Raw genomic sequence first — 47,129 nt, 5'->3', positions numbered from 1 at the left:
CGCCGGCCCCCCCCCCCCCCCCCCCCCCCCCCCCCCCCCCCCCCCCCCCCCCCCCCCCCCCCCCCCCCCCCCCCCCCCCCCCCCCCCCCCCCCCCCCCCCCGCTTATCTTGTGGGGTGCGGGGGGTGTGAAACCCCCCGCTTATCTTGTGGGGTGCGGGGGGTGTGAAGCCCCCGCTTTTCTCACCCGGTGCGGGGCCCGCCTTCCCGCTTTTCGGGTCAGCCGCGCCGTGCAGGGGGCCTCACAAGGCGCGGGCGGCTTCCAGCACCTCCTCGGCATGGCCGGCGACCTTGACCTTGGGCCAGACCCGGGCGATGCGCCCGTCGCCGTCGATCAGGAAGGTTGTGCGCTCCACCCCCCAGAACTTCTTGCCATACATCGATTTTTCGGCCCAGACGCCATAGTCCTCGCAAGTGGTGCTGCCTTCGTCCGAGGCCAGCACGATGCCCAGCCCGTGTTTGCGGCAGAACTTGTCATGGGCGGCGACGCTGTCCTTGGACACGCCGATCACGGTGACGCCTGCGGCGGCAAAGGCCTCGCGCCGGGCGGTGAAATCCAGCGCTTCGGTGGTGCAACCCGGGGTGTCGTCCTTGGGGTAGAAATAGACCACCACCTTCCCCGGCCGCAGCGCCGACAGGGTGATGCTGCCGCCGCCGTCGCGGGGCAGGGTGAAATCGGGGGCGGTGTCGCCGGGGTTCAGCATGGATCCCTCGCTTGGGGTTGACGATGTTTTGTGTTTTAGACCGCAGGATGCAAAGATAAAGCCATAGCCGGCCGCATTCGAAGGAACCGCCTGCATGACCGATGCGCAGGTCCCGCCCGTGGGGCCAGAGCCTTCGCCCCGGCGCCGCCGGCCGCGGCGCCCGGCCTTGCCGTGGCATCGGCGCCTTGGGCGTGCGGTGCTGCGGGCGGGGCTGGTGTTCGTGCTGTTCGTCGGGCTGCTGGCGGGGGCGGGCTGGCTGCTTGGCGGGCGGCCGCTGGCCTTGCCGGTCTGGCTGGTGGCCGAGGCCGAGATGCGGCTGAACAAGGCGCTGGATGGCAAGGCGGTCGCCTCGCTGGGTGGGGCCGAGGTGCTGTTCGCGCTGGACCGCCTGCCCGAGTTGCGCTTGCAGGATCTGCGGCTGGCGCGCCCCGGCGGCGGCGGCATCGTGCTGCCCGAGGCCCGGGCGCGGTTCGACGGCGCGGCCTTGCGGCGCGGCCGGGTCGAGCCCGTCGCCGTGCGCATCAGCGGCGCGCAGATCGCGCTGCGGCGCGGCCCGGACGGCCGGATCGACTTCGATTTCGGCGCCGAGGGGGCCGAGGCGCCGGCCACGCTGGCGCAATTGCTGGACCGGGTGGATGCGTTCTTCGCGGTGCCCGCGCTGGCGGCGCTGCACCGGGTGGAGGCCGACGCGCTGACCCTGACGCTGGACGACCGCCGCGCCGGCCGCGTCTGGACCGTGGGCGACGGGCGCGTGGCGTTGATCCGGGCCGAGGCGGAAACCGTGATCGACCTTGCCTTCGGGCTGGTCGGCGGCGCGGCGGGGCCGGCGACGGCGCAGGTGACCTTTGCGGTCGGGCATGGCGGGCAGGGGGCGCGACTGGCCGCGCGGGTCGATGGGGTGGCGGCCGCCGACCTTGCGGCACAGGCGCCGGTCCTGGGCTGGCTGGGGGTGCTGGAGGCGCCGATCTCGGGCGACCTGCGCGCCACCCTGGCCGCGGATGGCCGGCTCGATGCGCTGGACGGATCCCTGAGTGTCGGCGCCGGTGCCTTGCGCCCGGTAGAGGGGGCGCGGCCGGTGCCCCTGAACACCGCCGAAATCGTCTTCGGCTGGGATCCGGCGCGGTCGCGCATCACCGCGACGCGGGTGGTGGTGGACAGCCCGGCCTTGCGCCTGTCGGCGGCGGCCCATGCCGACCTGACCGGCATGGACGATGGCGTGCCCGACAGCTTTCAGGCGCAGATCCGGTTCGACGATGTGCTGGTGAACCCCGAAGGCGTGTTCGCCGAGCCGGTGCGGTTCACCCAGGGCGCGATGGACCTGCGGCTGCGGCTGGACCCGTTTTCGGTCGATCTGGGGCAACTGGCGCTGGTGGACGAAGGGCGCAACCTGCTGGCCCGCGGCGGCGTTTCGGCCGGCCGCGAGGGCTGGACCGTGGCGCTGGACCTGGAGCTCGACGCGATCCGGCACGACCGTCTGCTGGCGCTCTGGCCCGTGGGGCTGGTGCCCAACACCCGGGCCTGGCTGGTGGCGAACGTGCAGCAGGGCCTGTTGTTCGGGGTCAAGGCGGGGCTGCGGCTGCGACCCGGGCAGGAACCGCGCCTGTCGCTGGGCTACGAATTCGCCGGGGCCGATGTGCGGTTCATGCCGACCTTGCCGCCGATCCAGGGCGGGCGCGGCTATGCCAGCATCGAAGGGCAGGTTTATACTGCGGTGGTCGAGGATGGCCGCGTCACCCCGCCCGAAGGCGGCGACATCCGCGTGGCGCGGTCGGTGTTCCGGGTGCCCGATATCCGCAAGGTTCCGGCCGATGCCGAAATCACCCTGTCCACCGACAGCAGCCTGACGGCGGCCTTGTCGTTGCTGGACCAGCCGCCCTTCGGCTTTCTGGCCAAGGCGGGGTTGAAGCCCGACCTCGGCCAGGGCCGCGCGCGGCTGACCACCGAATTGCGCCTGCCGCTGGCGCGCCAGATCCGGCTGCCCGATGTGCGCTTCACCGTGCAGGGCACGCTGGAACAGGTGTGGTCCGACAAACTGGTCCCCGGCCGCGAGCTGGTGGCCGACCGGCTGGACCTGCGCGCCGACACCACCGAGATCGCCTTGACCGGGTCGGGCCGGCTGGGCAAGGCTACCTTCGATGCGCGCTGGGTGCTGCCGCTGGCCGCCGGGGCAGGCGGCGCGAGCCGCGTGACGGGGACGGTGGCGCTCGACCCCGGGTTTGCGGCCGAATTCCTGCCGGGGCTGGGAAACGGGGCGCTGAGCGGCGCCGGGCGCGCCGCCTTCGAGGTGGCCTTGCCGCGCGATGCCCCGCCGGTGCTGAGCCTGAAGTCCGACCTGGGCGGTGCGGCGGTGCGCATTGCCGACCTCGGCTGGTCCAAACCGGCGGCGACGCGGGGGCGGCTGGAGGTGACGGGGCGCCTTGCCGCGCCCGTGGTGCTGGACCGCGTGCTGCTGGAGGGGCCGGGCCTGTTGGCCGAGGGGCGGCTGGAACTGGCATCCGACGGCGGGTTGGCGCGGCTGGGCCTCGCGCGCCTGCGCCTCGGCCAATGGCTGGATGCCAAGGCGGAAATCGCCGGGCAAGGCAAGGGGCGCCCGCTGGCCGTGCGCCTGACCGGCGGCACCGCCGACCTGCGCCGCCTGCCTGCCGCCGGTGCGCCGGCGCCATCGCGGGGCACGCTGGCCGGCGGGGCGCCGCTGGAGGTGGCGCTGGACCGGGTGCAGGTCTCGGGCGGGATCGCGCTGACCGGGGTGCAGGCGCGGCTGCGCCCCGGGGCGCAAGGGCTGGACGGCACCTTTGCGGGGCGGCTGAACGGCCAGGTGCCGGTGACGGGCCGGATGCAGCCCGGTCCGCGCGGCACCGCGTTTCGCGTGCGCGCCGAAGATGGCGGCGCGGCCCTGGCGGCGGCGGGGCTGTTTGCCAAGGCGTCGGGCGGCGTGATGGATCTGGCGATCGCCCCTACCGGGCGCCCGGGGCATTACGAAGGCAGCATCGACATGACCGGGTTTCGCGTGCGCCGGATGCCCGCGCTGGCCGAGCTGCTGAACGCGGCCAGCATCGTGGGGCTGATCGACCAGCTTGCCACTTCGGGCCTCGTCTTTGCCGAGGCCAAGGGCCGCTTTCGCCTGACGCCCGCGGCGATGGAACTGACCGAGGGCCGCGCGGTGGGTGCCTCGTTCGGCGTGTCGCTGGAAGGGGTCTATTACAGCGACGAAGACCGGCTGGATCTGCGCGGCGTGATCTCGCCTTTCTACCTGATTAACGGTATCGGTGCGGTGCTGACGCGGCCCGGCGAAGGGCTGGTCGGCTTTACCTATCGCGTTCGCGGCAAGGCGGCCAACCCGCAGGTCACCGTCAACCCCTTGTCGGTGCTGGCGCCCGGGTTCTTGCGCGACTGGCTGCGCCGCCCCGCCGCAAGACTGGACAACCGATGAAACTGGACGACTTCGATTTTCACCTGCCCGAAGACCTGATCGCCACCCGACCGGCGCGGCCGCGGTCCTCGGCCCGGCTGCTGCTGGCCGAAGCCGACCGGATCGACGACCGCCACGTCTTCGACCTGCCGGGCATCCTGCGCGCCGGCGACCGGCTGGTGCTGAACAACACCCGCGTCATCCCCGCGCGGCTGACCGGGCAGCGCCGGCGCGACAGCGCGCAAGGCAGCGTTTCGGCGCGGGTGGAGATCACCCTGATGGAGCCGCAACCCGCCGGGACCTGGCGCGCGATGGCCAAGCCCTTGCGCAAGCTGGCGGCGGGGGAAACCGTGGTGTTTTCGCCCGATCTGTCGGCCAAGGTGGTGGAGCGCGGCGCCGAAGACGTGGTTCTGGCCTTCAACCTGACCGGCGACGATTTCGACGCGGCGCTGGCGCAGGCGGGGGCCATGCCCTTGCCGCCCTACATCGCCGCCCGCCGCGCCCCCGATGCGCAGGACATGGACGATTACCAGACCGTCTTTGCCCGCCATGCCGGCGCGGTGGCCGCGCCGACCGCCAGCCTGCATTTCGACGAGGCGCTGTTGCAGGCCTTGCGTGCCGCCGGCATCCAGTTCACCGAAGTGACGCTGCATGTGGGCGCCGGCACCTTTCTGCCGGTGAAGGTCGAGGATGTGACCACGCATCGCATGCATGCCGAATGGGGCGAGGTCACGCCCGAGGCCGCGGCCCAGATCAACGCCACCCGTGCCGCGGGCGGGCGGGTGATCGCCGTGGGCACCACGGCGCTGCGGCTCTTGGAAAGTGCTGCGACCGATGCCGGCGTTGCCCCCTGGGTCGGCGAGACCGACATCTTCATCTATCCCGGTTTCCGCTTCCGGGTGGTGGACGGGCTGATGACCAACTTCCACCTGCCGAAATCGACGTTGCTGATGCTGGTGTCGGCGCTGATGGGCAAGGACCGGATCGACCGCATCTATGCCCATGCGGTCGGCAACCGCTATCGCTTCTTCAGCTATGGCGATGCGTCGCTGCTGCTGCCCGACTGAGCATGTGGGCGTTCCAGCCGTCGGCCGCGCGCGTGCCTGTGGGGGCAAAGCCTGCGCGGGCCAGCAACCGGGCCGAAGGCGCGTTGTCGGGGTGGGTGTAGGCGACGATTCGGCGCAGGTCGGGCCGCAGGCCCCAGGCCAGCGCCAGCGCCTGCTGCACCGCCGCCAGCGCCAGCCCCCGGCCGCGATGCGCCCGGCCCAGCCAGTAGCTGAGTTCGGCCTCGTCGGGGGCAAGGCCCGCGCCTTGCCACAGCAGCCGCACCTGGCCGGCCGGGCCTTGTGCCGTGTCGATGCAGCGCACGAGGTGGTGCGCGGCGCCGGCAATCGCGATCAGGTCGGCCACGGTGTCGGGCGTCAGCGGTTGCGGCATGGCTTCGGGCAGGAATTGCCACAGGCCGGGGTCGTCCATCAGCGCATGGCAGGCGGCGATATCGTCGCCCGACCAGGGGCGCAGGCGCACCGGCACCTGCCGGGCCCAGACCGGCAGCACAGGGTCGTCGCCGGCATCGCGGGCGCTGGCCAGCACCAGCCCGCCTTGCGCCGGACACCAGGCAAGGGCCAGGCCATTGGCGCGGGCGGCCGCAATCTCGGCCGCGGACAGCGGCCCCGACCAGCGCGGGCGGTCCAGCACCAGATCGGCATTCAGGGGCAGGCGGAAACCGGATTGTCCTTGCATCGTCTCCTCCGGGTCAAGGGGGTGGCGGTGGCGGGCGGCGGTGGTTTCGGGATGCCGGGTTTCGGGCCGAACCTGTCGCGGTTGTGACGGACGGCCCCTTGCCCCCGGCGTTAGGGTTGGAAATAGCCGGAATCGTCGCCCGATCCTCGGGCCGAGTCCACTGACAAACCCGTTATCGGCGCGCCTGGCGCGCCGCAGGAGACACCATGCTGAAGGTTCTGGGCACATCGTGGCCGCTGCTGCTGGGGGTGATGCTGCTGATGGTGGGCAACGGTGTGCAAGGCTCGTTGCTGGGGATCCGCGGGTCGATCGAAGGGTTCTCGACCTGGGAAATGTCGTTCGTGATGTCGGCCTATTTCCTGGGCTTTCTGGGCGGGTCGCGGCTGGCGCCCGGCATGATCCGGCGGGTGGGGCATGTGCGGGTGTTCGCGGCGCTGGGGTCGCTGATTTCGGCGGTGCTGGTGCTTTACCCGGTCATCCCCGATGTCGCCGCATGGACGATCATGCGGGTGGTGATCGGGTTCTGCTTTTCGGGCGTCTATGTCACCGCGGAAAGCTGGCTCAACAACGCCTCGGCCAACGAGACGCGGGGGCAGGCGCTGTCGCTTTACATGATCGTGCAGATGATCGGCATCATTGCCAGCCAGGCGCTGCTCAACGCGGGCGATCCTTCGGGGTTCTTGCTGTTCATCATTCCGTCGGTGCTGGTCAGCCTTGCCTTCACGCCGATCCTGCTGGCGGCCACGCCGGCGCCGGTGTTCGACACCACGCAGAGGCTGGGGTTCCGGCGGCTGTTCCAGGTGTCGCCGCTGGGCTGCGCGGGCATGCTGATGACCGGCGGGGTCTATTCGGCGATGTTCGGCATGGCCTCGGTCTGGGGGATGATGGAAGGGCTGTCGGTGCCGCAGATCTCCATCTTCATCGGGGCGATGTATGTGGGTGGGCTGGTGCTGCAATACCCCATCGGCTGGGTGTCCGACCGGATGGACCGTCGCACGGTGATCCTGCTGTTGTCCTTTGCCGGGGCGGGGTCGATGTTCCTCGCGGCGGCGGTGGATGCGGGTTTCGTGCTGCTGGTGGCGCTGAGCCTTGCGCTGGGCGGCATCGTCAACCCGCTGTATTCGCTGCTGATCGCGCATACCAATGACTTTCTGGGCAAGGAGGAGATGGCCGGTGCTTCGGCGGGGCTGCTGTTCCTCAACGGGCTCGGGGCCATTGCCGGGCCGCTGGTCACCGGCTGGATGATGGAAACCATCGGCCCGCGCGGGTTCTTCCTGTTCATCGGGGTGCTGCTGGGGGCGCTGGGGCTTTACGGGCTGTGGCGCATGACGCGGCGGGCGACGCCGCGCGGGGCGCCGGGCTTTGCGCCGATTACGCCCAATGCCTCGGCGCTGGCGGTGGAAGCGGTGCTGGACCGCCCCAGCGAAGCCTCTGCGCGCTGAGATTGCGCGGCGGCGCGGAACCTGCCACTCTGGCCCGGAACGCGGAGGGGTGGGATGAGCGATCCGGTCACGGTGCTGGACTATTGGCTGGGCGAGCTGGGCCCCGAAGGCTGGTATGCCGGCGGCGCCGATCTGGATGCCGAGATCCGCGACCGTTTTGCCGACCTGTGGCAGGCGGCGGCCGACGGGGGCCTTGACCACTGGGTCGAAGGGCCGGCGGGGGCGCTGGCCTTCATCGTGGTGACGGACCAGTTTCCGCGCAACATGTGGCGCGGCACGGCGCGCGCCTTTGCCACCGATGCCGCCGCCCTGGCCGCCGCCCGCACCGCCCTGACCGCCGGGTGGGACATGGCCGCCCCCGAACCCGAACGGCAGTTCTTCTATCTGCCGCTGATGCATTCCGAAGCCATGCAGGACCAGCTCGACTGTATTCGTTTGATGGCTGAACGAATGCCGGAAACCGGCGAGTCCAACCACCTGCACGCCAGGGCCCACGCCGAGGTGATCCGCCGTTTCGGCCGCTTCCCCTATCGCAACGCGGCGCTGGGGCGCGACACGACGGCCGAGGAGGCGGCATTTCTGGCTGCCGGCGGCTATGCCTTGGTGGTCGAGGCGCTGAAAGCGGCCGGGAATTGAGGCGATGCGCCAGCCATGCACGCTTTGCATGGCGGTGTGGCATTGCTGCAATTGCTCGGTCCAGGAAAATAGTTTAACGGTAAACCACTTTTCCAAGGGAGGGAAGAATGGCCGCCAGAAACTTCGACATGATCGTGATCGGGGCCGGCCCCGGGGGCTATGTCGCCGCCATCCGGGGGGCGCAGCTGGGCCTGTCGGTCGCCATCGTGGAACGCGAGCATCTGGGCGGCATCTGCCTGAACTGGGGCTGCATCCCGACCAAGGCGCTGCTGCGGTCGTCCGAAGTGTTCCACCTGATGCATCGGGCCAGGGAATTCGGGCTGAAGGCCGACAACATCGGCTATGACCTCGATGCCGTGGTGGCCCGGTCGCGCGGCGTGGCCAAGCAGCTGGCGGGCGGCATCGGCCATCTGATGAAGAAGAACAAGGTGACCGTGGTCATGGGCACGGCCACGCTGCCGGCGCCGGGCATGGTCAGCGTCAAGACCGACAAGGGGGTGGAGGATCTGACCGCCCCCGCCATCGTGCTGGCCTCCGGCGCGCGGGCGCGCGAGTTGCCGGGGCTGGAGGCGGATGGCGACCGGGTCTGGACCTACAAGCACGCGCTGGTGCCGAAGCGGATGCCCAAGGATCTGCTGGTGATCGGCTCGGGCGCCATCGGGATCGAATTTGCCAGCTTCTACAACACGCTGGGCGCGAAAACGACCGTGGTCGAGGTGATGGACCGCATACTGCCGGTGGAGGATGCCGAGATCGCGGCCTTTGCGAAAAAGCAGTTCGTCAAGCAGGGCATGACGATTCTGGAAAAGGCGACCGTGAAGAAGCTGGACCGCGACGCCACCGGCGTCACCGCGCATATCGACCAGGGCGGCAAGGTGGAAACCCGCCGGTTCGACACGGTGATTTCGGCCGTGGGCATCGTCGGCAATGTCGAAGGGCTGGGGCTGGAGGCGCTGGGGGTCAAGGTGGACCGCACCCATGTCGTCACCGACGCCCACTGCCGGACCGGGGTGAAGGGCCTTTATGCCATCGGCGACATCGCCGGTGCGCCCTGGCTTGCGCACAAGGCCAGCCATGAAGGCGTGATGGTGGCCGAACTGATCGCGGGCCAGCATCCGCACCCGATCAAGCCCAACAGCATCGCCGGTTGCACCTATTGCCACCCGCAGGTCGCAAGCGTCGGCCTGACCGAGGAAAAGGCCAGGGCGGCCGGGCATGAGGTGAAGGTCGGCCGCTTCCCCTTCCTCGGCAACGGCAAGGCCATTGCCCTGGGCGAACCCGAAGGGCTGGTCAAGACCGTGTTCGATGCCAAAACCGGCGAATTGCTGGGCGCGCACATGGTCGGCGCGGAAGTCACGGAACTGATCCAGGGTTATGTGGTGGGACGCACGCTGGAGACGACCGAGGCCGAGCTGATGGAAACCGTGTTCCCGCATCCGACCCTGTCGGAAATGATGCACGAGGCGGTGCTGGACGCCTACGGCCGCGCGCTGCATTTCTGAGCCGCGCGGTCGCGCTCAGGCGGGGCTGCCTCTGGCGGGCAACCGGTCGGCCATCGGCTCCCACCCTTCGCCCGAGACGATCAGGCAGGTGCGCCCGTCGGGCAGGGTGACGGTGACCGTCCAGCTGCCGGTGCGGGCCGAGGCGAACAGTTCCACCACCGACGAGGGGCCGGCCAGGCCCATGCCGCGGCGGGTTTCGTGGTATTTGTCCGACAGCACCGCCAGCACCTCGGCCCGGGGGCCGCAGGTTTGCGGCATCGTCTGGCCGTGGCTGGCATGGGTGGCCAGGATCAGCCCGGCAAAGCCGAGCGAAAGCGCAAAGAGTCGGTCCATCGGTCTGCCTTTCGTCTTGGCGGTGCCCGGCGCCGGACCGGGGCGGTCCGGCGGCTGGCGGCCGCAGGTTTCGGGGTTTCGTGCCGCGCCCGGGGGGGCGCATGGGGAAAGCCTGCCGCACAGGTGCCAAGAACGGGTTAACCCGCCGCACGCCGAAGGCGCCGCATCGCAGCGAAAACGGGCTTGCGGAATCGGTCGCAGACGTGATCCATGACGCAACAAAATTACGAGGGTAGAATCATGGACCTGCAAGCCCGCCCCTGGCGTTCGGTGCTGTATATCCCCGGCTCGAAGGAGCGCGCGCTGGAAAAGGCGGCCGGTCTGCCGACCGATGCCATCATCTTCGATCTGGAAGATGCGGTCGCGGCCGAGGAAAAGCCCCGCGCCCGGGCGCTGCTGGCCGAAACCCTGCGGACCCGCGATTTCGGCGGCCGCGCCCGCATCGTGCGCATCAACGGGCTCGGCACCGCCTGGGGCGCCGACGATGTGGCGGCGATGGTCGGCGTGCCGCTGGAAGCGGTGCTGATCCCCAAGGTCGACAGCGCCGCCGATGTGCAGGCGGTGGCCGACCGGATCCCGGACGTGGACCTGTGGGCGATGATGGAAACCCCGCTGGGCATGCTGAACGCCGCAGGGATTGCGGCGCACCCGCGGCTCACGGGCATGGTGATGGGCACCAACGACCTGGCCAAGGATCTGGGCACCCGCTTTCGCCCCGACCGCCTGCCGCTGCTGACCGGGCTGGGCCTGTGCCTGCTGGCGGCGCGGGCGCATGGCGTGACCATCGTGGACGGCGTTTACAACGCCTTCAAGGATGCCGAGGGCCTGCGCGCCGAATGCGTGCAGGGCCGCGACATGGGGTTCGACGGCAAGACGCTGATCCACCCCGACCAGCTGGCGGTGGCCAACGAGGTCTTTGCCCCGTCGGAGGCGGAAATCGACCTGGCCCGCCGCCAGATCGCGGCCTTCGAGGCCGCACAGGCCGCCGGGCAGGGGGTTGCGGTTGTGGATGGCAAGATCGTGGAAAACCTGCATATCGTCACCGCACGGGCAACGCTGGCCAAGGCGGCTGCGATTGCCGCGATGGCAGGCTGACCCCTGCCGCAGCAAGCGAAGGGCTGGCGATGTATCTGACGATCCTGATTTTCGGCGTGGCGCTCTGGTGGGGCGCGCATCTGTTCAAGCGGTTGGCGCCCGAGGCGCGGGCGGCGATGGGCGACAAGGGCAAGGGCCTGATGGCGGTGCTGCTGCTGGCGTCGATCGTGCTGATGGTGGTGGGCTATCGCGGGGCCGATGTCACGGTGCTGTGGACGGCGCCTGCGTTTTTCACCCATATCAACAACCTGCTGGTCCTGCTGGCCTTTTACCTGTTCGCGGCCGATGGCCTGAAGGCGCGGGCGGCCATTTCCATGCCCAACCCGCAGTTGACCGGGTTCAAGTCCTGGGCCCTGGCGCATCTGCTGGTGAACGGCGATGTGGCGAGCGTCATTCTGTTCGGCGGTCTGCTGGCCTGGGCGGTGGTCGAGGTGATCGTGCTCAAGCGGGCGGGCGTGCGGCCGGCGCAGCGGCCTTGGGGCGGGGTCAGGGCCGAGGGCATCGCGCTGGTGGCGACGGTGGTTCTGGTTGGCGTCGTCGGCTGGATCCACAACTGGCTGGGTTACTGGCCCTTCGGGTGATGCGATGAAGCTGTATCGACTGCTGACCGACGACGACACATCGGCCTTCTGTCACAAGGTGACGGCGGCCTTGAACAAGGGCTGGGTGCTGCATGGCAGCCCGTCCTATGCCTTCGACGCGGCGCGCGGGGTGATGCGCTGCGCGCAGGCGGTGGTGAAGGATGCGCCGGGCACCTACACGCCCGAGACGAAACTGGGCGAGCAGTAAGGCGCGCTGCCCCCCGGTCGGGCCCACCCCGGGCCCGACTGCCCCCGCGATATTCCGGAACAGATACAGGAGCAGGGCCGTGAAGACCAATCCGGGCCGTTTTTTCGAGGATTACCGGGTGGGCGAGGTGATCCGCCATGCGGTGCCGCGCACGCTGTCGGGGGGCGAGCGGGCGCTGTATCATGCGCTTTATCCCGCGCGGCACGCGCTGTATTCCTCGGATGCCTTCGCGCGGGCCTGCGGGTTGCCGGCCAGCCCGCTGGACGATCTGATCGCGTTTCACACCGTGTTCGGCAAGACCGTGCCCGACATCAGCCTGAACGCGGTAGCGAACCTTGGCTATGCCGAAGGGCGCTGGCTGGCGCCGGTATACCCGGGCGACACGATCCGGTCGGAATCGGAGGTGATCGGGGTCAAGGAAAACTCCAACGGGCAATCGGGCAACGTCTATGTCCGCACCCGGGGCCTGAACCAGCACGGCGAGGCGGTGCTGGAGTATGTGCGCTGGGTGATGGTGCGCAAGCGCCGCGTCGAGGCGCCCGCGCCGCCGGCGGTGGTGCCGGAGCTGCGCAAGGTGGTTGCGGCGCAGGATCTGGTGGTGCCGCAGGGGCTGGATTTTTCGGCCTATGATTTTGCGCTGGCAGGCGAGCGGCACCGCTGGGGCGATTACGAGATCGGCGAGACGATCGACCATGTGGACGGCGTGACCATCGAGGAGGCCGAGCACATGCTGGCCACGCGCCTGTGGCAGAACACCGCCAAGGTGCATTTCGATGCCACCTTCCGCCCCGACGGGCGGCGGCTGATCTATGGCGGGCATGTCATCAGCCTGGCCCGCGCGCTGTCGTTCAACGGCTTGGCCAATGCGCAGATGCTGGTGGCGCTGAACGCAGGCGCCCATGCCAACCCCTGCTTTGCCGGCGACACGGTGCGCGCCTGGTCCGAGGTGCTGGACAAGGCCGAGACCGCGGCCCCCGGGGTGGGGGCGCTGCGGCTGCGGCTGGTGGCAGCGAAAGCCGGGGCGGCGCCGTTTGCGCTGAAAGGGGCCGATGGCAAATACCTGCCGGAGGTGTTGCTGGACCTCGACGTCTGGGCGTTGATTCCTCGTTGACGCGACGGTTTCGGTGGGGCTCGCCAGACAGGTTGTGCCCGGTTTTCGGGCATCTGGCCCTGATGCTGCACTGCGGCGTTGCACGGCGGGAACAGGGCGTGTCCTGGCTGCATCAGCGGCAGGATTTGCCGCGCCCCCCTCTGTTCGACACGCCTTCGTCATGGTTCTGTCAAGGCTGCGAAACGCTTAAACAACGTGCACCCGATGCGCAAGTTCCTGACCTCGACCGCTCTCGCCGCCGCCGCGCTGGCTGCCCCGTCTCTGGCCGCCGCGCAGGGCCTTTCGTTCTCGGGCGGTGTCACGCTGACCAGCGAATACGTTGCCAACGGCCTCAAGCAAAGCGACGGCCCGGCGTTCCAGCCCTGGATCGAAGGCGAGATCAACGGCTTCTACTTCGGTGCCTGGATGTCGAACGTGGATCGGGTCATCACCGGCTCGTCGTCGGAAATCGACCTCTACTTCGGCTATCGCAACGAAGTCGGCAAGTTCAGCTACGACATCGGCTATGCGCGCTATTTCTACCGGAACCCGCGCGTGAACTGCTGCGGCGAGATCATCGGCAACTTTGGCTATGCTGCGACCGATGCGCTGAGCCGGGCTTGCGCGTGGCGCATGACCCGAGCGCCAAGGTCACCAACACCAGCCTGTCGATGGGCTATGCCATCAACGACAAGCTGTCGCTTGAGGCGAAATACGGCAAGATCAACAAGGGCGGCCACAAATACTGGTCGGTGGGTGGCAGCTATGCCATCAACGACAACTTCGGTATCGGTTTGGCCTATCATGACACCAACATCTCCAAAGGGCTTGCGGTTCTTTCGCTGGATTACAGCTTCTCGTTCCGCTGATCGGACGACATGATTGCCCGGCGGGCCGCGACGCGAGTCGCGGCCCGTTCGCATTTGCGGCATGGCCGCCTCTCATGCCGTGATCACACGCAATTTTTTTGTGATCGCAAAGTGGCATTTTTCCGCTGTTAGCGCCGCATCGCCCGTGATTGCAGCCGCTTGGCACGTGACAGGCGCGTGAAATGCGCTATGAAAAGGCCAAAGACAGCGGCAGGCACCCGCTGCCAGCAAAAGGGAACCCAGCGATGGCCGAGACGAAACGGGTGGAACGCCCCCTGTCGCCGCATCTGCAGATCTATCGTCCGCAAATCACCTCGATCAGTTCGATTCTGACCCGGATCTCCGGAAACGGGCTGATCGTCGCGGTGGTTCTGGCCGTGTGGTGGTTGCTGGCCGCCGCCACGGGCGATGCCTATTTCGCCACCGCCGATGCGGTGGTGCGGTCGTGGTTCGGCAAGCTGGTGTTCCTCGGGTCGATCTGGGCGGTCTGGTACCACTACCTCGCCGGCCTGCGGCACCTTTACTACGATGCCGGCAAGGGGCTGGACATTCCCACCGCCGAAAAGCTTGGCTGGGCCTGCATCATCGGGTCGGTCGTGCTGACCGTGCTTACCGTCATCATTCTCTGAGGAAACTGCCATGCGCTACCTGACCGATCGCAAGCGCGCCGAAGGCAAGGGCGCCTCGGGCACCGGGACCGAACACCACTGGTCGATGCAGGTGTCGGCCGTGGGGCTGGCGCTGCTGGTGCCGGCTTTTGTCTATGTCTTCGGCTCGGCCCTGGGCGGCACGCGCGAAGAGGTGCTGGCCACGTTCTCTCGTCCGTTCCCGGCCATCCTGACCGCGCTGGTGCTGGTGGTGGGGATGCAGCATTTCCGCAAGGGTGCGCAGATGATGATCGAGGACTATGCCCGCGGCACCGCGCGCAAGGTCGCCGTCATCGCGGTGACCGCGCTCAGCTACACCATCGTTGCGACCGGCCTTTACGCTTTGGTCAAGATCGCGCTCTGAAGGACGAAACGCATGGCAGCTTATGCTTATGAAACGCACGACTACGATGTCGTGGTGGTCGGCGCCGGCGGCGCGGGTCTGCGCGCCACGCTGGGCATGGCCGAGCAGGGGTTGCGCACCGCCTGCATCACCAAGGTGTTCCCGACCCGCAGCCACACGGTGGCCGCGCAGGGCGGCATCGCCGCCAGCCTGTCGAACATGGGCCCCGACCACTGGCAGTGGCACATGTACGACACGGTGAAGGGCAGCGACTGGCTGGGCGACACCGACGCGATGGAGTATCTTGCGCGCGAGGCGCCCAAGGCGGTGTACGAGCTGGAGCACTATGGCGTGCCGTTCAGCCGCACCGAGGACGGCAAGATCTACCAGCGCCCGTTCGGGGGCCACACCACCGAATTCGGCGAAGGCCCGCCGGTGCAGCGCACCTGTGCCGCGGCCGACCGCACCGGGCACGCGATCCTGCACACGCTCTATGGCCAGTCGCTCAAGCAGAAGGCCGAGTTCTACATCGAGTATTTCGCGCTCGACCTCATCATCACCGACGGTGTCTGCACCGGCGTGGTAGCGTGGAAGCTGGATGACGGCACCATGCATGTGTTCAACGCCAAGATGACGGTGCTGGCGACCGGCGGCTATGGGCGGGCCTATTTCAGCGCCACCAGCGCCCATACCTGCACCGGCGACGGCGGCGGCATGGTGGCGCGCGCCGGCCTGCCCTTGCAGGACATGGAGTTCGTGCAGTTCCACCCGACCGGGATTTACGGCTCGGGCTGCCTCATCACCGAAGGGGCGCGCGGCGAAGGCGGTTACCTGACCAACTCGGAAGGCGAGCGGTTCATGGAACGCTACGCCCCGACCTACAAGGATCTGGCCAGCCGCGATGTGGTCAGCCGCTGCATGACCATCGAGATCCGCGAAGGCCGCGGCGTGGGGCCGAACAAGGACCACATCCACTTGCACCTGAACCACCTGCCGCGCGAGACGCTGGAACTGCGCCTGCCGGGCATTTCCGAAAGCGCGCGCATCTTTGCCGGCGTGGACGTGACCAAGGAACCCATCCCGGTGCTGCCGACCGTGCACTACAACATGGGCGGCATCCCGACCAACTACTGGGGCGAGGTGCTGAACCCGACCCCGGGCAACCCGGACGCGGTGTTCCCCGGCCTGATGGCGGTGGGCGAGGCGGGTTGCGCCTCGGTGCATGGGGCCAACCGGCTGGGCTCCAACAGCCTGATCGACCTGGTGGTGTTCGGCCGTGCCGCCGCCATCCGTGCAGGGCAGGTGGTGGACCGCGCCGGGGCCGTGCCGCCCACCAACAAGGCCGAGGTGGACCGCGCGCTGTCGCGCTTCGATGCCTTCCGCCATGCCAAGGGCACAGTGTCCACGGCCGAGTTGCGGCTGGAAATGCAGAAGACCATGCAGGCCGATGCCGCCGTGTTCCGCACCGACAAGACGCTGGCCGAAGGCTGCGCCAAGATGGACAGCGTGGCGCGCAAGATGGACGACCTGAAGGTCACCGACCGCAGCCTCGTCTGGAACTCGGACCTGATGGAAACGCTGGAACTGGCGAACCTGATGCCGAACGCGCTGGCGACCATCGTGGCGGCCGAGGCGCGCAAGGAATCGCGCGGTGCCCATGCCCACGAGGATTATCCGAACCGCGACGATGTGAACTGGCGCGTGCACAGCCTGGCGCATGTGGACGGGCACAAGGTCACGCTGTCGACCCGGCCGGTGCACCTCGACCCGCTGACGACCGAGGCCGAAGGCGGGATCAGCCTGAAGAAGATCGCGCCCAAGGCGCGCGTCTACTGATGCGCGCGCGGCCTGCCAGCCTGACGGGTGCCTTGCTGCTGCTGGCAGCCTGCGGGCCCGAAACGGTTGCGCAGGCCGAACGCAACTGCCTGCAACAGGCGCGGCTGGCCGAACGGCCCCGCGGGACGGTCGAGCTGGGCATCGGCTCGGGCGGCCGCCGCCATGCGGCGCTGGATCTGGAAATCGCCTCGGATTTCCTGCTGGGCCGCGACCCTGCCGATGTCTGGCAGGCCTGTGTGGTGCAACGTTCCGGCCAGTTGCCCACGCGCCCCTACACCCTTTTGCGAAACTGAAAGGTCCCGACCGATGGTCCAGTTCACGCTGCCGAAAAACTCCACTGTCCGCACCGGCAAGACCTGGCCGAAGCCCGAAGGCGCCAAGCGGTTGCGCAAGTTCCAGATCTATCGCTGGAACCCCGATGACGGGAAGAACCCGCAGGTCGATACCTATTTCGTCGATCTGGATACCTGCGGCCCGATGGTTCTGGACGCGCTCATCAAGATCAAGAACGAGATCGACCCCACGCTGACCTTCCGCCGGTCGTGCCGCGAAGGCATCTGCGGGTCTTGCGCGATGAACATCGACGGCATCAACACGCTGGCCTGCATCTATGGCCTGGACGAGATCAAGGGCGACGTGAAGATCTATCCCTTGCCGCACATGCCGGTCATCAAGGATCTGATCCCGGACCTGACCCATTTCTACGCCCAGCACGCCAGCATCATGCCCTGGCTGGAAACCAAGACGAACCGCCCGGCCAAGGAATGGCGCCAGTCGATCGAGGATCGGAAAAAGCTCGACGGCCTCTATGAATGCGTGATGTGCGCGTCCTGCTCCACCTCGTGCCCGTCCTACTGGTGGAACGGCGACAAGTATCTGGGCCCGGCGGCCCTGCTGCACGCTTACCGCTGGATCATCGACAGCCGCGACGAGGCCACGGGCGAGCGGCTGGACCAGCTGGAAGACCCGTTCAAGCTTTACCGTTGCCACACGATCATGAACTGCGCCAAGACCTGCCCCAAGGGGTTGAACCCGGCCAAGGCGATTGCCGAGATCAAGAAGATGATGGTCGAACGGGTGGTGTGACCGACGCGCCCGAACCGGCGAACCCGCAGGCCGCCCCCCTGGGCGGCCTTTGTGTTTTCCGCATGACGACCTTGCAGCCATGTCCGTTGCGCATGGGGTGCGGCAGGTCCATCTGTCGCGGCAAGGGAGTGACCGGAAAGGTATCGACCATGACCCGCCAGAAACAGACCACCCGCCAGGCTGCCCACAAGGCCGCCCATGCCGCCTTCGCGCCGCTTGCCTACTGGACCGCGCCTCTTGCGGCGCCGGCCCCGGTACGGCCCGACCTGACCGCGCTGGACCAGATGTACGCCTATTTCGATTGAGCCTGCCTGCCGCCGGCAGCGTGCGGCCGCTCATCGGGCGACCGGCCGCCCTGCGACGCCCCGGCACAGCCGACAAGGCTTGCCGGGGCGGCGGCGGTTCCTTAAACGGGAGGCACGCGCAACAGACGGAACCCCGATGGCACGACCCAGCGATCCCTTGCCCGACCGCGCCGCATCGAAGCGCGTCGGGGCCTTGCGCGGCCTTTTGCCGTTCATCGCACCCTACCGCACCCAGGCGGTGCTGGCGGTGCTGGCGCTTGTGCTGACGGCGCTGGTCTCGCTGGCGCTACCGCTGGCGGTGCGCCGGGTGGTGGACGGGTTCAGCGAAGGTGCCGCGCTGCTGGACCAGTATTTTGCCGCCGCCCTTGCGCTGGCGGCCTTGCTGGCGCTTGGCACCGGGATCCGGTTCTACTTCGTCACCCGTCTGGGCGAACGCGTGGTGGCCGACATCCGCCGCGCGCTGTTCGACCGGCTTCTGGGCCTGTCGCCCGCATTTTACGAACGCATGATGACGGGCGAGGTCATCAGCCGCCTGACCACCGACACGACGCTGATCCTGTCGGTGATCGGGTCTTCGGTGTCGGTGGCGCTGCGCAACATCCTGACGCTGCTGGGCGGGCTGGTGCTCTTGGCCATCACATCGGTCAAGCTGACGCTGCTGGTGCTGCTGATCGTGCCGGCGGTGGTGGTGCCCATCGTGGTGCTGGGGCGGCGGCTGCGCGCGCTCAGCCGCGAAACGCAGGACTGGATCGCGGCCAGCTCCGGCAATGCCTCGGAAACGCTGCTGGCCGTGCAGACGGTGCAGGCCTTTACCCACGAAACCGCCAGCCGCGCCGAGTTCGCCCGCCTCACCGAGGCCGGTTTTGCCGCTACCCGCCGCCGCATCGCCACCCGCGCGCTGATGACGGTGATCGTGATCTTCCTCGTCTTCGCCGGTATCGTCGGTGTGCTGTGGATCGGCGCGCGCGACGTGCAGGCGGGCACGATGACCCCGGGCGAGCTGGTGCAATTCGTGATCTATGCCGTGCTGGTCGCGGGCTCGACCGGGTCGCTGTCGGAAATCATGGGCGAATTGCAGCGCGCGGCGGGCGCCACCGAGCGCCTGGTCGAGCTGTTGCAGACCACCGACACCGTGGCCGACCCGGCCGTGCCGCAGCCGCTGCCGGACCCGGTGCGCGGCGAAATCCGGTTCGAGGGCGTCGGCTTCCGCTACCCGACCCGGCCCGAGGCGCCGGCGCTGCAAGGCATCGACCTGACCATCCGCCCGGGCGAGACGGTGGCACTGGTCGGGCCATCGGGGGCGGGCAAATCCACCGTGCTGCAACTCCTGATGCGGTTTTACGACCCGCAGTCCGGCGCGGTGCGGCTGGATGGCATCGACCTGCGCAATCTCGACCGCGCCACCTTCCGCCGCGCCCTGGCGCTGGTGCCGCAGGACCCGGTGATCTTCGCCACCTCCGCGCGCGAGAACATCCGCTTTGGGCGGCCCGAAGCCACCGATGCCGAGGTCGAACAGGCGGCGCGGGCTGCGGCGGCGCACGACTTCATCGCGGCCTTGCCGCAAGGCTACGATACCCAGGTGGGCGAGCGCGGCATGATGCTGTCGGGCGGGCAGAAGCAGCGCATCGCCATCGCCCGCGCCATCCTGCGCGATGCGCCGGTGCTGTTGCTGGACGAGGCGACCAGCGCGCTGGATGCCGAATCCGAACGCGCGGTGCAGATGGCCTTTGCGCGGCTGGCCAGGGGGCGCACCACCCTGGTGGTGGCGCACCGGCTGGCAACGGTGAAACAGGCCGACCGCATCGTGGTCTTCGATCAGGGCCGGATCGTGGCGACCGGCACGCATGACGAACTGGTGGCGCAAGGCGGGCTTTATGCCCGGCTGGCGCGGTTGCAGTTCACCGACCTCGCCGCCTGAACGCGGCTTGCACCCGGGGCCCGGCGCAGCACGCGGCGCATCTGTCCTGCATCGGCTTGGGCGGCATCCCGGACGGAAACCTTGCCCGATCCGCATGGGCGGGCGTTTCCTTGCAGCAGCGTCATGCTTGCACAGCGGCCGCTTTCCCCCCATGTTCCCAGGCAAGGGCCGCCAAAAGGCCCGGTGCCATAACCAAGGGGGGAATGACCGCGATGGCGCGTTTTGCCACTGTTGCCGACCGTGACGCCGTGCAGGCGCAGATGCCTTGGGCCGACCGCAAGCTGCCGGTTACGCTGCACGGTTTTCTGTCCGATGTGGCCCGGCGCCACCCGCAGCGGCCGGCGATCAGCTTTCAGTTGCTGTCCGGCCCGCAGGACAAGGCCGAAACGCTGACCTGGGCCGAACTGCTGGGCCGCGTCAACCAGGCTGCCAACCTGTTCCGCAGCCTCGGCATCGGCGAAAACGACGTGATTGCCTATGTGCTGCCCAACAGCATGGAAACCGCCATCACGCTGCTGGGCGGTGCGGTGGCCGGCATCGTCAACCCGATCAACCCCTTGCTGGAAGCCGATCAGATTTCCGCGATCCTGCGCGAAACCGGCGCCAAGGTGGTGGTGACGCTGAAGGCCTTTCCCAAGACCGATGTGCCGCAGAAGGTGGCCGAGGCGGTCAAGCACGCCCCCGGCGTGCGCACCGTGCTGGAGGTCGACCTCAACCGCTATCTCACCCCGCCGAAAAGCTGGATCGTGCCTCTGGTTCGCCCGAAAAACCCGGTCGGCCACACCGCGGTGGTCAAGTCCTTTACCGCCGAGGCGCGCAAGCATTCCGCCGATAAGCTCGGCTTTGCCGACAGCAAGGGCGACCGGGTTGCAGCCTATTTCCACACCGGCGGCACCACCGGCATGCCCAAGGTGGCGCAGCACAAGTATTCCGGGATGGTCTACAACGGTTGGCTCGGGGCAGAGCTGCTGTTCGATGCCACCGATGTGCTGATCTGCCCGCTGCCGCTGTTTCACGTCTTTGCTGCCTATCCCATCCTTATGGCCGCCATCGCCTCGGGCGCGCATGTGGTGTTCCCGACGCCGCAGGGCTACCGCGGCGAAGGCGTGTTCGACAACTTCTGGAAACTGGTCGAACGCTGGAAGGTGACCTTCCTCATCACCGTGCCCACGGCGATTGCCGCGCTGATGCAGCGCCCGGTCAATGCCGATGTGTCCAGCCTCAAGACCGCGATTTCCGGCTCGGCCCCGCTACCGGTGGAGCTTTACAACCGCTTCAAGGCCGCCACCGGCGTGGAAATCGCAGAAGGCTACGGCCTGACCGAGGCGACCTGCCTTGTGTCGTGCAACCCGGTGGACGGGATGAAGAAGGTGGGGTCGGTCGGCATACCGCTGCCCTATAGCAACGTCCGCATCCTGATGCCGCAACCGGGCGGGGGCTTTCGCGATTGCGCGACCGACGAGGTCGGCGAGATCTGCGTGGCCAACCCCGGCGTCTTTGCCGGCAACACCTATACCGAGGCCGACAAGAACCGCGACCTGTTCGCCGATGGCGACTGGCTGCGCACCGGCGATCTGGGCCGCATCGACGCCGACGGTTACCTGTGGATCACCGGCCGCGCCAAGGATCTCATCATCCGCGGCGGCCATAACATCGACCCGGCGGTCATCGAGGAAGCGCTGCTCAAGCATGACGCGGTGGCCTTTGCCGGTGCCGTCGGCCAACCCGATGCCTTTGCCGGCGAACTGCCGTGCGTCTACGTCGAACTGGTGGCCGGCAAGACGGCCACGGTCGCCGAGTTGATGGAGTTTGCCGCGACCCATATCCACGAGCGCGCCGCGGTGCCCAAGCATCTGGAGATCCTGCCGGAACTGCCCAAGACGGCGGTCGGCAAGATCTTCAAGCCCGACCTGCGCCGCAGCGCCATCGCAAGGGTCTACAACGAGGCGCTGGCCAAGGCCGGCGCCGGGGCCGAAGTGGCCGCGGTGGTCGAGGACAAGAAGCGCGGCCTCGTGGCCCGGCTGCGCCGCACCGGCGCCGTGGACGAGGCCAAGGTGGCGCAAACCCTGGGCGAGTTCACCCGGCCCTGGGAATGGGCCGACTGACCGTGCCGGGTCGCCGGCGCTGGCCTGCGGCCCTTTCACCTTGTGCAAATATCCCGGGGGGCGCCGGGGGGCAGAGCCCCCCGGCCCCCTTCGGGTCCGTCGGCGCCCCTATTCGGCGGCGATGCGGATCACGGGTTCCATCCGCGCCAGAACCTCGGCCGACAGGTGGCACTTGATCTGGTGGCCTTCGGCCAGCTCCTGCACGGGTGGCATCTCGCGGTCGCATCTGCCGTCCGGCACTTCGGCCTTCCAGCGGCAGCGGGTCTGGAACGGGCAGCCGGGCGGCGGGTTCATCGCCGAGGGGATATCGCCGTCCAGCACGATCCTCTGCTTGACCACATGGGTGTCGGCAATCGGTACGGCCGAAAGCAGCGCTTCGGTATAAGGGTGATAGGGCGGGGAAAAGACCTGGTCGGTGCTGCCCAGTTCCACCACATGACCCAGATACATCACCATCACCCGGTCGCTCAGATAGCGCACGATGCTCAGGTCATGGCTGATGAAGAGCAGCGTCGTGCGGTTCTTGCGCTGGATGTCCATCAGCAGATCGGTCACGGCCGCCTGCACACTGACGTCCAGCGCCGAAACGGGTTCGTCCGCGACCACCACCTTGGCATTGCCGGCAAAGGCCCGGGCGATGCCCACGCGCTGCTTCTGGCCGCCTGACAGCTGACGCGGCATCCGGTCGGCAAAGGCGCGCGGCAGCTTGACCATATCCAGCAGTTCCAGCATCCGCGCCTCGCGCGCGGCGTCGCTGTCGCCGTAGCCGAAGATTTCCAGCGCCCTAATGATCTGGCGCCCGACGGTCATGCTGGGGTTCAGCGTGTCGAACGGGTTCTGGAACACCATCTGCACCTGAGCCACGGTGTCGGTGTTGCGCTTTTCGATCGGGGTGGATTGTACGTTCTCGTCGAACAGCATGATGGAACCGGAGGTCGCGGTTTCCAACCCCATCAGCACCTTGGCAAAGGTCGACTTGCCGCAACCCGATTCGCCGACGATGGCCAGCGTTTCGCCTTCGCGCGCCTCGAACGACAGCGTTTCGTTGGCCTTGACCACCTTTTTTGCGCCGCCTCCGAACAGGCCGGAGGATACCTCGTAATATTTGCGCAGGTCTTCCATCTTCAGCACGACCCGGCCCGCCGGAACCTTTTCGGCCGTCTTGCCGACCTCGGGCGGGGCGGACCAGTCGATTTCGGCAAAGCGCAGGCAGCGGGTATCGTGCCGGCTCTGCCCCGGCACAGGGGCCATCGGCACGTCGCCGGCGTCGCAGCGGCCGGCCACGAAATAGCTGCACCGCGGGCCGAAGTTGCATCCGGGCGGGCGTTCGTGCGGCAGGGGGAAGTTGCCCGGTATCGCAACCAGCGGGCGGGCGTTCTTGTCGGCGCCGGGCAGCGGAATCGAGCGGAACAGCGCCTGGGTATAGGGGTGTCGCATCCGGTCGAAGACGTCCTTGACCGAGCCTGTCTCGACCGCCTCGCCGGAATACATCACGGTGATACGGTCGCAGACCTCCAGCACCAGGCCGAGGTTGTGGCTGATGAACAGCATCGAGGTGCCGTATTTTTCCCCCAGATCCTTGACCAGATCGACGATGCCGGCCTCCACCGTGACGTCCAGTGCGGTGGTGGGTTCGTCGAGGATCAACAGCGCCGGTTTGGCCATCAGCGCCATCGCAATGACGATGCGCTGCTGCTGGCCACCCGAGAGCTGATGCGGATAGCTGCGCAGGATGCGGTCGGGGTCGGGCAGCTTGACATCGGCCACGATTTCGCGCGCGAGCTTCCAGGCGGCATCGCGGGCCATGCCCTGATGGATGATCGGCACTTCGGCCAGTTGCGCGCCGATCTTCATCGCCGGGTTCAGCGAGGCCATCGGTTCCTGATAGATCATGGCAATTTCGCTGCCCCGGACATGGCGCAGTTGCTCTTCGGTCATGCCGGTCAGGTCGCGGCCCTTGAAACGGATGCTGCCGCCGGTGATGCGCCCCGTCTTGCCCAGGTCGCGCATCACCGCCAGCGCAACCGTCGACTTGCCGCAGCCGGATTCGCCCACGAGCCCCATCGCCTCGCCGGCCATGACGCGGCAGGAAAAATCCATCACCGCCGGGATTTCGCGGGTGCGGGTGAAGAAGGAAATCGACAGGTTGTCGATTTCGAGCAGGGGTTGCGTCGGATCCCAGTCAGACATCGGCGGTTCCTCGGGCAGTTGGCGGACCGGGGGCGCTGCCCCCGGACCCCCGGGATATTTATTGGACAGAAAATGGGGGGCACGGGTGCGTCAGTCCTTGAGGCTTTCTTCGCGCAGGCCGTCAGCGAGGAGGTTGAGGCCGAGCACGAGGCTCATCAGGGCGAAGGCCGGCACGATGGCAGGGTGAGGGAAGATCGCAAGCAGGCGGCGGCCTTCGTTGATGGTTGAACCCCAGTCGGGGGATTCGGGCGAAACGCCCAGGCCGAAGAAGCCCAGCGTGCCGAGCAGGATGGTGGTATAGCCGATGCGCAGGCAGAAATCGACGATCAGCGGCCCGCGGGCGTTGGGCAGGATTTCCCAGATCATCAGATACCAGGGGCCTTCGCCGCGGGTCTGGCCGGCTGCGACATAGTCCCGGGCCTTGAGGTCGAGCACGAGGCCGCGCACGATGCGGAACACCCCGGGCGAGTTGACGAACACCACCGAGACGAAGACGTTGAGCAGGTTGGGGTCCATCGACCAGACGCCCAGCGGGTCGGCGTTGAAGGCCAGCCCCGCATAGGCCCAGAGCCCGATCGCCAGCGCCACCGCCAGCATCCTGTTGCGCTGGCGCGGTTTGGGGAACCAGCGGCTGTTGATGGCGACGGTCACGAACAGGAGCGGAAAGGCGAACAGGATCGCCGCCATGGTGCCCGGAATGGCGGTCTGGCGGATTTCCGGGGTGACGAGCAGATAGAACAGCAGGATGACCGGAAAGGCCAGCACGAGGTTCGCAAGAAAAGACAGCGAGGTATCGAGCTTGCCGCCGAAATAGCCGGCCGGCAGCCCGAGCGAGATGCCCATGATGAAGGCGAAGGCCGTGGCGGCCGGAGCGATCGCCAGCACGCGCCGCGCGCCCATCACCATGCGGCTGAACACATCGCGCGCCAGGTTGTCGCCCCCCAGCAGGTAATAGTCGTAGCCGCTGCCGGGCGATTTCAGCGGTGTGCCGGGCAGCACGTTCTTCATGCCCGACAGCTGGGTCAGCGGATCGTGGGTGATGATGAGGTCGGCGAAGAACCCGGTGAACACCCAGAACATCACGATGCCGAAGCCGATCATGCCGACCGGGCTGTCGAACAGCCGGCCATAGAGCCCGAGGCGGCGCTTGAAGGCGATGGAAAGCCCGAACACCATCGCCAGCGCCACCCAGACCGGCAGGAACTGCCAGACCATGCGGCCGATGATCTCGATCCAGCCAAGCGGTTCCATATGCACTCCCTAGCTGAGCCGGATGCGGGGGTTGAGAAAGACGTAGCCGATGTCCGAGATCAGCTGCGTGGCCAGCACCACCACCACGGCGACAACCGAGCAGCCCAGCAGCAGCTCGATGTCGTTGTTGCCGGCGGCCTGCACCAGCGTCCAGCCGAAACCCTTGTAGTTGAAAAGGGTTTCCACGATCACCACCCCGTTCAGAAGCCAGGGGAACTGCAGCATGATGACGGTGAAGGGCGCGATCAGCGCATTGCGCAGCGCGTGGCGCAGCACCACGTCGCGGAAGGCCACGCCCTTGAGGCGCGCGGTGCGGATGTATTGCTGGGTCATGACCTCGGTCATGCTGGCCCGCGTCATCCGGGCGATGTAGCCGATGCCGTAAAGCGCGATGGTCATCACCGGCAGGGTGAAGTTCCAGAAAGTAATGTCGTCGATGGCCGAGGTGGCCGTGCCGAGGAACAGCGTCTTGCGCCCCTCGATGCCGAACAGGTTGACCAGCCACGACAGATCGACCGTGTTCGAGGCAAAGATCGCAATCAGGATCACACCTGACACGTATTCCGGCGTCGCGGTGGTGGCGATGGCGGCCGCGGACAGCGCCCGGTCGGTGCGGCTGCCTTCGCGCATGCCGGCCAGCACCCCCATGACCAGCGATGTCGGTACCATCACCGCCATCACCGCAAACATGAGCCAGCCGGTTGCCCCCAGCGCCCGACCGAGGATCTCGGCCACGGTCATCTTGAACACGGTCGACCAACCCCACCAGCCTTGCAGCACGCCGCAATACTCTGGCGGATTGGCCGGATCGGGGGCGCGGGTCAGGCAGCGCCCCTGCATCTTGCCATCGACTTCGCCGGACCAGCCGGGCAGCACGCCCAGCCATTCGCCATAGCGCACGAGCACGGGTCGGTCATAGCCGCGTTTGGCCAGCCAGCTTTCGACCTCGGCATCGGTCATGCGCTGGCTCGCTTCGGTTTTTGCCAGCTTCTCGAGGTTGGGGGGAAGGTTGGTCAGGTAAAAGACCACGAATGTCAGGCACAGTGCCGTCAGGACCATCACGGCCAGACGGCGGGCAAGGAACATCAGCATGCCTTGTCCTTTCGCGGCTCGAAGGCCCGGGCCGGGCGCAGGTCAGGGTGGGGCGCCGACCGTTGCCCGCAAAACGGGCCACGGTCCTGCGCGGGATCGGCCGGGCAGGGCAGGTTTGCCCTGCCGGCTGCCATCAGGCGTCGATCCACCACTTGTAGTGGTGATGCTCGAAGGTCGGGTGCATTTCGGCGCCCTTCACCTTCGGATCGAAGTTGCGATAGATCGAGCGCCAGTAGGGCTGGATCAGAACCGCCTGTTCCTGCATGATTTCCTCGAGGCGCTTCATCACCTTGGAACGTTCCGCCGCATCGGCGATGGACAGCGCCTTGGCCAGTTCGGCGTCGAACTCGGCGTTCGAGAAGGCCGATTCGTTCCAGGCCTCGCCCGAACGATAGGCCAGCGCGAGGATCTGCACCCCCAAGGGGCGCATGTTCCATTCGGTGGCCGACCAGGGGTGCTTGGTCCAGTCGTTCCAGAAGGTCGCCCCCGGCATCAGCGTGCGCTTCACCTTGATCCCGGCGTCGCGGCACTGGGCGGCGATGGCGTTGCAGGTGGCGGCGCCGAAATCGTCGTCCAGCGAGATCAGCTCGAACTCATGGTCGCCCTTGCCGGCGGCAACCAGCATTTCCTTGGCCTTGGCCTTGTCCACCACCAGCGGCGGCAGCTGGTAGTATTCGGGGTGGATCGGGCAGACATGGTGGTTTTCCGCCACCGTGCCGAGGTTGTTGTAGCCCAGTTCGAGGACGACGGCGTTGTCCACGGCCAGGCACAGGGCACGGCGGACGTTCACATCCTTGAAATCCTCGGCCAGCTGGTTGAAGCGCACGGCCAGGGTCGAGGCGGTGACCGCTTCGGAGGTGACCCAGCCCATGCCTTCGAGCAGCCGGATGAAGTCGCCGGTGGTCTGATAGGTCATGTCCACCTCGCCGGCCTGCGCGGCGGCGACGGTGGTGGACGGGTCGGTCCCGTAATCGGTGTATTCGATGCGGTCCAGCCAGGCGCCGTTGCCCTTGTTCCACCAATGGGCGTCGTTCTTGACCAGCACGCCCCGGATGCCGGTTTCAAAGGATTCGGGCAGGTAGGGGCCGGTGCCGATGGGGTTGGCCATCGGGTCGTTGCCGTCGAAGCTGCGGTGCACGACGGCGGCCGGATAGTCGGCCATGCCGACGATGATGGTGATGTCGGGGCCCGACAGCTTCAGCTTGATCGTGTGGCTGTCGACGATGGTCATCGCCCCGTCGCGCAGCTGCTTGGTTTCGGGGTTGACGATGGCGGCCATGCGGGCGGCCATCGAGTTGCCGTCGACCGTGCCATCGCACCAGCGGGTGATGTTGAAGGCCACATCCTCGGCGGTGAAGTCATCGCCGTTCGACCACTTCACCCCCTTGCGGATGTTCAGCGTGTATTCGGTGGCATCGCCGTTGGCTTCCCAGCTTTCCATCAGCTTGCCGGTCAGCGAGCCGTCGGCGTTGTATTCGACCAGATATTCCAGCCAGCCGCGGGTGAAGTTGGCGATCTGCGACCAGTCCGCAAGGCGCGGATCCTTCAGCGCCTTCAACTCCATCTGCACGCGCAGCGTTCCGCCGGCCTTCGGGGTTGCGGCCTGCGCCTTCGGGGCGGCCATGCCCAGCAGCCCGTAGGCCGCCGTTGCCGTCACCCCGAGCGCGGTGGCGCGGGTCAGGAATTCGCGCCGCGACAGCAGCCCGTCACGGCATTCGCGCGCATACATCAACGCCCCTTCGTGAAGCGTCTTGGTCGGTTGGATCATGTCCGTTCTCCCTGGCAGGACCGTTTTTCTGGCGTACCCCAACGTTGGCGCGCAATGCGGTTCGGCGGCGGGGCATGTGTCCTTGCGTCACATTACGCGTGTAATGCGACCTCGCGTCAATGCCTAGTTCCGGCGCATGATCGTTCTTTTGCGACACCTTGGTCCGGGCTTTGCGACATGGTCGCCATGCCCGGCGCCACGGCAAGGGCTTGGCGCGGCCTGCATCAGGCGCCGCGGCGGAAATCGGTCGGGGTCTTGCCGGTATGGTGCTGGAAGGCGCGTGTGAAATAGGCCGGCGAGGCGAAGCCCAGCGCTTGTGCGACCTCCTGCACCGGCATCCTGGTTTCCAGCAGCATGCGCCGCGCCTCGAAGATCACGCGGTCGGCCAGGATCGCCTTGGCCGAACGGCCCGTCGTGGTGCGGCAGACGCGGCTGAGGTGCGTGGGCGTCACCCCCAGCGCCGCGGCGCAATCGGCCACGCCGATGCCGTTGCGGAAATCGCGTTCGACGACCTGGGTAAAGCGCGCTGCCAGTTTGCGGGCGGATTCGGGATGGGGCAGATCCTCGGGCGGTTGCGCGGCGATCTGACGTTCCAGCCAGACCGACAGCAGGCCCAGATAATGCTGCGTCGCGCGATCGTGCGCGGGCTTGTCGCTGGCCTGTTCGCGCCCGATGGCATCGAGCGTCAGGTTCAGTTCGACCTGGGCCGAGTTTTCGCGGATGCGCAGGTGATGCGTGCGGTTGGGCAGCGCAAGGTCGGTGTCGCGGCCAAAGAATACGGCCGTGCCGAACACGTGCTGGCCCACCTCGAACCCGTGCATGGTGCCGGCGGGAATGAAGATGGCGTTGTTGGGCCCGTAGCCGCGCGTGACGCCGGCGATGGTGATGCGCCCTTGCCCGCGGGTAAACCACAGAAGCTGCGGTTCGGACAGCGAACGCATCGCCTCCACCCGCCAGCGGCCGCCGGCCGCAAGCCGCGGAATCGCCACAAGGCGCAGGTTCGCAATGGCGGGAATGTCGGCCATGCTGCTCTACCCGTTCTTCTTGTTGTTCGGCCATAGACTAGCGTCGGGCGCCCGCCCGACCCAAGCGGAATTTCCGGTGCCGCGCGGTTTTATCCACAAGGCAATTGCAGACTGTGGACAAGTTGCAAGGCCTTTTCAGGGCAGGCTCAGGGCGGGCCAGGGCCTCAGCCGGTTGCGCATCCAGGTGCGCTGGCGCTTGGCGTAGCGGCGCGTGGCGGTGCAGGCGGCGGCAAGTGCCTGATCCAGCGTGGTTTCGCCGCGCAGATGCGCCACCAGTTCGGGCGCGCCGATGGCGCGGGCCCAGGGTTGCGCCGGCGCCCAGTGCGGAAGCATCGCGCGCACCTCCTCCAGCGCGCCGGCCGCGATCATGCCGGCGAATCGGCGGTCGATCCGCGCGCCGAGCCAGCCCGGATCGGGGCGCAGCACCAGCGCGTGGGCCTGGCCCAGCGGCAGCAGCGGCGGGCCTGTGCGGTCTTGCCAGGCGGCAAGGCCTTGTCCGGTCGCGGCCTGCACTTCCCAGGCGCGCTGGATGCGGGCGGGGTTGCGCCGGTCGATCCGCGCCAGGGTGGCGGGGTCCAGTTCGGCCAGCAGGGCCGCGGCACCTTCGGCGGCCAGCCGTGCATCGGCCCGCGCCCGCACCTCGGGCGGGGGCGGGGGAATGTCGGCCAGCCCCTCGGTCAGGGCAGAAAAATAGAGCCCCGTTCCCCCCACGATCACCGGGCGCGGGTCGGTTGCCAGCACCTGCGCCACCTCGCGCAACCAGTGACCCACGGAATAGGGCTGCCCCGCCGCGACATGCCCGTAAAGCCGGTGCGGCACCGCGGCCTCGTCTTCGGGCGAAGGGCGCGCGGTCAGCACCCGCCAGCAGGCATAGACCTGCAGGGCATCGGCGTTCACCACCGTCCGGCCCTGGGCCATCGCCAGCGCCATCGCCAGCGCCGACTTGCCGCTGGCGGTGGGCCCTGCGATCAGCACCGGCCGGTCCGGCGGAACATCGCGCAGCCAGTCGCGCAAGGGGTCGGGTTCGGCGTTGAACATCCGTCCGTTTTCCGACATTTTGCGCGCCAGTCAACCGCCCGCGCCCCTCACCGGCCCCGGCGGCACCGGAACCAGCGATGCGAGGACGAAGATGAGCGGCACCACGGGCAGCGGGGCAGGGCAGGCGCGCGGCGGCGTGACCTATCGCAGGGTCATGCTGAAGATTTCCGGCGAGGCGCTGATGGGCGACCAGGGCTATGGCCTGCACCCCCCGACCGTTCAGCGCATCGCGCAGGAAATCAAGGGCGTGCACGATCTGGGCGTGGAGATCTGCATGGTGATCGGCGGCGGCAACATCTTTCGCGGGCTCGCGGGCAGCGCACAGGGAATGGAGCGGACGACGGCGGACTACATGGGCATGCTGGCCACGGTGATGAACGCGCTGGCCATGCAATCGGCGCTGGAGGGGCTGGGGGTGTTCACCCGCGTGATCTCGGCGATTCCGATGGACCAGGTGTGCGAGCCCTACATCCGCCGCCGCGCCGTGCGCCATCTGGAAAAGAAGCGCGTCTGCATCTTTGCGGCCGGCACCGGCAACCCCTATTTCACCACCGATACCGCCGCCACGCTGCGCGCCAACGAAATGGGCTGCGAAGCGGTGTTCAAGGGCACCAAGGTGGATGGCGTCTACGACAAGGATCCCAAGAAGCACGCCGATGCCCGGCGCTACGACGTGGTCAGCTATGACGAGGCGCTGGAAAGGAACCTGGGCGTGATGGATGCCACCGCCATCGCACTGGCGCGCGACAACCGGCTGCCGATCATCGTGTTCTCGCTCGACGAACCGGGGGGCTTCCGCGGCATCCTGGCCGGGCAGGGCACCTATACCACCGTGCGGGGCCTGCCGCTTTGACTTTTGCGCCTTACCGGGTAGAACGTGGCGCCAGATCGCCGCAACCGCGGCCAACCAGAGGGTAATCCCATGTCCGACGATCTCGACATCGACCTTGACGATCTGGAGCGCCGCATGGAAGGCGCCATGGCCGCCTTTCGCACCGAACTGGCGTCGCTGCGCACCGGACGTGCCTCGGGCAGCATGCTGGAGCCGATCCAGGTCGAGGCTTACGGCCAGATGACGCCGATCAACCAGCTGGGCACCGTGAACGTGCCCGAACCGCGTCTGGTGGTCATCAACGTCTGGGACAAGGGCATGGTGGGCAAGGTGGAAAAGGCCATCCGCGAAAGCGGCCTGGGCATCAACCCGCAGCTCAACGGCACGCTCATCATGCTGCCGATCCCCGAGCTCAACGAACAGCGCCGCAAGGAACTGACCAAGGTTGCGGCGGGTTACGCCGAACATGCCCGCGTCGCGATCCGCAACGTGCGCCGCGACGGCATGGACAAGATCAAGAAGGCCAAGGCCGCCGGGATGCCCGAAGACGAACAGAAGATGTATGCCGACGAGGTCCAGGCCCTGACCGACCGCATGATTGCCGCGGTGGACAAGACGCTCGAGGGCAAGCAAGCCGAGATCATGCAGGTCTGACGACCCGCGCTGCCCGGAGCCGAAATGCCGTCCGATACCCGCACACCGCCGCAGCACGTGGCGATCATCATGGACGGCAACGGCCGCTGGGCCACCGCCCGCGGCTGGCCGCGCCTCGTCGGCCACCGCAAGGGCGCCGAACGGGTGAAGCAGATCGTGACCGCCGCCCCGGACCTCGGGATCAAGTGGTTGACGATCTATGCCTTTTCCACCGAGAACTGGAAGCGTTCCACCGAGGAGGTGCTTGGCCTGATGGCACTGTTCTCGCGCTATATCGAGCGCGAGGCCGACCGGATGGCCGCGAACAGCGTGCGGATGCGCTTCATCGGAGACCGCACGCGGCTGGATGACCGCCTGCGCGGCCTGATGGACGGGATCGAGGCGCGCACCGCCCAGCACAGCCGGTTGAACCTGACCGTGGCCATCAACTATGGCGGGCGGGACGAGATCGTGCGCGCCGCCCGCGCGCTGGCGGCCGAGGCGGCGGCCGGCCGGCTGGACCCGGCCCGGATCGACGAGGCGGCCCTGGGTGGCGCGCTGGACACCGCCGCCTTGCCCGACCCCGACCTTGTGATCCGCACCAGCGGCGAAACCCGCACCTCGAACTTCCTGCCCTGGCAGGCGGCCTATGCCGAATACGAGTTCACCCCCACCCTCTGGCCCGATTTCACGCCCGAGGAGCTGGCCGCGATCCTCGCCCGTTTCGGCACGCGCGAGCGGCGTTTTGGCGGGGTGGTGTCGGCATGAGCGCCGATGCCGGACGCTGGGCCGATCTGCGGCAGCGGGTGATTTCCGCCGCGGTGATGATCGCGGTGGCCGCGGTGGAAATCTGGCTGGGGGGGCCGGCCTTTGCGCTGATGGTGCTGCTGGTCTCGGGCGCGATGATCTGGGAGCTTGCGCGCATCACGCGGCCCAAGGCGGCATCGGTTTCGGCGCTGATCCTGGCGGCGCTGGCGGTGGCGGCGCTGGCAGGGGCGGTGTGGTTGCCGTCGGATCTGGCGCCGGCCTTGTTGCTGGTGCCCGCCCTGGGCCTGGCGCTGACGCCGCGCCGCGACCGGCGCATTGCCAGCGCCTATGCGGTGGCGGTCATGGTGGCCGGCTACGGCCTGGTCGCGCTGCGCGACACTTCGGCGGCGGCGCTCCTGTGGTTGATCTGCGTGGTCGTGGCTTCGGATGTGCTGGGCTATTTCGCCGGCCGCATCATCGGCGGGCCGAAGTTCTGGCCGGCGGTCAGCCCCAAGAAAACCTGGTCGGGCACCGCGGCCGGCTGGCTGGGCGCGGTGCTGGTGGGCGTGGGCTTCGTGCTTTGGGCCGGTGCGCCCTGGGGGCTGGTGGCGCTGTCGCCGGTGGCGGCCTTTGCCGGGCAGATGGGCGACATCGCCGAAAGCTGGATCAAGCGCCGGGCCGGGGTCAAGGACAGCTCGAACCTGATCCCCGGCCATGGCGGGTTTCTGGACCGCTTCGACGCGCTGATCCTGGCAGCAGTGGCGGTGATGGCGCTGGGGCTGGTGCTGCCCTTGCCCTTGCCGGGCGGGGGCCTGTGATGCGGTCGGTTTCCATTTTCGGCGCCACGGGCTCGATCGGCGAGAACACGGTGGACCTCATCGCCCGCGCCCCGCAGGATTTCCGCGTGGTGGCGCTGACCGGCGGGCGCAATATCGCGCGGCTGGCCGAACAGGCCCGGGTGCTGAACGCCGAAATCGCCGTGACCGCGCATGACGAGTTGCTGGGCCCATTGCGCGAGGCGCTGGCCGGTTCGGGCGTGCAGGCCGCGGCCGGCGCACAGGCGATTGCCGAGGCCGCCGACCGCCCCGCCGACTGGACGATGTCGGCCATCGTCGGCGCGGCCGGGCTGGTGCCGGGGCTGCGCACCGTCGCGCGCGGCGGCACGCTGGCGCTGGCCAACAAGGAATCGCTGGTCTGCGCCGGGCCGCTGCTGATGACCGAGGCGCGCGCCAACGCCGCAACCATCCTCCCCGTGGACAGCGAACACAGTGCCATCTTCCAGGCGCTGACCGGCGAGGACATGGGCACGGTCGAGCGCATCATCCTGACCGCCTCGGGGGGCGCCTTGCGCGACTGGCCGCTGGAACGTCTGGCGCAGGCCACCGTGGCCGAGGCGCTGGCGCATCCGAACTGGGCGATGGGCCAGCGCATCACCATCGATTCGGCCTCGATGTTCAACAAGGCGATGGAAGTCATCGAGACGCGGGAATTCTTCGGCATCGCCCCCGACCGGATCGAGGTCATCATCCACCCGGAATCGCTGGTGCATTCGCTGGTGGGCTTTCGCGACGGGGCGTTGATGGCGCATCTGGGCGCGCCCGACATGCGCCATGCCATCGGCTATGCGCTGCACTGGCCCGACCGGCGCCATCTGCCGGTGGCGCGGCTGGATCTCGCACAGGTGGCCACGCTGACCTTCCGCGCCCCCGACCTTGTGCGCTACCCCGCGCTTCGGCTGGCGCGCGAGGTGATGGCGGCCGGCGGCCTGGCCGGGGCGGCCTTCACCGCGGCCAAGGAAATCGCGCTGGACCATTTCATCGACGGGCGCATCGGCTTCATGGCGATGGCCGAGGTGGTCGAGGCGACGCTCGACGCGATCTCGCGCGATTGTGGCCTTGGAAATGCCCCCGACAGCCTTGAGGCTGTGCTGGAAATGGACAACCTTGCCCGCCAGACGGCGCAAGGCATCGCCCGTGCGCGGGCAGGATAAGGGCAGACAATGGATTTTCTGGCGCAGCTTCCGTCCTTCGGCAATGCCTTGTGGACGCTGGTCGCCTTTGTTGCGGCGCTTTCGGTGATCGTGGCAGTGCACGAATACGGGCACTACATCGTCGGGCGCTGGTGCGGGATCAAGGCCGATGTGTTCAGCCTGGGCTTCGGGCCGAAGCTCGTGGGCTGGACCGACCGGCGCGGCACGCACTGGCAGATCGCGGCCTTGCCCTTTGGCGGGTTCGTCAAGTTCAAGGGCGATGCCGACGCCGCCTCGGGCAAGGATGGCCACGCCTTCGATGCCATGAGCCCCGAGGAGCGGCGCGACACCATGCATGGCGCGCCGCTGTGGGCGCGTTCGGCGACAGTGGCGGCGGGGCCGGTGTTCAACTTTGCGCTGTCGATTGCCGTGTTCGCCGGCATGGTGCTGTGGAGCGGGGTGGCCACGCAGGAGGCCCGGGTCGGCGCGCCCAAGGCGCTGCCCACGGCGCAGGTGCTGCAACCGGGCGATCTGGTGCTGGCGCTGGATGGCCAGCCGGTTGCCGACCTTGCAGGCTTCTACCGGGTGGCCGATGGTCTGACCCCGGCGCCGCAGGTGCGTTACACGCTGGACCGCGCCGGCCGAACCGAAACGGTCGATGGCCCGTTTCCCTTTCCGCCGCTGGCCGACATGGTGCAGCCCGACTCGGCGGCGCAAGATGCGGGGTTGCGGGCCGGCGACGTGGTGCTGGCGGTGAACGGCGCGCCGATTCACGCCTTTTCGGAATTGCGGGCCAAGGTGGGGGCTTCGGACGGGGCGCCGGTCACGCTGCGCATCTGGCGTGCCGGGGTGGAACAGGACGTGACGCTGACGCCGCGCCGGGTCGATCTGCCTGTGCCCGAAGGCGGGTTCGAAACCCGCTGGCTGATCGGGCTGACGGGCGGCCTTGCCTTCGAGCCCGAAACCCGCCGCCCCGGCGTGTTCGAGGCGCTGCAACTGGGCGCCCGGCAGACCTGGATGATCGTTCAGACCTCGCTTTCGGGGTTGTGGCACATGGTCACGGGCGCGATTTCCAGCTGCAATCTGCGCGGCCCGCTGGGCATTGCCGAAAGCTCGGGCAACGCCGCCGCGCAAGGCACGCAAAGCTTCATCTGGTTCATTGCGATGCTGTCCACCGCCGTGGGCATGATGAACCTGTTTCCCGTGCCGGTGCTGGATGGCGGGCACCTGGTGTTCCACGCCTGGGAAGCGGTTACCGGCAAGCCGCCCAGCGACCGGGCCTTGCGCGGGCTGATGACGGCGGGGCTGGCGCTGTTGCTGACGCTGATGGTCTTTGCGCTGACGAACGACCTGTTCTGCCCCTGAACTGCGCCGGTCCTGCCCAAAACCGGCCATAATTCCGGAATATCCTTATATCGTGCGGGGTGATGTTCCCGCGCAAGGGAACCCGGAGTCACACCATGCAGACCCTTTCGAGCGGCTACCGCAGCCTGTCGCTTCTGCTCAACCTGAACTGGGACCGGCTTTTTTCGCTGGCGACCATCGTGCTCGGCCTGCTGGCCGGGGCCTTCCTCGGGTCGGTCATCAGCCAGCTGTGATGCTTGCCGGGGCTGTCGCCGGAAAGGCGCCGACCTTGACCGGGTCGCCGCCTTTGGCCTTTTGACAAGCCCCCCCGTTCGGGCTAGTCAGGTCGGGTGGAACGACGACCGGGGGGTTTGTCTGATGGTTGCCTATTCTCGCTTCCGGGCCGTTGCGATGTCGCGTGCCGGCCTGCGCGCCGGTGTTCTGGCGGGGTTGCTGGCCTCGGCTTCGGTGCTGGGCGGCCTGCCGGCACTGGCGCAGGGCTACAGCTTTTCCAACGTCGCCATCGAAGGCAACCAGAGGATCGAACCGCGCACCATCCTGAACTTTGCCCGCATCCAGCGCGGCGCCCCGGTTTCGGCGGCCGAACTGAACGATGCCTACCAGCGCCTCCAGGGCTCGGGCCTGTTCGAGGAGGTCACGCTGACCCCCCGCGGCGGCACGCTGGTGATTACGGTCAAGGAATACCCGACCATCAATGTGGTCAACTTCGAAGGCAATGCCCGGCTGAAGTCCGAAGACCTTGCCAAGCTCATCGAATCGCGCTCGCGCCGGGTCTATTCGCCGGCCCAGGCCGAGGCGGACGCGGCCACCATTGCCGAGGCCTATTCGGTGGCCGGCCGCATGGCCGCCCGGGTCGAGCCGCGCATCATCCGCCGGTCCGACAACCGCGTCGATCTGGTGTTCGAGATCGCCGAAGGCCGCGTGACCGAGGTGGAGCGGCTTTCCTTCGTGGGCAACCGCAACTTCACCGACCGCCGGCTGCGTCAGGTGCTGCAGACCAAGCAGGCCGGCCTGCTGCGCCAGCTGATCGGCCGCGACACCTACGTGGCCGAGCGGATCGAACTCGACAAGCAGCTTCTGCGCGACTTCTACCTGTCGCGCGGCTTCATCGACATTCAGGTGCTGGACGCCACCGCGGAACTCGCGCGGGAACGCGACGGCTTCTTCGTGACCTTCACGGTGCGCGAAGGGTTGCAATACCGTTTCGGCACCACCAGCGTTGTCAGCGAGATCGAAGGGGTGGATGCCGCGCCCTACGAACCGCTGCTGCGCATTCGCCCCGGTTCGACCTATACCCCCTCGCAGGTCGATGGTGCCATCGCCCGCATGGAGGCGCTGGCCAGCCGCAACGGCGTGAACTTCCTGCGGGTGGAACCGCGGCTCAAGCGCAACGACCGCGACCAGACGGTCGATATCGAGTTCGCGCTGACGCGCGGCGAACGGGTGTTCGTCGAACGCATCGACATCGAAGGCAACACCACCACCGCTGACCAGGTGATCCGCCGCCAGTTCCGCACGGTCGAAGGCGACCCGCTGAACCCGCGCGATATCCGCGCAGCGGCCGAACGCATCCGCGCGCTCGGCTACTTCGAGGATGCCGAAGTGACGGCGGCCGAAGGCTCGACCCCCGAAGCCGTGGTGGTCAAGGCGACCGTCACCGAAAAGCCGACCGGGTCGCTGTCGTTCGGCGCAAGCTACGGCAAGGCCGACGGGGTTGGCGTCACCATCGCGCTGTCGGAATCGAACTTCCTCGGCCGCGGGCAGTATGTGTCGGTGGACCTCAACCTCGGCGCGTCGAACGCCACGTCATCGTTCACCTTTTCCGAGCCGGCGGTTCTGGGGCGCGACCTGAAATTCTCGCTCAACGGCATCTATGCCGAAACCGAGGCCAACTTCGCCACCTGGGATACGCGTCTGGTTTCGCTGGGCGCCGCGCTGGAATTCCCGCTGTCGGAAAACCTGCGGCTGGAAACGCGCTATACCTTCAGCAAGAGCCGGGTGTCGAACGTGGGCGCGACCTCCAGCCCGATCCTGGCGCGCGAGGCGGCGCGCGGGTCGCTGACCGGGTCGGCCCTGGGCTATACGCTGAACTTCGACAACCGCCGCAGCGGGCTGGGCGGCGACGTGGCCTATGTCGCGCGCTTCGGGCAGGATTTCTACGGCCTGGGCGGCGATCTGAAGTTCCTCAAGACCGAGGTGTTCGCTGGGGCGCAGACTCGCGTGCTGAACGACGAGCTGACCTTGCGCGCCGAGTTCGAGGGCGGCGCCATCGCCACCAGCGGCGGCAATGGCACGCGGGTGACCGAGCGCTTCTTCCTCGATGGCAAGATGCGCGGCTTTGCCCCCTTCGGCGCCGGCCCGCGTGATACGCTGGCGGGCAAGACCGACCCGCTGGGCGGCAACTTCTATGCTGTTGCGCGGTTCGAAACCGAGTTTCCCATCGGCCTGCCCGAAGAATACGGCATCAGGGGTGGGGCTTTCCTCGACATCGGGTCGGTCTGGGGCCTGAACGACATCGCCGGCGTCGGGCCGGTGGACGACAAGATGCGCCTGCGGTCGTCGGTGGGCGTGTCGGTGTTGTGGGATACGCCGATCGGGCCCTTGCGGTTCAACTTTGCCAAGGCGCTGAAAAAGCAGCCCTATGACAAGGAACAGCGCTTCGACCTGACGATCTCGACGAAGTTCTGATGCGGCGCGGGCGCATTGCCCCGGTGGCTGCGGCCCTGGCGCTGATGGCCGGGGGCGCCGCCGCGCAAACGGCGCAGCCCGCGCTTTCGCAAGGCGTGCCGCAAATGCCCTTCGTCACGCTGGATGATGCGCGGCTGTTTTCGGACTCGGCCTGGGGCAAGGCGTTGAACAAGCGGCTGGAGGCCGAGCAGACCGGGCTTGCCGCCGAAAACCGCGAGATCGAAGCCCGCCTTGCCGATCAGGAACGCGACCTGACCGCGCGCCGCCCCGACCTGCCCGCGGCCGAGTTCCGCACCCTGGCCGACCGTTTCAACGCCGAGGTCGAGTCCTGGCGCAGCACGCAGAAGGCCAAGGAACAGGCGATCTATCAACGCCACGAGGCGGCGCGGCTGCGGTTCCGCGATGTGGCCAACCAGGTGCTGGCGCAACTGATGGTCGAGCGCGGCGCGCTGGCCATCATTGCCGAAGAAGCGATCGTGCTGGGCTTTCGCGAGATCGACATCACCGCCGACGCGGTCGCGCGGCTGGATGCGCTGGTGGGCGACGGATCGAACCTGCCCGAACCCGAACCGGCAGGCCCCGACGCGCCTGTGCCGCCCGCCCCCGCCGGCGCGCAACGGCCGGCCCCCGCCACGCCCTAGCCCTGCGCTGGACAGCCGCGACGTCAGTTGCTAGCAAAACCGTCATGCCGCGCCAGCGGTTCACCCGAGGACCACCGATGACAGACGCCCCCATCACCGAAGCCGATCTGGACCTCATCACCCGGATCATTCCGCACCGCTATCCCTTCCTGCTGGTGGACAAGGTGCGCGACATCGTCAAGGGCGAGTCCTGCGTGGGCATCAAGAACGTCACCTACAACGAGCCGCATTTCACCGGGCATTTTCCCGGTATGCCGATCATGCCCGGCGTGATGATCGTCGAGGCGATGGCCCAGACCGCGGGCGTGCTGGTGGGCATCACGATGGATCTGGTGGACAAGAACGCCAAGGTATTCTTCATGGGGGTCGAGGCGGCCAAGTTCCGCCGCAAGGTGGTGCCGGGCGACGTGCTGGAACTCCACGTCAAGGCGCTGCGCGGCGGCGGGCGGGTCTGGCGGTTCGAGGGGCGCGCGATGGTGGCCGGCGAACTGGCGGCCGAGGCGACCTACACCGCCATGTTCGACGTTCCGAAAGGCTGAGCCGATGACCATCGACGCCAGCGCCCGCGTGCATCCGGCGGCCATCGTCGAGGAAGGGGCGGTGATCGGGCCCGAGTGCCAGATCGGCCCCTTTGCCGTGATCGGCCCCGAGGTGACGCTGGGCCGGGGCGTGGTGGTCAAGTCGCATGCGGTGGTCACCGGCTGGACGACGATCGGCGACGAGACGGTGGTGTTTCCCTTTGCGGTCGTGGGCGAGGTGCCGCAGGATCTGAAGTATAGGGGCGAGCGCACGCGCGCCATCGTCGGTGCGCGCTGCCGCATCCGCGAAGGCGCCACGGTGAACACCGGCACCGAAGGCGGCGGCGGGGTGACCCGGGTGGGCGACGATTGCCTGCTGATGACGGGCGCGCATGTCGGGCACGATGCCAGCGTGGGCGACCGGGTGATCCTGGCCAACCAGGCGGCGGTGGCGGGCCATTGCACCTTGGGCGACGATGTGATCGTCGGCGGCCTGTCGGGCATTCACCAATGGGTGCGAATCGGGCGCGGCGCGATCATCGGGGCGGTCACGATGGTGACCAATGACGTGATCCCCTTTGGTCTGGTGCAGGCGCCGCGGGGCGAGCTGGACGGGCTGAACCTTGTGGGGCTCAAGCGCCGCGGCGTGGACCGGGCCGAGATCACCGCCTTGCGCGCGGCCTATCAGATGCTGGCGCAAGGCGAAGGCGCCTTTCAGGATCGCGCGCGGCGGCTGGCCGAAGAAACCGAAAGCGCCCATGTGCGCGAGGTGGTGGATTTCATCCTGTCCGCGTCGGATCGGTCGTTCCTGACGCCGCGCTGACCGGCGGGCCGGCGTGCCGAGGGCTGGCGGCGGATGCCTCCGGCGGGGATATTTGCGGCAAGGTGAAAGGACAGGGAGCGATGGGGCAGATCGCGGTGATTGCCGGGGCCGGTGCCTTGCCCGGGGCGGTGGCGGCGGCCCTGGGCGGCGCGCCGGTTTTTTCGCCGGAAGGCGTTGCGGTTGCGGTTCCGGCCGAGCGGTTCCGGTTCGAACGGCTGGTGCCGTTTCTGGCGATGCTGGCGGATCGCGGGATCGGCGGGGTGGTGCTGGCAGGGGCCATGACCCGGCCGCGGCTGGACCCGGCGCTGTTCGATGCTGCGACGGCGCAGCTGGTGCCGCGTCTGGTTGCGGCGATGCAGGCCGGCGACGATGCCACCTTGCGTGCCGTTGTGGCGGTGATCGAGGAGGCGGGGCTGAACGTTCTGGGGCTCGCCGAGGTGGCGCCGGGGCTGATTCCGGGGGCCGGGGTGCTGGGCGCCGTGCAGCCCGGGGCGCAGGACAAGGCCGATGTTGCACGCGCCGCCGCGGTGGTGGCGGCCCTGGGGGCGGTCGACGTCGGGCAGGGGGCGGTGGTGGCGCAGGGCCTGTGCCTGGCGGTCGAGGCCTTGCCTGGCACGGATGCCATGCTCGACTGGGTGGCGGCGGTGGCGGGCCGGCTGCGCCCGCCCGGCGCGCGCGGCGTGTTGTGGAAGGCGCCGAAGCCCGGGCAGGATCTGCGGGTGGATCTGCCGGCGCTTGGCCCCGAAACCGTGCGGCGCGCGGCCGCCGCCGGGCTTGCCGGCATTGCCTGGCCTGCGGGCGGCGCCGTGGTGCTGGACCGTGACGCGATGGTCGCCGCTGCCGATGCCGCCGGCCTTTTCCTGTGGGCGCGCGAGCCGTGAAGCTGTTCCTGGTTGCGGGCGAACCGTCGGGCGACCGGCTGGGGGCCGCGCTGATGGCCGGTTTGCGCCAGCTTGCCCCCGGTGTGGGGTTCGAGGGTGTCGGCGGCCCGGCGATGGAAGCCGAGGGCCTTGCCAGCCTGTTCCCGATGGAAGAACTGGCCGTCATGGGGCTGGTCGAGGTGCTGCCGAAGTACCGGGCGCTGAAGCGGCGGATCGCGCAGACCGCGCAGGCGGTGCTGGGCAGCGGGGCGCAGGCGCTGGTCACCATCGACAGCCCGGATTTCTGCCTGCGGGTGGCGCAGCTGGTGCGCGCGGCGCGCCCCGGGTTCCGGGTCATCCACTATGTCGCGCCGTCGGTCTGGGCGTGGCGGCCGGGCCGGGCCGCGAAGATGGCGCAGGTGGTGGACCATGTGCTGGCCCTGTTGCCGTTCGAGCCGCCCTACATGACCGCGGCCGGCATGACCTGCGATTTCGTCGGGCACCCGGTGGTGGCCGAGCCGCTGGCCGATGCCGCAGGGGTGGAGGCCTTTGCCGCAAGGCACGGGCTGGTGCGGCCGTGGTTGCTGGTGCTGCCCGGGTCGCGCAAGGGCGAGGTGCGGCGGCTGGCGCCGGTGTTCGGGCAGGTTCTGGCGGGCCTTGCGCCGATGCCGGTGGTGCTGCCGACCGTGCGCGGTGTGGTGGGGCTGGTGCGGGCGCTGGTGGCCGAATGGCCGGTGCCGCCGCTGATCGTGGCCGATGCGGCCGACAAGGCGGCCGCCTTTGCGGGGGCACGGGCGGCGCTGGCGGCGTCGGGCACGGTGTCGCTGGAACTGGCGGCGAACGGGGTGCCGATGGTGATTGCCTATGACATGAACCCGCTCAGCCGTGTTCTGATGCAGCGCCTGATGCGGGTGGATACGGTGACGCTGGTCAACCTCGTCTCCGAAACCCGGGTCGTGCCCGAGTTTCTGGGGGCCCGCTGCCGGGCAGACCTGATCCGCCCGGCGCTGGCAGAGCTGTTGACCGACGGTCCGGGCCAGGCCGCACAGGCGCAGGCGATGGCGCTGACGATGGACCGGCTGGGCCGCGGGGGCGAACCGCCGGGCCTGCGCGCGGCCCGGTCGGTTCTGGCGCATCTCTAGCCGGTCAGCGCCCGCGCCAGATCCAGCCGCCGCCCAGCACGCGGCTGCCTTCGGGGGCGTAGAACACGCAAGCCTGCCCGGCGCTGACGCCGTCTTCGGGGGCGATCAGCTCTACTTCGGCCTCGGTGGCCGACAAAGGCCGCAGGATCGCCTCGCGCGGGGGGCGGGTGGAGCGCACCTTGACCATGACCTGCCAGTCCGCCCGGCTGTCGAACGGCGCATCGCCCAGCCAGTTCACCTCGCGCAAGGGCACGATGCGGGTCGACAGCGCCTGTTTCGGCCCCACCACCACGCGGCGGCTTTCGGGGTCCAGCCGCACCACATACAGCGGCTCGGCCAACCCGCCGATGCCCAGGCCCTTGCGCTGCCCGATGGTATAGTGGATCACCCCGCCATGCCGGCCCAGCACGCGCCCGTCAAGATCGACGATCTCGCCCGGCTCGGCTGCACCGGGGCGCAACTTTTCGATCACGGCGGCATAATTGCCATTCGGGACAAAGCAGATGTCCTGGCTGTCGGGCTTGTCGGCCACCGGCAGCCCGTATTTCGCGGCCAGTGCCCGGGTTTCGGCCTTGCTGGCCAGATGCCCGAGCGGAAAGCGCAGGTAGGCCAGCTGTTCGGGCGTGGTGGAAAACAGGAAATAGCTCTGGTCGCGTGCCGGATCGGCGGCCATGTGCAGCTCGGGCCCATGCGAGCCCATCTTGCGCTGGATGTAATGCCCGGTTGCCATGCAGTCGGCATCCAGCTCGCGCGCGGTGTTCAGCAGATCCTTGAACTTCACCCGCTCGTTGCAGCGGATGCACGGCACCGGGGTGGCGCCGGCCAGATAGGCATCGGCGAATTCCTCGATCACCGCATCGCGGAAGGTGTTTTCGTAATCCAGCACATAGTGCGGAAAGCCCATGGCCTCGGCCACGCGGCGCGCATCGTGAATGTCGCGGCCCGCGCAGCAGGCGCCCTTTTTCGCCAGCGCGGCGCCGTGGTCGTAAAGCTGCAGGGTGACGCCGACCACGTCGTAACCTTCTTCGGCCAGCATCGCGGCAACGACCGAGGAATCGACCCCGCCCGACATCGCCACGACAACGCGCGTGTCGCGGGGGTGCTTGGGCAGGCCAAGCGAATTCAGCGGCAGGTCGCGGGGCATGGTCTCTCTCCGGGGAATGCGTCGAGATATAGGAAAATTCTGCGCATTCTCCAACCCCCCGCTTCACCGGCCCTTAAGCCTGTTGCGCCATCCTGCACCGAGGAACGAGGGAATGCCGATGTATCTCAAACGTGTCGATGGCCCGCGCCAGATCACGCTGCCGGATGGCAGCATCCTCAGCCGTGCCGATCTGCCGCCCCCCGATACCCGCCGCTGGGTCGCCAGCCGCAAGGCCGTCGTGGTCAAGGCCGTGGTTTACGGCCTGATGACCCGCGACGAGGCGCTGGAACGCTATGCCTTGTCGGACGAGGAGTTCGACCTGTGGCACAGTGCCGTGGCGACCCACGGGGAAAAGGCGCTGAAGGTGACGGCCATCCAGAAATACCGACAACTTTAGATTGTATTCCGGGAATGTTCTGTCACAGTAACGTGTAGTTAACCATTGGCCAGCAAGGTTGTCACCATACAAGGGCTGCCTAACCGGAGAATCCAGATGCGCATCCTTCTGGTCGAAGACGATCCGACGACGTCGCGCAGCATCGAACTGATGCTGACGCATGCCAACCTGAATGTCTATTGCACCGACCTGGGCGAAGAAGGCATCGATCTGGCAAAGCTTTACGACTACGACCTGATCCTGCTGGACCTGAACCTGCCCGACATGACCGGGCATGAGGTGCTGCGCCAGCTGCGTCTGGCCCGGGTCGACACGCCGATCCTGATTCTCTCGGGCGCCGACGATACCGAAAGCAAGCTCAAGGGCTTTGGCTTCGGCGCGGACGATTACATGACCAAGCCGTTCCACCGCGAGGAGCTGGTGGCACGCATCCATGCCATCATTCGCCGGTCCAAGGGGCACGCGCAATCGGTCATCCGCACCGGGCGCGTGACGGTCAACCTCGATGCCAAGACCGTCGATGTCGAAGGCAAGGCCGTGCACCTGACCGGCAAGGAATATCAGATGCTGGAACTGCTTTCCTTGCGCAAGGGCACCACGCTGACCAAGGAGATGTTCCTCAACCATCTTTACGGCGGCATGGACGAACCCGAACTCAAGATCATCGACGTGTTCATCTGCAAGCTCCGCAAGAAGCTGGCCGAGGCGACCGGCGGGCAGAACTACATCGAAACCGTCTGGGGCCGCGGCTACGTGCTGCGCGACCCGACGCCGCAAGCCGTGTCCATCCCCCCCGGCCGCATCGCAGCCAGCGCCTGACCACCTTTCCTTTGACCGGAGCCCGGCCTAAACCATGAGGGCAACCGCAAGGAGGGCAGCATGGCCGGGTCCGACAGGAACAACAGCGCTGGAACCGAAGCTGCGTTGCCGGAAGCGGAGGCCTTCCGCCCAGTCCAGAGTCTGAGCGAGGGCGATGCCCTGGCGGAATGGGCGGCGCTGGCGCAGGCCTACCGCGATGCGAACGTCGCCTATCACCGCGACGATGCGCCGATCATGTCGGATGCCGCGTTCGATGCGATCAAGCGTCGCCTTCAGGCGCTTGAAGCCGCGTTTCCCGGAATCGCCCGCGCTTCGGGCACGGAAGGCAGCCCCTTGCAGCAGGTCGGTGGCCCGCTGGCGGAAGGCTTTGCCAAGGTGCGGCACAGCGTGCCGATGCTCAGCCTGGAAAACGCCTTCGAGGCGTCGGATGTGGCCGATTTCGCCGACCGGGTGGCACGCTTTCTGGGGCTTGCCGCGCCGCCGGCCTTCACCGCCGAACCCAAGATCGACGGTCTCAGCCTTTCGCTGCTTTACCATCGCGGCATCCTGCAGCATGCCGCCACGCGCGGCGACGGCGAGGAAGGCGAGGTTGTCACGCCGAACGCGAGAACGATCGCGGATATCCCGCAGCAGCTTGTCGGCGCGCCCGAGGTATTGGAGGTGCGCGGCGAAGTCTACATGACCCATGCCGATTTCGCGGCGCTGAACGCGCGGCAGGCGGAACGGGGCGACAAGACCTTTGCCAATCCGCGCAATGCCGCGGCCGGTTCCTTGCGCCAGCTGGATGCCAGCATCACCGCAACCCGGCCGCTGCGCTTTTTCGCCTATGCCTGGGGCGCGCTTTCCGAGCCGCTGGGCGCCACCCAGATGCAGGCGGTGGCGCGGCTGGCCGAACTTGGCTTTGTCACCAACCCCCTGATGATCCGGGCGGACTCGGTCGAGGCGCTGCTGGATCACTACCGGACGATCGAGGCGCAGCGCGCCACGCTGGGCTATGACATCGACGGCGTGGTTTACAAGGTCGACGATCTGTCGTTGCAGGCCCGGCTCGGGTCGCGCGCCAATACGCCGCGATGGGCGATCGCGCACAAGTTTCCGGCCGAAACCGCCTGGACGGTGCTGGAGGGCATCGACATTCAGGTCGGCCGCACCGGCGCGCTGTCGCCGGTGGCGCGGCTGCGGCCGGTGACGGTGGGGGGCGTGGTGGTTTCCAACGCCACCCTGCACAACGAGGATTACATCGCCGGGCGCGACAGCAAGGGCGAGCCGATCCGCGGGGGCAAGGATATTCGCGTGGGCGACCGGGTGCTGGTCTATCGCGCCGGCGATGTCATCCCCAAGGTCGCCGACGTCGACCTGTCGCAGCGCCCGGCCGGCAGCCTGCCCTTCGTCTTTCCCGAAACCTGCCCGGAATGCGGCTCGCCGGCCATCCGCGAACCCGGCGATTCGGTGCGCCGCTGTTCGGGCGGGCTGGTCTGCCCGGCACAGGCGGTGGAAAAGCTCAAGCACTTCGTCAGCCGCGCCGCCTTCGACATCGAGGGCCTGGGCGCCCGCCAGATCGAGATGTTCTTTGCCGATGCCGACCTGCCGATCCGCGAGCCGGCCGATATCTTCACGCTGGAAGCGCGCGATGCCGCCGGCCTGACCCGGCTGAAGAACCGCGATGGCTTTGGCGAGAAGAGCACCCGGGCCCTGTTCGCCGCCATTGCCGAGCGGCGGCGCATTTCGCTGGCGCGGTTGCTGTTCGGGCTTGGCATCCGCCATCTGGGCGAGGTGGCGGCAGCCGACCTCGCGCGCCATTTCCAAACCTGGCCGGCGCTGATCGCCACGGTGGATGCGGCACGGCCCGCAGCGCTGCGCCATCTTGCCTGCGATGCCGCCGAAGCGGCCGAGCGTGCGGCCGCCGCCCGCGAAGGGCGCCGGCCCGAAATCGCCAGGGTGCGCGAACGCGCCTGGTCCGCCGAACCGCCTGTGCCCGAGGCGGCGCGCAACGCCTGGGCCGAGCTTCTGGGAATCGAGGGCGTCGGGGCCGTGCTGGCCACTTCGCTGGTGTCGGCCCTGGCGCAAGGCGGGCAGGAACGGGCGGCGGTGGACCGGCTGATCGCGCAGTTGACCGAAATCCTCCCGCCCGAGGCGCGGGCCACCGACAGCCCGGTGGCCGGCAAGACTGTGGTCTTCACGGGCACGCTGGAACGGATGACCCGGGCCGAAGCCAAGGCCCGGGCCGAAGCGCTGGGGGCCAAGGTGGCCGGGTCGGTTTCGGCAAAGACCGATTTCCTCGTGGCCGGCCCCGGCGCGGGGTCCAAGGCCGCCAAGGCCGCCGAACTGGGGGTGACC

44 protein-coding genes and 1 pseudogene are annotated in these 47,129 nt (G+C 68.1%); 35 read left to right on the top strand and 10 right to left on the bottom strand.

Going from position 1 to position 47,129, the window contains the following annotated elements:
* Nucleotides 1-240 precede the first annotated feature (240 nt).
* On the bottom strand, nt 241-702 hold the full coding sequence (locus ACK4S2_RS08490; RefSeq protein ID WP_409622907.1) for a peroxiredoxin: 462 nt from the start codon (nt 700-702) through the stop codon (nt 241-243).
* A gap of 94 nt (nt 703-796) precedes the next feature.
* Between ACK4S2_RS08490 and ACK4S2_RS08485 the strand changes: the two genes are divergently transcribed.
* Complete coding sequence (locus ACK4S2_RS08485; RefSeq protein ID WP_409622904.1) at nt 797-4,132, top strand: hypothetical protein; 3,336 nt, start codon at nt 797-799, stop codon at nt 4,130-4,132.
* Nucleotides 4,129-5,178 carry a tRNA preQ1(34) S-adenosylmethionine ribosyltransferase-isomerase QueA gene (queA, locus tag ACK4S2_RS08480; RefSeq protein WP_409622901.1) on the top strand — a complete coding sequence of 350 codons (1,050 nt, stop codon included), beginning with the start codon at nt 4,129-4,131 and terminating at the stop codon, nt 5,176-5,178. Before ACK4S2_RS08485 ends, queA begins: the two co-directional genes overlap by 4 nt.
* On the opposite strand, the gene ACK4S2_RS08475 is transcribed toward queA, so the two are convergent.
* Complete coding sequence (locus tag ACK4S2_RS08475) at nt 5,141-5,854, bottom strand: GNAT family N-acetyltransferase (RefSeq protein WP_409622898.1); 714 nt, start codon at nt 5,852-5,854, stop codon at nt 5,141-5,143. The two genes, queA and ACK4S2_RS08475, sit on opposite strands and share 38 nt — an antisense overlap.
* Nucleotides 5,855-6,060: 206 nt before the next feature.
* On the opposite strand from ACK4S2_RS08475, the gene ACK4S2_RS08470 reads away from it, so the two are divergent.
* The 3 genes from ACK4S2_RS08470 (at nt 6,061) to lpdA (ending at nt 9,434) form a co-directional block, all read left to right on the top strand.
* The gene (locus ACK4S2_RS08470) at nt 6,061-7,296 is read left to right on the top strand and encodes an MFS transporter (RefSeq protein ID WP_409622895.1); all 1,236 of its coding nucleotides are present in this window, start codon (nt 6,061-6,063) and stop codon (nt 7,294-7,296) included.
* Between the two features lie 54 nt (nt 7,297-7,350).
* The gene (locus tag ACK4S2_RS08465; RefSeq protein ID WP_409622892.1) at nt 7,351-7,932 is read left to right on the top strand and encodes a DUF924 family protein; all 582 of its coding nucleotides are present in this window, start codon (nt 7,351-7,353) and stop codon (nt 7,930-7,932) included.
* A gap of 107 nt (nt 7,933-8,039) precedes the next feature.
* On the top strand, nt 8,040-9,434 hold the full coding sequence (gene lpdA, locus ACK4S2_RS08460; RefSeq protein ID WP_409622890.1) for a dihydrolipoyl dehydrogenase: 1,395 nt from the start codon (nt 8,040-8,042) through the stop codon (nt 9,432-9,434).
* A gap of 15 nt (nt 9,435-9,449) precedes the next feature.
* Here lpdA and ACK4S2_RS08455 read toward each other — a convergent pair whose 3' ends face one another.
* Nucleotides 9,450-9,767 carry a hypothetical protein gene (locus ACK4S2_RS08455; protein ID WP_409622887.1) on the bottom strand — a complete coding sequence of 106 codons (318 nt, stop codon included), beginning with the start codon at nt 9,765-9,767 and terminating at the stop codon, nt 9,450-9,452.
* A 240-nt stretch (nt 9,768-10,007) separates the two neighbouring features.
* On the opposite strand from ACK4S2_RS08455, the gene ACK4S2_RS08450 reads away from it, so the two are divergent.
* The 14 genes and pseudogenes from ACK4S2_RS08450 (at nt 10,008) to ACK4S2_RS08385 (ending at nt 21,850) form a co-directional block, all read left to right on the top strand.
* Nucleotides 10,008-10,862 carry an HpcH/HpaI aldolase/citrate lyase family protein gene (locus tag ACK4S2_RS08450; protein ID WP_409622884.1) on the top strand — a complete coding sequence of 285 codons (855 nt, stop codon included), beginning with the start codon at nt 10,008-10,010 and terminating at the stop codon, nt 10,860-10,862.
* A 35-nt stretch (nt 10,863-10,897) separates the two neighbouring features.
* Complete coding sequence (locus tag ACK4S2_RS08445; RefSeq protein ID WP_409622913.1) at nt 10,898-11,443, top strand: NnrU family protein; 546 nt, start codon at nt 10,898-10,900, stop codon at nt 11,441-11,443.
* Between the two features lie 4 nt (nt 11,444-11,447).
* Nucleotides 11,448-11,651, top strand: coding sequence for a DUF1737 domain-containing protein (locus tag ACK4S2_RS08440; RefSeq protein WP_409622881.1), 204 nt, complete (start codon nt 11,448-11,450; stop codon nt 11,649-11,651).
* Nucleotides 11,652-11,730: 79 nt separating this feature from the next.
* Nucleotides 11,731-12,762: a MaoC family dehydratase gene (locus ACK4S2_RS08435; RefSeq protein WP_409622878.1), complete on the top strand. Its 1,032-nt coding sequence runs from the start codon at nt 11,731-11,733 to the stop codon at nt 12,760-12,762.
* A 204-nt stretch (nt 12,763-12,966) separates the two neighbouring features.
* Nucleotides 12,967-13,329, top strand: a pseudogene (locus ACK4S2_RS08430) (TorF family putative porin); the annotation flags it as partial.
* A gap of 38 nt (nt 13,330-13,367) precedes the next feature.
* A complete protein-coding gene (locus ACK4S2_RS08425) occupies nt 13,368-13,610 on the top strand; it encodes a hypothetical protein (protein WP_409622916.1) in 243 nt (80 codons plus the stop codon).
* Nucleotides 13,611-13,855: 245 nt separating this feature from the next.
* Nucleotides 13,856-14,239: a succinate dehydrogenase, cytochrome b556 subunit gene (sdhC, locus tag ACK4S2_RS08420; protein ID WP_409622875.1), complete on the top strand. Its 384-nt coding sequence runs from the start codon at nt 13,856-13,858 to the stop codon at nt 14,237-14,239.
* A gap of 10 nt (nt 14,240-14,249) precedes the next feature.
* Nucleotides 14,250-14,621, top strand: a complete 372-nt coding sequence (gene sdhD / locus ACK4S2_RS08415; RefSeq protein WP_409622871.1) for a succinate dehydrogenase, hydrophobic membrane anchor protein — start codon at nt 14,250-14,252, stop codon at nt 14,619-14,621.
* A 12-nt stretch (nt 14,622-14,633) separates the two neighbouring features.
* Complete coding sequence (sdhA, locus tag ACK4S2_RS08410; RefSeq protein ID WP_409622868.1) at nt 14,634-16,436, top strand: succinate dehydrogenase flavoprotein subunit; 1,803 nt, start codon at nt 14,634-14,636, stop codon at nt 16,434-16,436.
* Complete coding sequence (locus tag ACK4S2_RS08405; protein WP_409622865.1) at nt 16,436-16,729, top strand: hypothetical protein; 294 nt, start codon at nt 16,436-16,438, stop codon at nt 16,727-16,729. Before sdhA ends, ACK4S2_RS08405 begins: the two co-directional genes overlap by 1 nt.
* A 13-nt stretch (nt 16,730-16,742) precedes the next feature.
* Entirely contained in the window at nt 16,743-17,522 is a 780-nt protein-coding gene (locus ACK4S2_RS08400; RefSeq protein WP_409622863.1) for a succinate dehydrogenase iron-sulfur subunit, read from the top strand.
* Nucleotides 17,523-17,671: 149 nt separating this feature from the next.
* The gene (locus ACK4S2_RS08395; RefSeq protein ID WP_409622860.1) at nt 17,672-17,827 is read left to right on the top strand and encodes a hypothetical protein; all 156 of its coding nucleotides are present in this window, start codon (nt 17,672-17,674) and stop codon (nt 17,825-17,827) included.
* Between the two features lie 136 nt (nt 17,828-17,963).
* Nucleotides 17,964-19,745 carry an ABC transporter transmembrane domain-containing protein gene (locus tag ACK4S2_RS08390; RefSeq protein ID WP_409622858.1) on the top strand — a complete coding sequence of 594 codons (1,782 nt, stop codon included), beginning with the start codon at nt 17,964-17,966 and terminating at the stop codon, nt 19,743-19,745.
* Nucleotides 19,746-19,957: 212 nt separating this feature from the next.
* Entirely contained in the window at nt 19,958-21,850 is a 1,893-nt protein-coding gene (locus tag ACK4S2_RS08385) for an acyl-CoA synthetase (protein ID WP_409622910.1), read from the top strand.
* Between the two features lie 108 nt (nt 21,851-21,958).
* Here ACK4S2_RS08385 and ACK4S2_RS08380 read toward each other — a convergent pair whose 3' ends face one another.
* The 6 genes from ACK4S2_RS08380 to miaA all read right to left on the bottom strand — a co-directional run bounded on the left by ACK4S2_RS08380 (nt 21,959) and on the right by miaA (nt 30,232).
* On the bottom strand, nt 21,959-24,040 hold the full coding sequence (locus ACK4S2_RS08380; RefSeq protein ID WP_409622855.1) for a dipeptide ABC transporter ATP-binding protein: 2,082 nt from the start codon (nt 24,038-24,040) through the stop codon (nt 21,959-21,961).
* Nucleotides 24,041-24,130: 90 nt separating this feature from the next.
* Nucleotides 24,131-25,291: an ABC transporter permease gene (locus ACK4S2_RS08375; protein WP_409622852.1), complete on the bottom strand. Its 1,161-nt coding sequence runs from the start codon at nt 25,289-25,291 to the stop codon at nt 24,131-24,133.
* A gap of 9 nt (nt 25,292-25,300) precedes the next feature.
* A complete protein-coding gene (locus ACK4S2_RS08370; protein ID WP_409622849.1) occupies nt 25,301-26,383 on the bottom strand; it encodes an ABC transporter permease in 1,083 nt (360 codons plus the stop codon).
* Nucleotides 26,384-26,516: 133 nt separating this feature from the next.
* Nucleotides 26,517-28,151, bottom strand: a complete 1,635-nt coding sequence (locus ACK4S2_RS08365; RefSeq protein WP_409622846.1) for an ABC transporter substrate-binding protein — start codon at nt 28,149-28,151, stop codon at nt 26,517-26,519.
* Between the two features lie 224 nt (nt 28,152-28,375).
* Nucleotides 28,376-29,176, bottom strand: a complete 801-nt coding sequence (locus ACK4S2_RS08360) for an AraC family transcriptional regulator (protein WP_409622843.1) — start codon at nt 29,174-29,176, stop codon at nt 28,376-28,378.
* 135 nt (nt 29,177-29,311) lie between these two features.
* Nucleotides 29,312-30,232, bottom strand: coding sequence for a tRNA (adenosine(37)-N6)-dimethylallyltransferase MiaA (gene miaA / locus ACK4S2_RS08355; protein ID WP_409622840.1), 921 nt, complete (start codon nt 30,230-30,232; stop codon nt 29,312-29,314).
* A gap of 73 nt (nt 30,233-30,305) precedes the next feature.
* Between miaA and pyrH the strand changes: the two genes are divergently transcribed.
* The 13 genes from pyrH (at nt 30,306) to lpxB (ending at nt 42,432) form a co-directional block, all read left to right on the top strand.
* A complete protein-coding gene (gene pyrH, locus ACK4S2_RS08350) occupies nt 30,306-31,067 on the top strand; it encodes a UMP kinase (RefSeq protein WP_409622837.1) in 762 nt (253 codons plus the stop codon).
* 69 nt (nt 31,068-31,136) lie between these two features.
* Nucleotides 31,137-31,700, top strand: coding sequence for a ribosome recycling factor (gene frr / locus ACK4S2_RS08345; RefSeq protein WP_409622834.1), 564 nt, complete (start codon nt 31,137-31,139; stop codon nt 31,698-31,700).
* A 24-nt stretch (nt 31,701-31,724) separates the two neighbouring features.
* Complete coding sequence (gene uppS / locus ACK4S2_RS08340; RefSeq protein WP_409622831.1) at nt 31,725-32,447, top strand: polyprenyl diphosphate synthase; 723 nt, start codon at nt 31,725-31,727, stop codon at nt 32,445-32,447.
* The gene (locus ACK4S2_RS08335; protein WP_409622829.1) at nt 32,444-33,244 is read left to right on the top strand and encodes a phosphatidate cytidylyltransferase; all 801 of its coding nucleotides are present in this window, start codon (nt 32,444-32,446) and stop codon (nt 33,242-33,244) included. The genes uppS and ACK4S2_RS08335 overlap by 4 nt, the downstream gene beginning before the upstream one ends.
* Nucleotides 33,244-34,416: a 1-deoxy-D-xylulose-5-phosphate reductoisomerase gene (gene dxr / locus ACK4S2_RS08330; RefSeq protein WP_409622826.1), complete on the top strand. Its 1,173-nt coding sequence runs from the start codon at nt 33,244-33,246 to the stop codon at nt 34,414-34,416. The genes ACK4S2_RS08335 and dxr overlap by 1 nt, the downstream gene beginning before the upstream one ends.
* A 9-nt stretch (nt 34,417-34,425) precedes the next feature.
* The gene (gene rseP / locus ACK4S2_RS08325; protein ID WP_409622823.1) at nt 34,426-35,760 is read left to right on the top strand and encodes an RIP metalloprotease RseP; all 1,335 of its coding nucleotides are present in this window, start codon (nt 34,426-34,428) and stop codon (nt 35,758-35,760) included.
* A gap of 95 nt (nt 35,761-35,855) precedes the next feature.
* Nucleotides 35,856-35,993 (top strand): hypothetical protein, encoded by a 138-nt coding sequence (locus ACK4S2_RS08320; RefSeq protein WP_409622820.1) that lies wholly within the window; start codon nt 35,856-35,858, stop codon nt 35,991-35,993.
* Between the two features lie 124 nt (nt 35,994-36,117).
* A complete protein-coding gene (bamA, locus tag ACK4S2_RS08315) occupies nt 36,118-38,448 on the top strand; it encodes an outer membrane protein assembly factor BamA (RefSeq protein ID WP_409622817.1) in 2,331 nt (776 codons plus the stop codon).
* Nucleotides 38,448-39,089 (top strand): OmpH family outer membrane protein, encoded by a 642-nt coding sequence (locus ACK4S2_RS08310; RefSeq protein WP_409622814.1) that lies wholly within the window; start codon nt 38,448-38,450, stop codon nt 39,087-39,089. Before bamA ends, ACK4S2_RS08310 begins: the two co-directional genes overlap by 1 nt.
* Nucleotides 39,090-39,166: 77 nt before the next feature.
* Nucleotides 39,167-39,628 (top strand): 3-hydroxyacyl-ACP dehydratase FabZ, encoded by a 462-nt coding sequence (fabZ, locus tag ACK4S2_RS08305; RefSeq protein WP_409622811.1) that lies wholly within the window; start codon nt 39,167-39,169, stop codon nt 39,626-39,628.
* Nucleotides 39,629-39,632: 4 nt separating this feature from the next.
* Complete coding sequence (gene lpxA / locus ACK4S2_RS08300) at nt 39,633-40,430, top strand: acyl-ACP--UDP-N-acetylglucosamine O-acyltransferase (protein WP_409622809.1); 798 nt, start codon at nt 39,633-39,635, stop codon at nt 40,428-40,430.
* Between the two features lie 80 nt (nt 40,431-40,510).
* Nucleotides 40,511-41,311 (top strand): UDP-2,3-diacylglucosamine diphosphatase LpxI domain-containing protein, encoded by an 801-nt coding sequence (lpxI, locus tag ACK4S2_RS08295; protein WP_409622806.1) that lies wholly within the window; start codon nt 40,511-40,513, stop codon nt 41,309-41,311.
* Nucleotides 41,308-42,432 carry a lipid-A-disaccharide synthase gene (lpxB, locus tag ACK4S2_RS08290; protein WP_409622804.1) on the top strand — a complete coding sequence of 375 codons (1,125 nt, stop codon included), beginning with the start codon at nt 41,308-41,310 and terminating at the stop codon, nt 42,430-42,432. The genes lpxI and lpxB overlap by 4 nt, the downstream gene beginning before the upstream one ends.
* Nucleotides 42,433-42,436: 4 nt before the next feature.
* On the opposite strand, the gene mnmA is transcribed toward lpxB, so the two are convergent.
* A complete protein-coding gene (mnmA, locus tag ACK4S2_RS08285; RefSeq protein ID WP_409622801.1) occupies nt 42,437-43,576 on the bottom strand; it encodes a tRNA 2-thiouridine(34) synthase MnmA in 1,140 nt (379 codons plus the stop codon).
* 118 nt (nt 43,577-43,694) lie between these two features.
* Between mnmA and ACK4S2_RS08280 the strand changes: the two genes are divergently transcribed.
* The 3 genes from ACK4S2_RS08280 to ligA form a co-directional block, all read left to right on the top strand.
* On the top strand, nt 43,695-43,973 hold the full coding sequence (locus ACK4S2_RS08280; protein ID WP_409622798.1) for a DUF1153 domain-containing protein: 279 nt from the start codon (nt 43,695-43,697) through the stop codon (nt 43,971-43,973).
* 96 nt (nt 43,974-44,069) lie between these two features.
* Entirely contained in the window at nt 44,070-44,792 is a 723-nt protein-coding gene (gene ctrA / locus ACK4S2_RS08275) for a response regulator transcription factor CtrA (protein WP_409622795.1), read from the top strand.
* A 60-nt stretch (nt 44,793-44,852) separates the two neighbouring features.
* Nucleotides 44,853-47,129: NAD-dependent DNA ligase LigA (ligA, locus tag ACK4S2_RS08270; RefSeq protein ID WP_409622793.1), on the top strand; the 2,277-nt coding region annotated here is incomplete at its 3' end.

This window comes from Gemmobacter sp. (assembly GCF_046292685.1).
GTDB lineage: Bacteria > Pseudomonadota > Alphaproteobacteria > Rhodobacterales > Rhodobacteraceae > Wagnerdoeblera.
Note: the sequence above shows the minus strand (reverse complement) of the source record. Positions and strands in the feature narration are given on the sequence as shown.

Bases quoted from the DNA above. Each gene is read 5' to 3' on its own strand.
- ACK4S2_RS08490 (WP_409622907.1), bottom strand. From the start codon at position 702: ATGCTGAACCCCGGCGACACCGCCCCCGATTTCACCCTGCCCCGCGAC.
- ACK4S2_RS08485 (WP_409622904.1), top strand. From the start codon at position 797: ATGACCGATGCGCAGGTCCCGCCCGTGGGGCCAGAGCCTTCGCCCCGG.
- queA (WP_409622901.1), top strand. From the start codon at position 4,129: ATGAAACTGGACGACTTCGATTTTCACCTGCCCGAAGACCTGATCGCC.
- ACK4S2_RS08475 (WP_409622898.1), bottom strand. From the start codon at position 5,854: ATGCAAGGACAATCCGGTTTCCGCCTGCCCCTGAATGCCGATCTGGTG.
- ACK4S2_RS08470 (WP_409622895.1), top strand. From the start codon at position 6,061: ATGCTGAAGGTTCTGGGCACATCGTGGCCGCTGCTGCTGGGGGTGATG.
- ACK4S2_RS08465 (WP_409622892.1), top strand. From the start codon at position 7,351: ATGAGCGATCCGGTCACGGTGCTGGACTATTGGCTGGGCGAGCTGGGC.
- lpdA (WP_409622890.1), top strand. From the start codon at position 8,040: ATGGCCGCCAGAAACTTCGACATGATCGTGATCGGGGCCGGCCCCGGG.
- ACK4S2_RS08455 (WP_409622887.1), bottom strand. From the start codon at position 9,767: ATGGACCGACTCTTTGCGCTTTCGCTCGGCTTTGCCGGGCTGATCCTG.
- ACK4S2_RS08450 (WP_409622884.1), top strand. From the start codon at position 10,008: ATGGACCTGCAAGCCCGCCCCTGGCGTTCGGTGCTGTATATCCCCGGC.
- ACK4S2_RS08440 (WP_409622881.1), top strand. From the start codon at position 11,448: ATGAAGCTGTATCGACTGCTGACCGACGACGACACATCGGCCTTCTGT.
- sdhC (WP_409622875.1), top strand. From the start codon at position 13,856: ATGGCCGAGACGAAACGGGTGGAACGCCCCCTGTCGCCGCATCTGCAG.
- sdhD (WP_409622871.1), top strand. From the start codon at position 14,250: ATGCGCTACCTGACCGATCGCAAGCGCGCCGAAGGCAAGGGCGCCTCG.
- sdhA (WP_409622868.1), top strand. From the start codon at position 14,634: ATGGCAGCTTATGCTTATGAAACGCACGACTACGATGTCGTGGTGGTC.
- ACK4S2_RS08405 (WP_409622865.1), top strand. From the start codon at position 16,436: ATGCGCGCGCGGCCTGCCAGCCTGACGGGTGCCTTGCTGCTGCTGGCA.
- ACK4S2_RS08400 (WP_409622863.1), top strand. From the start codon at position 16,743: ATGGTCCAGTTCACGCTGCCGAAAAACTCCACTGTCCGCACCGGCAAG.
- ACK4S2_RS08395 (WP_409622860.1), top strand. From the start codon at position 17,672: ATGACCCGCCAGAAACAGACCACCCGCCAGGCTGCCCACAAGGCCGCC.
- ACK4S2_RS08390 (WP_409622858.1), top strand. From the start codon at position 17,964: ATGGCACGACCCAGCGATCCCTTGCCCGACCGCGCCGCATCGAAGCGC.
- ACK4S2_RS08385 (WP_409622910.1), top strand. From the start codon at position 19,958: ATGGCGCGTTTTGCCACTGTTGCCGACCGTGACGCCGTGCAGGCGCAG.
- ACK4S2_RS08380 (WP_409622855.1), bottom strand. From the start codon at position 24,040: ATGTCTGACTGGGATCCGACGCAACCCCTGCTCGAAATCGACAACCTG.
- ACK4S2_RS08375 (WP_409622852.1), bottom strand. From the start codon at position 25,291: ATGGAACCGCTTGGCTGGATCGAGATCATCGGCCGCATGGTCTGGCAG.
- ACK4S2_RS08370 (WP_409622849.1), bottom strand. From the start codon at position 26,383: ATGCTGATGTTCCTTGCCCGCCGTCTGGCCGTGATGGTCCTGACGGCA.
- ACK4S2_RS08365 (WP_409622846.1), bottom strand. From the start codon at position 28,151: ATGATCCAACCGACCAAGACGCTTCACGAAGGGGCGTTGATGTATGCG.
- ACK4S2_RS08360 (WP_409622843.1), bottom strand. From the start codon at position 29,176: ATGGCCGACATTCCCGCCATTGCGAACCTGCGCCTTGTGGCGATTCCG.
- miaA (WP_409622840.1), bottom strand. From the start codon at position 30,232: ATGTCGGAAAACGGACGGATGTTCAACGCCGAACCCGACCCCTTGCGC.
- pyrH (WP_409622837.1), top strand. From the start codon at position 30,306: ATGAGCGGCACCACGGGCAGCGGGGCAGGGCAGGCGCGCGGCGGCGTG.
- frr (WP_409622834.1), top strand. From the start codon at position 31,137: ATGTCCGACGATCTCGACATCGACCTTGACGATCTGGAGCGCCGCATG.
- uppS (WP_409622831.1), top strand. From the start codon at position 31,725: ATGCCGTCCGATACCCGCACACCGCCGCAGCACGTGGCGATCATCATG.
- ACK4S2_RS08335 (WP_409622829.1), top strand. From the start codon at position 32,444: ATGAGCGCCGATGCCGGACGCTGGGCCGATCTGCGGCAGCGGGTGATT.
- dxr (WP_409622826.1), top strand. From the start codon at position 33,244: ATGCGGTCGGTTTCCATTTTCGGCGCCACGGGCTCGATCGGCGAGAAC.
- rseP (WP_409622823.1), top strand. From the start codon at position 34,426: ATGGATTTTCTGGCGCAGCTTCCGTCCTTCGGCAATGCCTTGTGGACG.
- ACK4S2_RS08320 (WP_409622820.1), top strand. From the start codon at position 35,856: ATGCAGACCCTTTCGAGCGGCTACCGCAGCCTGTCGCTTCTGCTCAAC.
- bamA (WP_409622817.1), top strand. From the start codon at position 36,118: ATGGTTGCCTATTCTCGCTTCCGGGCCGTTGCGATGTCGCGTGCCGGC.
- ACK4S2_RS08310 (WP_409622814.1), top strand. From the start codon at position 38,448: ATGCGGCGCGGGCGCATTGCCCCGGTGGCTGCGGCCCTGGCGCTGATG.
- fabZ (WP_409622811.1), top strand. From the start codon at position 39,167: ATGACAGACGCCCCCATCACCGAAGCCGATCTGGACCTCATCACCCGG.
- lpxA (WP_409622809.1), top strand. From the start codon at position 39,633: ATGACCATCGACGCCAGCGCCCGCGTGCATCCGGCGGCCATCGTCGAG.
- lpxI (WP_409622806.1), top strand. From the start codon at position 40,511: ATGGGGCAGATCGCGGTGATTGCCGGGGCCGGTGCCTTGCCCGGGGCG.
- mnmA (WP_409622801.1), bottom strand. From the start codon at position 43,576: ATGCCCCGCGACCTGCCGCTGAATTCGCTTGGCCTGCCCAAGCACCCC.
- ACK4S2_RS08280 (WP_409622798.1), top strand. From the start codon at position 43,695: ATGTATCTCAAACGTGTCGATGGCCCGCGCCAGATCACGCTGCCGGAT.
- ctrA (WP_409622795.1), top strand. From the start codon at position 44,070: ATGCGCATCCTTCTGGTCGAAGACGATCCGACGACGTCGCGCAGCATC.